Origin of the sequence: Streptomyces sp. MS191, assembly GCF_008042125.1 — a bacterium.
In the GTDB taxonomy this organism is placed as follows: Bacteria; Actinomycetota; Actinomycetes; order Streptomycetales; family Streptomycetaceae; genus Streptomyces.
The window spans coordinates 115,478-162,918 of the sequence record NZ_RDBI01000037.1; the positions used below are offsets into that span (position 1 = coordinate 115,478).

The 47,441-nt window shown below is 73.1% G+C and carries 43 protein-coding genes and 1 riboswitch; of the genes, 29 read left to right on the forward strand and 14 right to left on the reverse strand.

Annotated features, from left to right (window positions below; translation table 11 throughout):
• A partial coding sequence (locus EAO71_RS06220; RefSeq protein WP_147976812.1) for a polysialyltransferase family glycosyltransferase occupies window positions 1-1,064 on the forward strand: 1,064 nt, incomplete at its 5' end.
• Between the two features lie 84 nt (window positions 1,065-1,148).
• Here the strand turns inward: EAO71_RS06220 and EAO71_RS06225 are convergent.
• A complete protein-coding gene (locus EAO71_RS06225; RefSeq protein ID WP_147976767.1) occupies window positions 1,149-1,922 on the reverse strand; it encodes a VOC family protein in 774 nt (257 codons plus the stop codon).
• Window positions 1,923-2,238: 316 nt separating this feature from the next.
• Here EAO71_RS06225 and EAO71_RS06230 point away from each other — a divergent pair, with 316 nt between their 5' ends.
• Window positions 2,239-3,066, forward strand: coding sequence for a sulfurtransferase (locus EAO71_RS06230; protein WP_147976768.1), 828 nt, complete (start codon window positions 2,239-2,241; stop codon window positions 3,064-3,066).
• Between the two features lie 98 nt (window positions 3,067-3,164).
• On the opposite strand, the gene sepH is transcribed toward EAO71_RS06230, so the two are convergent.
• Window positions 3,165-4,241 (reverse strand): septation protein SepH, encoded by a 1,077-nt coding sequence (gene sepH, locus EAO71_RS06235; protein WP_147976769.1) that lies wholly within the window; start codon window positions 4,239-4,241, stop codon window positions 3,165-3,167.
• A gap of 453 nt (window positions 4,242-4,694) precedes the next feature.
• Here sepH and EAO71_RS06240 point away from each other — a divergent pair, with 453 nt between their 5' ends.
• A complete protein-coding gene (locus tag EAO71_RS06240; protein ID WP_147976770.1) occupies window positions 4,695-5,528 on the forward strand; it encodes a hypothetical protein in 834 nt (277 codons plus the stop codon).
• Between the two features lie 7 nt (window positions 5,529-5,535).
• Here EAO71_RS06240 and EAO71_RS06245 read toward each other — a convergent pair whose 3' ends face one another.
• Window positions 5,536-6,867, reverse strand: a complete 1,332-nt coding sequence (locus EAO71_RS06245; protein WP_147976771.1) for a D-arabinono-1,4-lactone oxidase — start codon at window positions 6,865-6,867, stop codon at window positions 5,536-5,538.
• Entirely contained in the window at window positions 6,815-8,068 is a 1,254-nt protein-coding gene (locus EAO71_RS06250) for an MFS transporter (RefSeq protein ID WP_147976772.1), read from the reverse strand. Before EAO71_RS06250 ends, EAO71_RS06245 begins: the two co-directional genes overlap by 53 nt.
• A gap of 132 nt (window positions 8,069-8,200) precedes the next feature.
• On the opposite strand from EAO71_RS06250, the gene EAO71_RS06255 reads away from it, so the two are divergent.
• Window positions 8,201-9,328, forward strand: a complete 1,128-nt coding sequence (locus EAO71_RS06255; protein ID WP_147976773.1) for a ferrochelatase — start codon at window positions 8,201-8,203, stop codon at window positions 9,326-9,328.
• A gap of 9 nt (window positions 9,329-9,337) precedes the next feature.
• Entirely contained in the window at window positions 9,338-10,177 is an 840-nt protein-coding gene (locus tag EAO71_RS06260; RefSeq protein ID WP_147976774.1) for an inositol monophosphatase family protein, read from the forward strand.
• A gap of 66 nt (window positions 10,178-10,243) precedes the next feature.
• Here EAO71_RS06260 and EAO71_RS37520 read toward each other — a convergent pair whose 3' ends face one another.
• On the reverse strand, window positions 10,244-10,417 hold the full coding sequence (locus EAO71_RS37520) for a hypothetical protein (protein WP_187282579.1): 174 nt from the start codon (window positions 10,415-10,417) through the stop codon (window positions 10,244-10,246).
• A gap of 450 nt (window positions 10,418-10,867) precedes the next feature.
• Here EAO71_RS37520 and EAO71_RS06265 point away from each other — a divergent pair, with 450 nt between their 5' ends.
• From EAO71_RS06265 to EAO71_RS06280, 4 genes are all read left to right on the forward strand, one after another.
• Entirely contained in the window at window positions 10,868-11,521 is a 654-nt protein-coding gene (locus tag EAO71_RS06265) for a response regulator transcription factor (protein ID WP_147976775.1), read from the forward strand.
• A 5-nt stretch (window positions 11,522-11,526) separates the two neighbouring features.
• Complete coding sequence (locus EAO71_RS06270) at window positions 11,527-12,762, forward strand: sensor histidine kinase (RefSeq protein WP_147976776.1); 1,236 nt, start codon at window positions 11,527-11,529, stop codon at window positions 12,760-12,762.
• 395 nt (window positions 12,763-13,157) lie between these two features.
• Window positions 13,158-13,454, forward strand: a complete 297-nt coding sequence (locus tag EAO71_RS06275) for a DUF4193 domain-containing protein (protein WP_003955561.1) — start codon at window positions 13,158-13,160, stop codon at window positions 13,452-13,454.
• Window positions 13,455-13,466: 12 nt separating this feature from the next.
• Complete coding sequence (locus EAO71_RS06280) at window positions 13,467-14,450, forward strand: hypothetical protein (protein WP_147976777.1); 984 nt, start codon at window positions 13,467-13,469, stop codon at window positions 14,448-14,450.
• Window positions 14,451-14,583: 133 nt separating this feature from the next.
• Here EAO71_RS06280 and EAO71_RS06285 read toward each other — a convergent pair whose 3' ends face one another.
• Entirely contained in the window at window positions 14,584-15,090 is a 507-nt protein-coding gene (locus EAO71_RS06285; protein WP_147976778.1) for a DUF3093 domain-containing protein, read from the reverse strand.
• A gap of 58 nt (window positions 15,091-15,148) precedes the next feature.
• On the opposite strand from EAO71_RS06285, the gene EAO71_RS06290 reads away from it, so the two are divergent.
• The 4 genes from EAO71_RS06290 (at window position 15,149) to EAO71_RS06305 (ending at window position 17,910) form a co-directional block, all read left to right on the forward strand.
• Window positions 15,149-15,733, forward strand: coding sequence for a PaaI family thioesterase (locus EAO71_RS06290; protein ID WP_147976779.1), 585 nt, complete (start codon window positions 15,149-15,151; stop codon window positions 15,731-15,733).
• Complete coding sequence (gene dut, locus EAO71_RS06295; RefSeq protein ID WP_147976780.1) at window positions 15,733-16,245, forward strand: dUTP diphosphatase; 513 nt, start codon at window positions 15,733-15,735, stop codon at window positions 16,243-16,245. The genes EAO71_RS06290 and dut overlap by 1 nt, the downstream gene beginning before the upstream one ends.
• 1 nt (window position 16,246) lies before the next feature.
• Window positions 16,247-17,017 carry a DUF3710 domain-containing protein gene (locus EAO71_RS06300; RefSeq protein WP_147976781.1) on the forward strand — a complete coding sequence of 257 codons (771 nt, stop codon included), beginning with the start codon at window positions 16,247-16,249 and terminating at the stop codon, window positions 17,015-17,017.
• Window positions 17,018-17,241: 224 nt separating this feature from the next.
• On the forward strand, window positions 17,242-17,910 hold the full coding sequence (locus tag EAO71_RS06305; RefSeq protein WP_261992033.1) for an ABC transporter ATP-binding protein: 669 nt from the start codon (window positions 17,242-17,244) through the stop codon (window positions 17,908-17,910).
• Window positions 17,911-18,007: 97 nt separating this feature from the next.
• Here the strand turns inward: EAO71_RS06305 and EAO71_RS06310 are convergent, their stop codons facing one another.
• Together EAO71_RS06310 and EAO71_RS06315 are read right to left on the reverse strand one after the other, a co-directional pair.
• Complete coding sequence (locus tag EAO71_RS06310; protein ID WP_187282580.1) at window positions 18,008-19,264, reverse strand: RNA polymerase sigma factor; 1,257 nt, start codon at window positions 19,262-19,264, stop codon at window positions 18,008-18,010.
• Window positions 19,261-19,662, reverse strand: coding sequence for a YciI family protein (locus EAO71_RS06315; RefSeq protein WP_147976783.1), 402 nt, complete (start codon window positions 19,660-19,662; stop codon window positions 19,261-19,263). Before EAO71_RS06315 ends, EAO71_RS06310 begins: the two co-directional genes overlap by 4 nt.
• Window positions 19,663-19,882: 220 nt before the next feature.
• Here EAO71_RS06315 and EAO71_RS06320 point away from each other — a divergent pair, with 220 nt between their 5' ends.
• The 4 genes from EAO71_RS06320 to EAO71_RS06335 all read left to right on the forward strand — a co-directional run bounded on the left by EAO71_RS06320 (window position 19,883) and on the right by EAO71_RS06335 (window position 24,453).
• The gene (locus tag EAO71_RS06320) at window positions 19,883-22,432 is read left to right on the forward strand and encodes a sensor histidine kinase (RefSeq protein ID WP_147976784.1); all 2,550 of its coding nucleotides are present in this window, start codon (window positions 19,883-19,885) and stop codon (window positions 22,430-22,432) included.
• 58 nt (window positions 22,433-22,490) lie between these two features.
• A complete protein-coding gene (locus tag EAO71_RS06325) occupies window positions 22,491-23,177 on the forward strand; it encodes a response regulator (RefSeq protein WP_147976785.1) in 687 nt (228 codons plus the stop codon).
• A gap of 127 nt (window positions 23,178-23,304) precedes the next feature.
• Window positions 23,305-23,703 (forward strand): OB-fold nucleic acid binding domain-containing protein, encoded by a 399-nt coding sequence (locus tag EAO71_RS06330; protein ID WP_147976786.1) that lies wholly within the window; start codon window positions 23,305-23,307, stop codon window positions 23,701-23,703.
• Window positions 23,704-23,706: 3 nt separating this feature from the next.
• On the forward strand, window positions 23,707-24,453 hold the full coding sequence (locus EAO71_RS06335; protein ID WP_147976787.1) for a DUF3159 domain-containing protein: 747 nt from the start codon (window positions 23,707-23,709) through the stop codon (window positions 24,451-24,453).
• A gap of 140 nt (window positions 24,454-24,593) precedes the next feature.
• Here EAO71_RS06335 and EAO71_RS06340 read toward each other — a convergent pair whose 3' ends face one another.
• Window positions 24,594-25,277: a potassium channel family protein gene (locus tag EAO71_RS06340; RefSeq protein ID WP_147976788.1), complete on the reverse strand. Its 684-nt coding sequence runs from the start codon at window positions 25,275-25,277 to the stop codon at window positions 24,594-24,596.
• A complete protein-coding gene (locus EAO71_RS06345) occupies window positions 25,277-25,945 on the reverse strand; it encodes a potassium channel family protein (RefSeq protein ID WP_147976789.1) in 669 nt (222 codons plus the stop codon). The genes EAO71_RS06340 and EAO71_RS06345 overlap by 1 nt, the downstream gene beginning before the upstream one ends.
• Before the next feature lie 234 nt (window positions 25,946-26,179).
• Between EAO71_RS06345 and EAO71_RS06350 the strand changes: the two genes are divergently transcribed.
• The 7 genes from EAO71_RS06350 (at window position 26,180) to EAO71_RS06380 (ending at window position 36,387) form a co-directional block, all read left to right on the forward strand.
• Entirely contained in the window at window positions 26,180-28,228 is a 2,049-nt protein-coding gene (locus EAO71_RS06350) for an APC family permease (protein WP_147976790.1), read from the forward strand.
• 85 nt (window positions 28,229-28,313) lie between these two features.
• On the forward strand, window positions 28,314-29,642 hold the full coding sequence (locus EAO71_RS06355; protein WP_147976791.1) for a class I SAM-dependent RNA methyltransferase: 1,329 nt from the start codon (window positions 28,314-28,316) through the stop codon (window positions 29,640-29,642).
• Window positions 29,643-29,928: 286 nt separating this feature from the next.
• The gene (locus tag EAO71_RS06360; RefSeq protein WP_147976792.1) at window positions 29,929-32,547 is read left to right on the forward strand and encodes a DUF6185 family protein; all 2,619 of its coding nucleotides are present in this window, start codon (window positions 29,929-29,931) and stop codon (window positions 32,545-32,547) included.
• 329 nt (window positions 32,548-32,876) lie between these two features.
• Window positions 32,877-34,160: a peptidoglycan recognition protein family protein gene (locus EAO71_RS06365; protein WP_261992030.1), complete on the forward strand. Its 1,284-nt coding sequence runs from the start codon at window positions 32,877-32,879 to the stop codon at window positions 34,158-34,160.
• A 45-nt stretch (window positions 34,161-34,205) separates the two neighbouring features.
• Complete coding sequence (locus tag EAO71_RS06370) at window positions 34,206-34,685, forward strand: hypothetical protein (protein WP_147976793.1); 480 nt, start codon at window positions 34,206-34,208, stop codon at window positions 34,683-34,685.
• A 79-nt stretch (window positions 34,686-34,764) separates the two neighbouring features.
• Complete coding sequence (locus EAO71_RS06375; RefSeq protein WP_147976794.1) at window positions 34,765-35,346, forward strand: RNA polymerase sigma factor; 582 nt, start codon at window positions 34,765-34,767, stop codon at window positions 35,344-35,346.
• Between the two features lie 3 nt (window positions 35,347-35,349).
• Window positions 35,350-36,387 (forward strand): hypothetical protein, encoded by a 1,038-nt coding sequence (locus EAO71_RS06380; RefSeq protein ID WP_147976795.1) that lies wholly within the window; start codon window positions 35,350-35,352, stop codon window positions 36,385-36,387.
• Window positions 36,388-36,411: 24 nt separating this feature from the next.
• Here EAO71_RS06380 and EAO71_RS06385 read toward each other — a convergent pair whose 3' ends face one another.
• The 4 genes from EAO71_RS06385 to EAO71_RS06400 all read right to left on the reverse strand — a co-directional run bounded on the left by EAO71_RS06385 (window position 36,412) and on the right by EAO71_RS06400 (window position 43,340).
• The gene (locus tag EAO71_RS06385) at window positions 36,412-37,698 is read right to left on the reverse strand and encodes a YhgE/Pip domain-containing protein (RefSeq protein WP_147976796.1); all 1,287 of its coding nucleotides are present in this window, start codon (window positions 37,696-37,698) and stop codon (window positions 36,412-36,414) included.
• A gap of 274 nt (window positions 37,699-37,972) precedes the next feature.
• Window positions 37,973-40,291 carry a 5-methyltetrahydropteroyltriglutamate--homocysteine S-methyltransferase gene (gene metE, locus EAO71_RS06390; RefSeq protein ID WP_147976797.1) on the reverse strand — a complete coding sequence of 773 codons (2,319 nt, stop codon included), beginning with the start codon at window positions 40,289-40,291 and terminating at the stop codon, window positions 37,973-37,975.
• A 201-nt stretch (window positions 40,292-40,492) separates the two neighbouring features.
• Window positions 40,493-40,692, reverse strand: a riboswitch (cobalamin riboswitch).
• A gap of 91 nt (window positions 40,693-40,783) precedes the next feature.
• A complete protein-coding gene (aspA, locus tag EAO71_RS06395) occupies window positions 40,784-42,193 on the reverse strand; it encodes an aspartate ammonia-lyase (protein WP_147976798.1) in 1,410 nt (469 codons plus the stop codon).
• A gap of 28 nt (window positions 42,194-42,221) precedes the next feature.
• Window positions 42,222-43,340, reverse strand: a complete 1,119-nt coding sequence (locus tag EAO71_RS06400) for an asparaginase (protein WP_147976799.1) — start codon at window positions 43,338-43,340, stop codon at window positions 42,222-42,224.
• Window positions 43,341-43,527: 187 nt separating this feature from the next.
• Between EAO71_RS06400 and EAO71_RS06405 the strand changes: the two genes are divergently transcribed.
• The 5 genes from EAO71_RS06405 (at window position 43,528) to EAO71_RS06425 (ending at window position 47,241) form a co-directional block, all read left to right on the forward strand.
• Window positions 43,528-43,983, forward strand: a complete 456-nt coding sequence (locus tag EAO71_RS06405) for an Lrp/AsnC family transcriptional regulator (protein WP_147976800.1) — start codon at window positions 43,528-43,530, stop codon at window positions 43,981-43,983.
• Between the two features lie 147 nt (window positions 43,984-44,130).
• A complete protein-coding gene (locus tag EAO71_RS06410; protein WP_147976801.1) occupies window positions 44,131-44,547 on the forward strand; it encodes a cell division protein SepF in 417 nt (138 codons plus the stop codon).
• Between the two features lie 562 nt (window positions 44,548-45,109).
• A complete protein-coding gene (locus EAO71_RS06415) occupies window positions 45,110-46,240 on the forward strand; it encodes an AAA family ATPase (protein ID WP_147976802.1) in 1,131 nt (376 codons plus the stop codon).
• Window positions 46,237-46,617: a nucleotide pyrophosphohydrolase gene (locus EAO71_RS06420; RefSeq protein ID WP_261992031.1), complete on the forward strand. Its 381-nt coding sequence runs from the start codon at window positions 46,237-46,239 to the stop codon at window positions 46,615-46,617. Before EAO71_RS06415 ends, EAO71_RS06420 begins: the two co-directional genes overlap by 4 nt.
• A gap of 126 nt (window positions 46,618-46,743) precedes the next feature.
• Window positions 46,744-47,241, forward strand: a complete 498-nt coding sequence (locus EAO71_RS06425) for a DUF6099 family protein (RefSeq protein ID WP_187282581.1) — start codon at window positions 46,744-46,746, stop codon at window positions 47,239-47,241.
• Window positions 47,242-47,441 lie beyond the last annotated feature (200 nt).

Sequence of the window (47,441 nt, forward strand, 5' to 3'; positions counted from 1 at the left end):
GCCCCGAGGAGACCCCGCTCTGGCAGCGGGTCCTGCGCACCGCCTGGGACCTGGGCGACGGCCCGGTCGAACTCGTCGTCGAGTCCATCCAGGCCAACCCCGCCAAGGCGCTCGCCGCCGTCTTCGCGGAGAGCGCCGTGCACCTCTACGCCGACGGGCTGATGAGCTACGGTCCCACCCGCGGCGAACTGCCCCAGTCGATCGGCTGCCGCGTCCAGCGGCTGCTCCACCTCGACCTGGTCCCGGGACTGCGCCCGCTGCTCCTCGCCGAGTACGGCGTCGAACCGGAGATCGTGCCCGACTCCGCCTTCCGCGCGGTCCTCGCCGAGATCGCCGAGGCGGCCGAGGGGGACCCGCACGTCGCGGCGGCCGTCGAGGCCGCCCCCACCGCCGTGCTCCTCGGCCAGTACCTCGCCGTGCTCGGCATCCTCACCGCCGACGAGGAGGAGGACCTGCACGCCCGGATGGTGCGCGGCGCCGCGGCGGCCGGGCACCGCTCCGTGATCTTCAAACCGCACCCGACCGCCCCCGCCCGCTACTCCCGGGCCCTGCGGGAGGCGGCCGAGGCCGTCGGCGTGCGGCTGACCGTCCTGGACGGCCCGCTGCTCGCCGAGACCTTCTACGCCCGCTGCCGGCCCCGGCTCGTCGTCGGCTGCTTCTCGACCGCGATGCTCACGGCCGCCGTGTACTACGACGTCCCCATCGCCCGGGTCGGCACGGGAACGGTACTGGAGCGGCTCAAGCCGTACGAGAACAGCAACCGCGTGCCGCTGACCCTCGTCGACCACCTCGTGCCCGACCTGGAGTCGGGCGCCGGTCCGGCCGTCCCGGGAGCCGCCCCGGACACGCTGGAACCGCTGGTCAGCGCGGTGGGCTACTGCATGCAGCCGAAGCTGCACCCCGGTCTGCGCGCGGACGCCGCCGCACTCCTCGACGGCCTCCGTCCGGACGATCCGCTCGCCCGCTACATCGACGGGGACCGGCTGACCGAACTCGGTCTGCCCGGCGGGGCCGCGGGCCGCTCCCGGCCGCGGCGGAGCCCGGCGCGCGGCCGGCGGACCTGACCCGGCGGGGCCGGGTACCCCGGGGCAGCGGGGCCGGGCGCCGGGGCGGGGCGGGACGTCCCTCGCACCCCCGGGTGCCGGGCCTCAGGCGTCGACCGACCGGACGATCGTGAAGACGGCACCCTCGGGGTCCGTCACGGTCGCCAGGCGGCCCGCCGTGCCCTCCCGCGGCTGCCGCAGGACCCTGCCGCCCAGTTCCGTGACCAGGCGCGCGGCCGCATCCGTGTCGGCGACCTCGAAGTACGTCATCCAGTGCGCGCCGCGGTCGCGCGGGAGCGCGGTGCCGACCCCGTGCAGGGACGCGACCGGACGGCCGTCAAGGTGCAGGGTCAGGTAGTCGAAGTCCGCGGAGACGACCGGCTCGATCTCGTACCCGAAGACCGTCCGGTAGAACTTGGCGACCATCGAGGTCTCGTGCGTCAGCAACTCGTTCCAGACCGGCGTGCCGGGCGGTCCCGCGGTCGCCGTGCCGTGGTGCGCCTCGGCCTGCCAGACGCCGAAGACGGCGCCCGTCGGGTCCGAGCAGATCGCCAGCCGGCCCGCCTCACCGGCGTCCAGCGGCCCGACGGCGACGGTGCCGCCGCAGCAGCGGATGGTCTCGGTGGTCCCGGCGGCGTCGTCGGTGGCCAGGTAGGTGGTCCAGGCGACCGGCAGATGCCGGTCGGGCGGCAGCTGGCCGATCCCCGCCACCTCCTTGCCGTCCAGGAGGGCGCGGACGTACGGGCCGAGCTGCTGGGGCCCGGGCACGAACTCCCAGCCGAAGAGCGCGCCGTAGAACTCCTGCGTCGCGTCAAGGCCGTGCACCATCAGGCTCACCCACGAAGGTGTACCGGGTGTGCGTCGCGTCGCCTCGGTCATCGTCACTCTCTCCTCGGACCATCGTCGTGGCCGCACGGGGGACCGGGCGTCCGTACGCACGCGTACGGAGCGATGGGCCCGGGCGCCGGCTCCGGAGCGGAGGTCCACACCCGCCGTCGTGCCGGCCGCGCACGTGCCTCACCGCGCGCCCGGTGCCGATCGTTGCACCGTTGGGCGCGCGGTGCGCCCCGGCCGCGCCGATTTTGGCGCGATCCGGCACGAGGATGCCTGGAATGCCGGTTCCTGGCCGTCGCCGACCGGCCGGCGACGCTACCGAGCGGCCCGCGGCGTCGCGGGCTGCGCGAGGATGGCACCCATGAAGCCCATCATCACCGCAAGCGAACTCGTGAGCGAGTCGGCCGGGCCGAGGCCCCCGGTCCTGCTGGACGTCCGCTGGCAGCTGGGCGGCCCGCCCGGGCTGCCCGAGTACGAGGCCGACCACCTTCCCGGCGCGGTCTACGTCGACCTCGACGCCGAGCTGGCCGGCCCGCCCGGCGCCGGCGGCCGGCACCCCCTGCCGGACATGGCGGTCTTCGGCGCGGCGATGCGCCGGGCGGGTGTCTCGGCCGGCACACCGGTCGTGGTCTACGACGGCGGACTCGGCTGGGGCGCGGCCCGCGCCTGGTGGCTGCTGCGCTTCACGGGCCACCGGGACGTGCGGGTCCTCGACGGAGGTCTCGCGGCCTGGACGGGGGAGCTGTCGAAGGAGACCCCGCAGCCGGAACCGGGCGACTTCGCCCCGGAGCCGAGCCCGGTCGGACTGCTCGACGCCGACGGCGCGGCGGCGGTCGCCCGCTCGGGGCTGCTCCTGGACGCGCGGGCGGCGGAGCGCTACCGGGGCGACGTCGAACCGATCGACCGGGTCGGCGGCCACATCCCGGGCGCGGTCTCGGCGCCCACGGCGGAGAACGTCGCTCCCGACGGCCGCTTCCTGCCGGCGGACGCGCTGGCCGCCCGCTTCTCGGGCCTCGGCGCGACCGCCGACTCCGAGGTCGCCGTCTACTGCGGTTCGGGTGTCTCGGGCGCCCACGAGGTCCTGGCCCTGGCGCTGGCCGGTATCCCGGCGGCCCTGTACGCGGGGTCGTGGTCGGAGTGGTCCCACGACCCCGCGCGCCCGGTGGCCACGGGACCGGATCCCCGGTAAGGGGGCGCCGCCGGTCCGCCCAGGCACGCGAAGGGGCCCGCGCCGTGCGACGGCGCGGGCCCCTCTCCCGTTTCCGGTGACGGCTGTGCGGAGTGCCGTCAGTCCTGCTTCTTCCGGCGGGTGCCGAAGACGATCTCGTCCCAGCTCGGGACCGCCGCGCGGCGGCCCGGCCGGACACCGTCGGCCTCCGCCTGGCGGTCGGTGGTGCCCGTCAGGCGGTCGCGGTGACCCGACACCGCGCGGGGCATCAGGACGTCCGCGTACGCCGAGCCCGCTCCGGCCGAGGCCGCCGGAGCCGGCGGCTCCTCCGCCTCGGGCTCGTCGGACGGTTCGGTCGACGAGGGTTCGGTGTTGCGGTCCGGGACGACCATGTCGCCACGGAAGCTCGGCACCGCCTCCAGCAGGCTGGTCAGCGAGTCCCGCTCCTCCTCCGGCTCCGCGGAGGCGGAGGGCCGTTCCGGCTGGCGCTCGATCTGCCGGTCCAGCGCGCGGTCGAGCGGCCGGTCCCGGGGCAGCCGGGCGATCCGCGGCACGAACGGGAAGCTCGGCTCCGGCGCGGCGGCGATCGTGTCGTCCGTCTCGCCGATCAGCGCCCGCGCCTCGTCGTCCACGGCCTGGACGAGCCGCCGGGGCGGGTCGTAGGTCCAGCTCGCCGTGTGCACCTCGCCCGCCACCCGGTAGACGAGCAGCACCTCCCAGGTGCCGTCGTCACGGCGCCAGGAGTCCCACTGCACGGTGTCCTTCTCGGCGCCGCGCAGCAGCAGCCGCTCCTGCACCGCGTCGCCGAGCTGCGGTCCGGTGTTCTCGCCGGGCCGGCGGACGGGGGTCTTGCGGGCCCGCTCCGCCATGAACGCCCGCTCGGCGAGCACGGGGCCCTCGAAGCGCCGTACGCGGTCGACGGGGATCCCGGCGAGCTGGGCGACCTCCTCGGCGGAGGCACCGGCCCTTATGCGCGCCTGGATGTCACGGGGGCGGAGGTGGCTCTCCACCTCGATCTCGATCTGGCCGAGGCGTGCGCGGTCGTTGCGCACGGCGGCGCGCAGCCGCTCGTCGATCGGAAGCGTGTACTCCGTGCTGTCAGCAGCCTTCAGCACCAGTCGTGTGCCGTCGTTGGAGACGGCCACGACACGCAGTTCGGGCATGGGGACCTCCCGGGTGGTGCCTGCCGACGTCACGTGCGTCGCTGCTTCCGCTAGTCGAGTGTGGCCTGCCCGGGTGCAGCCTGCCACAACCTTGCCGAGTTGCCCGGCGTGTCGGGCATGGACCCTGGACCGCCGTTATGGCACGGTTACCTGTCTGCACACGTAGAGTGACAGGTCGTCACGCTGTGCAGCGGGTGTCCGTGTGGTGCCGCGGTGCCGCCGGTTCGAGTGCCACTTTCGGCTCCCTCCCGATGACCCGGACGCCCATGAGAGAGCCCGGACCCAGGGCTCGACACAGTACTCCATTCGGGCCACCTGGGTGGACCGGCGCGCCGCCCAACTTTGCCGACGGTACGGGAGTTGGGTCTCCGCGATCTTGTGCTCGCGTGGCACTGTTCACATAAACGCCAGAAGCGGAACTATTCCTTTCGCCCATATGTCCCTTGTGGGTGGATGGTGGAACGAATGAGCAGGCAAGGGGCGGGGATGGATCACGCCGAGGACGCGAAGAGGGAACGAGTCGCGTCGGACGGGAAGAAGAAGCGGCTCGACCTGAGTGTGGCCCAGGTCTCCGCCAGTGCGGTCGCCGCCGTCGTGGCGGCCAAACTCGCCTCCACCCTGGGCGTGTACGGCACGATCCTGGGCGCCGGGCTGATCAGCGTCATCGCGACCTGCGGCGGCTCCTTCCTCCAGCACCTCTTCAGGCGGACGGGCGAGCAGATACGCGAAGTCGCCGTCCACGGAGAGCCGGTGAGGGGCGCGCGGACCGCCCGGGTTCCGGTGGGCGCCCGGCAGGCCGGGCCCGCCGCCGGGCCCGACCGGAACCGGCCGCCGGTCGAGGCCGGACCGCCGTACGGGGAGGAGTTCGGCGCCGCCACCACGCACGGCACCCGCGTCCGCGGCTGGAAGCGCTCCGCCGTCGCCGCGGCCCTCGTCTTCCTCGTGTCGATGGGCGGCATCACCGCCTACGAGCTGATCTCCGATCAGGACTTCAGCGGCACCAAGGGATCGACCACCTTCGGCTCCGTCGTCCGGGGCCAGGACGGTGCCGGGAGCGCCCCGTCGACCCGCGAGACCCCGGAGAAGCGGCAGGACGACGGCGCCGGACCGACGCCCGGCCGGGAGGGTGAGGACGGAGGCCCGTCCCGCGACACCGGAGGCGACACCCCGGAGCCCGAGCCGACACCCTCGGACTCGGCCGACCCGACACCCGAGCCGTCGGCCACGCCGTCCGCGCCGTCGACGACCCCCGCCCCGACCCCGCCGGAGACCGGGACCCCGTCCGCCGGTGCACCGGCCGGCGGGACGCCGGCTGGCTGAGGCGCCGTCAGTCGCCCAGGACCCGCCGCAGGTAGTCGTTGGCGAAGAGCCGGTCCGGGTCCAGCCGGTCGCGCAGGGCCGTGAACTCGGCGAAGCGCGGGTAGACCTCGGCGAAGTAGGCGGCGTCCCGGGTGTGCACCTTGCCCCAGTGCGGACGTCCCCCGTGCGCCGTCATGATGCTCTCCACCGCGGTGAAGTACGCGCGGTGGGGAGTGCCCTTGTAGAGGTGGACGGCGATGTAGGCGCTCTCCCGGCCCGAGGCGGTCGACAGCGTGATGTCGTCCGCCGGGGCGGTCCGCACCTCGACCGGGAAGCTCACCTTCAGCGGCGAGCGCTCGACCATCGCCTTGACCTCGCGCAGCGCCGAGACGGCCGCCTCGCGCGGCAGCGCGTACTCCATCTCCAGGAAACGCACCCGGCGCGGCGAGGTGAACACCTTGTAGGGGATGTCGGTGTAGGTGCGGGCCGACAGCGCCCGGCTGGAGATCTTGGCGATCGAGGGGATCACCGGGGGCACCGCGCGGCCGAGGGAACAGGCCAGCTGGAAGACCCCGTTGGACAGGAACTCGTCCTCTACCCAGCCGCTGAGCCGTCCGGGAGGGGCGGCCGGGCCCGCGCTGCGGTTGTTGCGCTTGGTGTTGCAGTTGTCCGTGTGGGGGAACCAGTAGAACTCGAAGTGCTCGTTCTCCGCGTGCAGCGCGTCGAACTCCGCGGTGACCCGGTCGAAGGTCATCGGCTCCTCGCGCGCGGTGAGCAGGAAGACCGGCTCGACGGCGAAGGTGATCGCCGTGATCACACCGAGCGCGCCGAGTCCGAGGCGCGCGGCCGCGAAGATCTCCGGGTTCTCCTTCTCCGAGCAGGTCGTCAGCCGGCCGTCGGCCGTGACCAGCTCCAGCTCGCGGATCTGGGCGGCGATCGAGGCCGAGTCCCGGCCGGTGCCGTGCGTCCCGGTGGAGGTGGCGCCGGCGACCGTCTGCTCCATGATGTCGCCCATGTTCGTGAGCGACAGGCCCTCCCGGGCCAGCGCCACGTTCAGCCGCTTGAGGGGCGTGCCCGACTCGACGGTGACCGTCATCGCCTCGCGGTCGATCCGCCGGATCCCGGCCAGCAGATGGGGGCGGACGAGCAGCCCGTCCGTGGCGGCGATCGAGGTGAAGGAGTGGCCGGTTCCGACCGTCTTCACCCGCAGCCCGTCCTCGGCCGCCTTCGTGATCGCGTCGGCCAGTTCCTCGGCCGACGCGGGGCTCACCTCCCGCACGGGGCGGGAGGTGACGTTCCCCGCCCAGTTACGCCACGGGCTGCTCGTCGCCCCGGTGCTCTCCCTCGTGGTCCCGCTCACGCTGCCCCTCCCCAGTCGGCACCGGCTTGCGCAGCCGGCGGTACCCCAGGAGACCCACCACCACCGCGACGCCGCCCGAGACGACGGGCACCACGTACCCCGCCTCCGCACCCCGGGCGTCGACCACCCAGCCGGCGGCCGAGGAGCCCAGCGCCACACCGATCGCGAGCCCGGTACCCGTCCAGGTCATGCCCTCGGTCAGCTTGGTGCGCGGTACGTGCGCTTCGACGAGGGCCATGGTCGTCACCATCGTCGGTGCGATGGAGAGGCCCGCGACAAAGAGCGCCACGGCCAGCAACGGCAGGTTCCCGGCCAGTAGGAGGGGGATCATACTCACGGCCATCGCGCAGACGCCCAGCAGCCAGCGCCGGGACGGCTCGCTCCTGAGGTGCAGCAGCCCGAAGACCGCGCCCGCCAGGCAGGAGCCGAGCGCGTACACGGCGAGGACCAGGCTGGCGGCCGCCTTGGCGCCCCGCTCGTCGGCGAAGGCCACCGTCACCACGTCGACCGAGCCGAAGATCGCGCCGGTGGCGACGAAGGCGAGCGCGAGCACCTGGAGCCCGGGGGAGCTCAGGGCCGAGCCGCCGGACTCCGCGGTGCGCGGATGCGGGCGGGGCTCGGTGGCGCGCAGCGAGGTCAGCCAGAAGACGCCGATCGCGAGGAAGACCCCGGCGAACAGCGGGCCGGCCTCGGGGAACCAGATCGTGGACAGGCCGATGGAGAGGATCGGGCCGAAGATGAAGCACACCTCGTCGACGATCGACTCCCACGAGTACGCGGTGTGCAGCCGGCGGCCCTCACCGCGGTAGATCTCCGCCCAGCGCGCCCGGGTCATGGCGCCGACGCTCGGCACGCAGCCGACGAGGGCCGTGAAGGCGAAGAGCGTCCAGTCCGCGGCGTCCTGCTGGACGCAGACCAGCAGTCCCGCGCCCGCGACCAGCGCGACCAGGGTCGCCGGGCGCAGCACGCGCCGCTGGCCGTACCGGTCGACCAGCCGGGACACCTGCGGGCCCATCACCGCGGCGGACATGGCCAGGGTCGCGGAGAGCGCGCCCGCCAGGCCGTAGCGCCCGGTGACCTGGGAGATCATGGTGACGATGCCGATGCCCATCATGGACAGGGGCATCCGGCCGACGAAGCCGGCCACGGAGAAGGACGTGGTGCCGGGCGCCGCGAAGATCGCGCGATAGGGACTGGGCAAGGGGATCTCCGGGCGTCGGCTCAACACGTGTAATTAATAGCTAAAGCCTACGGTGTTGAAGTGCGCGCGGCCAGCCTGTTCTCCGGTCGGGCCGCGCCCTCCGCCACGAGGGACGGGTGGGAGGATCGGTCCATGTCCGATCAGCACGATCCCGCTCCGTACGACGCCCTTCTGCTGCTCTCCTTCGGCGGCCCCGAGGGCCCGGACGACGTGGTCCCGTTCCTGGAGAACGTGACCCGCGGCCGAGGCATCCCGAAGGAACGGCTCAAGGAGGTGGGGCAGCACTACTTCCTCTTCGGCGGCGTCAGCCCGATCAACGACCAGAACCGCGCGCTGCTCGCCGCGCTGCGGGAGGACTTCGCGCAGGCCGGCCTCGACCTGCCGGTCTACTGGGGGAACCGGAACTGGGCGCCGTATCTCACCGACACCCTGCGGGAGATGATCACCGACGGCCGGCGCCACATCGCCGTGCTCACGACCAGCGCCTACGCCTCCTACTCCGGCTGCCGCCAGTACCGCGAGAACCTCGCCGACGCCCTCTCCGAGCTGGAGGCGGAAGGGCTGCCGCTGCCCCGGGTCGACAAGCTCCGGCACTACTTCAACCACCCCGGGTTCGTCGGTCCCATGGTCGAGGGCGTCCTCGCCTCGCTGGACGAACTCGACCCGTCCGTGCGGTCCGGCGCCCACCTCGCCTTCACCACCCACTCCATCCCCGACTCCGCGGCGGACTCCTCCGGACCGGCAGCCGAGCACGGCGCCGGCGGGGCCTACGTGAAGCAGCACCTCGACGTCGCCCGGGTGATCGTGGACGCGGTCCGCGAGCGGACCGGCGAGGACCACCCCTGGCGCCTCGTCTACCAGTCCCGCAGCGGCGCCCCGCACATCCCCTGGCTCGAACCCGACATCTGCGACCACCTGGAGGAGCTCCACGGAGCCGGGGCCCCGGCCGCCGTGATGGTCCCCATCGGCTTCGTCTCGGACCACATGGAGGTCCTCTACGACCTCGACACGGAGGCCACCGCCAAGGCCGCGGAGCTGGGGCTCCCGGTCCGGCGCTCGGCGACCGTCGGGGCGGACCCGCGCTTCGCCGCGGCCGTGCGCGAGCTGGTCCTGGAGCGCGCCGCGCGCGAGCGGGGCGTCCGCGCCGAGCGCTGCGCACTGGGCGCCCTCGGCGCCTCCCACGACCTCTGCCCGATCGGCTGCTGCCCGGCGCGGGCCGACCGGCCGGCGGCCGCCGGCGCCGACAGCCCGTACGCCTAAGGAGCACCCATGACCGAGCCCGTGACTCCCGGGTCCACCGGCCCCGCGCCGACCGACCCCCTCCTCGCCGAACTGCTCACCCTCGCCCTGGAGGCCGGCCGCCGGGCCGGCGCGCTGCTGCGCGACGGCCGGCCGGACGACCTCGCCGTGGCGGCGACCAAGACCAGTCCGATCGACGTCGTCACCGAGATGGACCTCGCCGCCGAGAAGCTGATCACCGGCTACCTCTCCGAGCACCGTCCCGACGACGGCTTCCTCGGCGAGGAGGGCGCCGCCAGTCCCGGCACCAGCGGCGTCCGCTGGGTCATCGACCCGCTCGACGGCACCGTGAACTACCTCTACGGGCTGCCCACCTGGGCGGTCTCCATCGCCGCCGAACGCGACGGCGAGACCGTCGTCGGCGTCGTGGCGGCCCCGCTGCGCGGCGAGACCTACCACGCGGTCCTGGGCGGGGGCGCGTACGTCGGCGACCGCCGCCTCGCCGCCCGTCCGTCGCCCCCGCTGGACCAGGCGCTGATCTCCACCGGCTTCGGCTACGTCCAGCAGCGCCGGGCCCACCAGGCCGACGTCGCCCAGCGCATGATCCCGCTCCTGCGGGACATCCGCCGGGGCGGCTCCGCGGCCATCGACCTGTGCGACGTCGCGGCCGGCCGCCTCGACGGCTACTACGAGCGCGGCCTCAACCCCTGGGACCTCGCCGCGGGGGACCTCATCGCCCGCGAGGCGGGCTGCCTGACCGGCGGACGCCCCGGCGAGCCCGCCTCGGGCGAGCTGACCGTCGCGGCGTCCCCCGGCGTCTTCGCCCCCCTCCAGAAGCTCCTGGAGGAGCACGGCGCCTGGCACGACTGAGGGCCGTCCCGGACACATGAGGGGGCCCCGTGCGGATCCGCACGGGGCCCCCTCATGTCGGTGGGGTCAGGCGCAGGTCGCGCCGATCTCCACGCCGTGTTCGGCGGCCAGGCGATGCAGGTCTTCGAGCTCAGCCTGCTCGACGTCCGCGAGGAAGTCGTCGCCCGTCTCGCGAGCCCGTGTGAGGTCGGTCTGCGCCGTCCTAATGCGCTGCAGCAGTCCTGCGGTGAAAGCGTCCATCGTGCGCCCCCTCGTCATGGGTCGGTGGCACGGGGTGTGCCGAGGGTGGGTGGATCACACGCTGCAACCTCTGGGGGACAGAACGGCTTGTGGCGTGCCACATACAGGGCGTGATCACGGGGTGTGCAGTCGTCCTCCCCAGGCCCTTCCTCACAGAAACCTCAACTGGCCCGTGAATCAGGTGAATTCTTGGCACGCTCCCGGCCGCCCCCGGCGCACGCCCCGCGCTCCGCGCGCTCCGTCCCGCCCGCGCACCGGACCCCAGGGGAGCACTTCGGACCAGCTCCGCGGGCCGCCCCGGCCCAGGCCGGGTCCGGGGCGGCCGCAGCCCGCCTTACAGCCGGTTTACGCGCGTTCGGGGCAGGATGGACACGCACAGTCAGTGCTCAGGAACCGCCCGGTCCGCGCTCGTCGCGCCCATGACCAGGGCACTCGGGAAGGAAATGCGACGTGCGTGTACTCGTCGTCGAGGACGAGCAGCTGCTCGCCGATGCGGTGGCCACCGGACTGCGCCGGGAGGCACTGGCCGTCGACGTCGTGTACGACGGCGCCGCGGCCCTCGAACGCATCGGGGTCAACGACTACGACGTGGTCGTCCTCGACCGTGATCTCCCGCTCGTCCACGGCGACGACGTCTGCCGCAAGATCGTCGAGCTCGGGATGCCCACGCGCGTCCTGATGCTCACGGCATCCGCCGACGTCAGCGAGCGCGTGGAGGGTCTGGAGCTCGGTGCGGACGACTACCTGCCCAAGCCCTTCGCGTTCACCGAGCTGACCGCGCGGGTGCGGGCGCTCGGCCGGCGCACCACGGTGCCGCTGCCGCCCGTCCTGGAGCGCGCCGGGATCAAGCTCGACCCGAACCGCCGCGAGGTCCTGCGCGACGGCCGGGAGGTGCAGCTCGCCCCGAAGGAGTTCGCCGTCCTGGAGGTCCTGATGCGCAGCGAGGGAGCCGTCGTCTCGGCCGAGCAGCTGCTGGAGAAGGCCTGGGACGAGAACACCGACCCGTTCACCAACGTCGTGCGGGTCACGGTGATGACCCTGCGGCGCAAGCTCGGGGAGCCGCCCGTGATCGTCACGGTGCCCGGCTCCGGCTACCGGATCTGACCCCCGTGACCACGACCCCTGCGCCGCCCCAGGCGCCCCCGAAGCCGACCTGGGACCCCCGGGACCCGGTCCGGCCGCTGCTGCGTCCGACCATCCGCATACGGCTCACGCTGCTGTACGGCGGCATGTTTTTGATCGCGGGCATCCTGCTGCTGTCGATCATCTACCTGCTCACCGCCAACGCGCTGAACGCCACCGTCGCCGACCTGCCCTTCAAGATCGTCGAAGGCCAGGTGCAGCCCACCACCTCGTGGTGCAACCTGCCCAAGCAGGGCACCGTGGACCAGTTCAACGCCGCTGCCTCGGCCTGCTTCCAGCACCAGCGCGACCTGGCGCTGGACGACCTGCTGCGGCGCTCGCTGTTCGCGCTGCTCGGCCTGAGCATCATCGCCTTCGCCTTCGGCTACGCCATGGCCGGCCGGGTGCTCTCCCCGCTCGGCCGGATCACCCGGACCGCCCGCCAGGTGGCCGGATCCGACCTGACCCGGCGGATCAAGCTGGACGGCCCCGACGACGAGCTCAAGGAGCTCGCCGACACCTTCGACGACATGCTGGACCGGCTGGAACGGGCCTTCACCGCCCAGCAGCGGTTCGTCGCCAACGCCTCGCACGAGCTGCGCACGCCGCTGGCGATCAACCGCACGCTCCTGGAGGTCCACCTCTCGGACCCCGGAGTGCCCGTGGAGCTCCAGCAGCTCGGCAAGACGCTGCTGGCCACCAACGAGCGCAGCGAGCAGCTGGTGGAGGGCCTGCTGCTGCTGGCCCGCAGCGACAACGAGATCATCGAGCGCAAACCGGTGGACCTCGCCGAGGTCGCCTCGCGCGCCATCGACCAGGTGCACGCGGAGGCCGAGGCCAAGGGCGTCGAGATCCGCGGCGAGCGGGAGCCCGCCGTGGTGCAGGGCAACGGCGTCCTGCTGGAGCGGATCGCCCTGAACCTGGTGCAGAACGGCGTGCGCTACAACGTGGCGGAGGAGGGCTGGGTGGAGGTGACCACGGAGGTCGACCACGGACAGGCGGTCATGGTGGTCTCGAACACGGGTCCCGTGGTTCCCGCGTACGAGGTCGACAACCTCTTCGAGCCGTTCAGACGGCTGCGTACGGAGCGTACGGGGAGCGACAAGGGCGTCGGTCTCGGCCTGTCGATCGCCCGATCCGTCGCGCGCGCCCACGGCGGCCGTATCATCGCGGAGCCCCGCGAAGGCGGCGGTCTCGTGATGCGTGTCACTCTTCCGATCTGACACACTTCGGGTACCAGCCGGTTCCGTTCGCTTTGCGCGGAATTTTCGGAGCCCGTTCCTGAGACGCACCTGTGTGATCGATCACAGGAGCGAGCAGCCGACTCTCTACTCTCCGTGATCGAGAATTCCAGTGGAAAACCGGGAAAAGTCCGGGTTTCCGGGGCCCTGGATGACGGGAAGTACACGGGGTGGCACCCGTGAGGGACGGCAGGTGGACCGTGTACGGTCCCGTTCGCCACCCAAAGCCGATCACTCGTGAGAGGGCGGGTTGGGTGTCGATTGAGTAACAGACCTTGATGTGAGGCAAAATCTCCGCCTCGGGTCGGGCACAAGTCCGGCCTCTCACGCGTTACGTGCGCTGGAGACACCGCAACCACCCAGAGGGGGAGAGCGACATGGCAACGGATTACGACACCCCACGCAAGACCGACGACGACGTCGATTCGGACAGCCTTGAGGAACTGAAGGCCCGCCGGAACGACAAGTCGACCTCGACGGTCGACGTCGACGAGTTCGAGGCCGCAGAGGGACTGGAGCTTCCCGGCGCGGACCTGTCCAACGAGGAGCTCGCCGTCCGGGTCCTGCCCAAGCAGGCCGACGAGTTCACCTGCATGAGCTGCTTCCTCGTGCACCACCGCAGCCAGCTGGCGCGGGAGAAGAACGGCCAGCCGATCTGCCGCGACTGCGACTGAGACCGGTCGGCCGTGGCAGGCGACACACCGTCCAGGAAGCGTCGCTTCCGCCTCCCTGGGAGGCCGGAGGCGCACCAGGGCGGCTCCGGCCCGGTGGAGGGTGCCCAGGAGGCTCCCGAAGCCGAGCAGAGCGCCCTCCTGCCCGTCCTCGGCGTACGTGACGACGAGCGGGGCCCCTCGGCCTCGCTCGAAGCAGCCACGACGCCGGACCCGGTCGAGCGGGAGACACCGCGTGGCGGCCGCCTCGAAGCCGTCAGGCGGGCCGCCGAACCGGCGCGCGCCCAGCTGGACCGGCTCAAACCCGACCGTGCCCGGATGGACGCCGTCAGGCGCGGCGTGAAGCGCGGCGGCGAGGGCGCCAAGGCCGGTCTCGGCTATCTCGCCGACCGGCTGATCGAGCTGGCCCCGCGCATTCCCGTGCGCGACCTGGCGACCCTGCGCAAGCACTTCCCGGGGCTCGGCCCCGAGCAGATCGCCGACAAGCTCGTGGCGGGCGCCGCCAACGCGACCTCCACCGTCGGCGCCGGCATCGGCGCCGCCGCCATGCTGCCCGTGCCCCCCGCGATGCCGGCCGAGCTGGCCGCGGAGATCACGGGCGTCGCAGCCATCGAGCTGAAGCTGATCGCCGAACTGCACGAGGTCTACGGCCTGCGGCCGTCCGGCTCGCTCACCCAGCGCTCGACGGCCTATCTGACGTCCTGGGCCGAGGAGCGGGGCATCGACCCCACCCGGCCCACCACCGTCAACGCGGCGCTCGGCGGACAGCTCAAGCGCGAACTGCGTCAGCAGATCATGAAGCGCATGGTGCGCGACCTGCCCAACCTCATGCCGTTCATGGTCGGTGCCGCCGTCGGCGCCGTGATGAACCGGCGCGACACCAAGAAGCTCGCGGGACACATCCGCAAGGACCTGCGCAAGCGCCAGGTCCCCTGGGAGGCCCTCGGCGGCCTGCCCCCGCTGGAGCAGCCGGAGAACCCCAAGGAGCTCGGCTTCTAGGACAGGACCTGGGCCTGCCCTGCCGGACGGGTCAGGTCCGGGACGGGCCGGCAGCCTGCCGTCCCGCCGCACAGCCGGTCAGCAGCCCGGCGGCGCCCGTCCGGACGCCGCTCCGGAGCCGTCAGCCGCCGCCCTACGCCTCCGCGGACCTCGCGGTCGCGTTCCCCGCCTCGTCCGCGCGGGCCGCCTCCAGGGCCGCCGCCAGACCCTGCGGGTCCCGGGTCGAGAGGTAGACGTACGGCGTCGGGTCCGCCGGATCGGTGACCTCGACCCGGAGCGCGGTCGGCACGTAGCTCCGCAGCAGCATGAACGCGCGCGGATCGGCCTTGAAGCTGCGCCAGGCGCGCGCCTCCTCCGCGTCCAGCACCTCGGGCGTCCCCAGAGCGGAGACCGGGATCCGCGCCTCGCCGGCGACCAGCGAGCCCGCCACCACACGAATGCGGGCGGAGCCGTACGAGGAGACCACGACGGCCGCCGCGGCCGCCGCGGCGATCAGGCCGGCGAGCATCGGGACCGTGCCCAGCGGGAACGCCACCAGACCGCCGGACAGACCCAGCAGCGCCACGATCACCCACCACGAACGGGGGGCGGTCAGTCGTTCGTCGAAGCGCGGCGCGGAGGACGGTGCGGAAGGCTGCATGCCTCCAAGCTTGGCACGGCGCGACCAGGCCCTACCCGCGCGGGTAAGGTCTGCGCCTGTGACTGCAACATCTGCCGCCCTCACCCCGCCGGCCGACGCCATACCGCCGGTACGCCACTCCGACGCGCCCGCCCCCGGCGAGCTGCTCGGCGCGCACTACGAGCACTGCTTCGGGTGCGGCGGCGGGCAGCCCCACGGACTCCACCTCGCGGCCCGCGCCGGCGAGGGCGTGACCGTCACCGCCGAGTTCACCGTCACCCCCGACCACCAGGGCGCCCCCGGCCTCGCGCACGGCGGCGTCCTCGCCACCGCGCTCGACGAGACCCTCGGCTCCCTGAACTGGCTGCTGCGGGTCATCGCCGTCACCGGACGCCTGGAGACCGACTTCGTCCGGCCCGTGCCGGTCGGCACCGTCCTGCACCTGGAGGCCGAGGTCACCGCCGTGCACGGGCGCAAGATCTACTCGACCGCGACCGGCCGGATCGGCGGGCCCGAGGGCCCCGTCGCCGTCCGTGCCGACGCCCTCTTCATAGAGGTCAAGGTCGACCACTTCATCGACAACGGCCGGCCGGAGGAGATCCAGGCCGCCATGTCCGACCCCGACCAGGTCCGGCGCGCCCGCGCCTTCGAGGTGAACCCCTGATGCGCAACCCCGTCGACGTACTCATCCGGCGCGTGGACCCGGACGTACCGCTCCCGTCCTACGGCCATCCCGGGGACGCCGGGGCCGACCTCGTGACCACCGAGGCGGCCGTCCTGGCCCCCGGTGAGCGGGCCGTGCTCCCCACCGGGGTCTCCATCGCGCTGCCCGACGGCTACGCCGCCTTCGTGCACCCCCGCTCGGGCCTGGCCGCCCGCTGCGGAGTAGCCCTCGTGAATGCCCCGGGGACGGTGGATGCCGGGTACCGTGGAGAGATCAAGGTGATCGTGGTCAATCTCGACCCGCGCGAGAGCGTGCGGTTCGAACGATTCGACAGGATTGCCCAACTTGTCGTCCAGCAGGTCGAGAAGGTGCGCTTCCACGAGGTGGCGGAGCTTCCCGGCTCGGCGCGGGCCGAGGGGGGCTTCGGGTCCACCGGCGGGCATGCCGCCGTGGACGGCACATCGGGTGGGAATCGATACGCTTCGGTCGTATCCGACCGGGAAGGACAGTGACGTGTTCGGACGTCGCAAGAAGAGTGGTTCCGCTGGGGACGTGGCGGACGCAGCGGGCGAGGCCGAGCAGGTCGTCGACGAGCTCGACACCGACGACACGGCCGGCGCGCCGCGCCGGGTGAACCTTCCGCCGGCTCCCCGGCCCGACGGACCGTGGGACATCTCCGAGGTCTCCAAGCCGGAGGACGGCCGGGTGGACCTGGGCGGCATCTTCGTGCCCGGAGTCGAGGGCATGGAGCTGCGGGTCGAGGTGGCGGGCGACGCGATCGTCGCGGCCACCGTCGTGCTGCGTGACAGCGCCGTGCAGCTGCAGGCGTTCGCCGCGCCGAAGAAGGAAGGCATCTGGGGCGAGGTCCGCGAGGAGATCGCCTCCGGCATCACCCAGCAGGGCGGTGTCATCGACGAGGTCGAGGGCCCGCTGGGCTGGGAGCTGCGCGCCCAGGTCCCCGTACAGCTGCCGGACGGCACCGGCGGCGTGCAGCTGGTGCGTTTCGTGGGCGTCGACGGGCCCCGCTGGTTCCTGCGCGGAGTGATCTCCGGCCAGGGCGCCGTGCAGCCCGAGGCGGCCGGCCTCCTGGAGCAGATCGTCCGGGACACCGTGGTGGTCCGGGGCGAGGGGCCGATGGCCCCCCGCGACCCGATCGTCCTCAAGCTGCCGAACGACGCGCAGATGGTGCCCGAGGGCGTCCAGCAGGAGGAGCAGGAAGGCTCGCGCTTCTCCGGAGGCATGGGCCAGCTCCAGCGCGGCCCCGAGATCACCGAGGTCCGCTGACCGCGGCCCTCGCACGGACGACAGCACGACCGGTGGGCCGGTCCCCGTACGGGGACCGGCCCACCGGCGTTCCGTGGATCTTCGCCCCCTCCGAGTCTGGTCGGCGGGCGCCCCGGCGGCACATACTGGCGGGCGCACGTGTCCGACGACGGGGGGAGCCCAGGGTGAGTGAGAGCAGCGCGCGGTCCGGTACGGCGGTGGCCGAGGATCCGTCCGGCGGCCCCATGGTGCGCGTCCGCAACCTGCACCGGTCGTACGGCACGGGCGCGGCGGCCGTCCACGCCCTGCGCGGAGTCTCCTTCGACATTCCGCGCGGCGAGCTCGTCGCCCTCAAGGGCCGCTCGGGTTCGGGCAAGACGACCCTGCTCAACCTCGTCGGCGGCCTGGACACCCCGGACGACGGACGGATCACCATCGGCGGCACGGACCTCGCCGAGCTGGGCGAGAACGGCCTCCTGGAACTCCGCCGGGACCGCATCGGCTTCATCTTCCAGTCCTTCGGCCTCATCCCCATCCTGACGGCCGCCGAGAACGTGGGCGTCCCGCTGCGCCTGCGCAAGGCCGACCCCAAGGAGCGGGAGGAGCGCGTCGCCCTGCTGCTCGCCCTGGTCGGCCTCGCCGACCACGCGGCCCAGCGCCCCGGCGAGCTGTCCGGCGGCCAGCAGCAGCGCGTCGCCATCGCCCGCGCGCTGGCCAACAAGCCGGCCCTGCTGATCGCCGACGAGCCGACGGGCCAGCTGGACGCGGAGACCGGACTCGCGGTGATGGAGCTGCTGCGCGCCGTGGTGCGCAGCGAGGGCGTCACGGCACTGGTGGCCACCCACGACCCGCAGCTGCTGGGCCTGGCGGACCGGGTCCTCGAACTCGGCGACGGCGAGATCATCGAGCACTAGGGGGCGTCTTGTCGATCTTGCCGGGCTCCCGGCGTGATCGACAAGACACTCCCTGGTTCCCGCCACGGCCTCAGGGCCCGGCCTCACGGTCCGGGCCTCACGGGTCCCGCCGAGCCCCCAGCGCAGACGCCCGCAGCGTCAGGTAGTGGCGTTCCGGCAGGCTGGCCGTGCGGGCCGCCGCACGCAGGTACTCCTGCCGGGCCGCCTCCGGTTCCCCCGCGCGCTCCAGCAGATGGCCTCGCACCACGTGGACCCGGTAGTGGTCCTTGAGCTCGCCCCGTCCGGTCAGCTCGTCCACGATCTCCAGGCCCGCGGCCGGGCCGTGGACCATCGCCACCGCGACCGCGCGGTTGAGGGAGACGACCGGGCTGGGCGAGACCTGCTCCAGGACCCCGTAGAGCGCGAGGATCTGCGGCCAGTCCGTCTCCCGTGCCGTCGGCGCCTCGTCGTGCACCGCCGCGATCGCGGCCTGCACCTGGTAGGGCCCCACCGGCCCCCGGGGCAACGCGGCGGTGACCAGGGCCACCCCCTCGGCGATCGCCGCCGCGTCCCACCGCGAGCGGTCCTGGTCCGCGAGCGGGATCAGCTCGCCGGACGGGCCCGCGCGGGCCGCGCCCCGCGCGTTCGTGAGCAGCATCAGCGCCAGCAGGCCCGCGACCTCGCTGTCCTCGGGCAGCGTCGCGTGCACGGCGCGCGTCAGCCGGATCGCCTCGGCCGACAGCTCCACCCGGCGCAGCTCGGCCCCGTCGCTCGTCGCGTACCCCTCGTTGAAGATCAGGTACAGGACGTGCAGGACGGCCGCGAGGCGCGCCGCCCGGTCCTTCTCCTCGGGCATGCCGAACGGCACGCCGGACGACCTGATCCGCTGTTTCGCCCGGGAGATCCGCTGGCCCATGGTCGCCTCCGGCACCAGGAAGGCCCGCGCGATCTCGCCGGTCGTCAGTCCGCCCACCGACCGCAGCGTGAGGGCCACGGCCGACGCCCGCGACAGCGACGGATGGCAGCACAGGAAGAGCAGCGTGAGGGTGTCGTCCCGGCCCGCCGCGTCGTCCGCGTCCGCCGCCGGCGCGGCCCACCGGTCGGCCGGCTCCAGCCCGGCCGCCCGGTCCTCCCGGCGCCGCCGAGCCTGCTCGGCGCGGACCAGGTCGGCCATCCGGCGCGCGGCCACCTGGATCAGCCACCCCCGCGGATTGCCCGGGACCCCCTGCTCCGGCCACTGGGCCGCCGCGTCGGCCAGTGCCTCCTGCACCGCGTCCTCGGCCGCGTCGAAGTCCCCGTACCGGCGGGTGAGCACGCCGACGACCTGCGGCGCCAGCGGGCGCAGCAGGTCGTCGATCCGGTGCTCGGTGCTCACAGCTCCGTCGGCGGCGCGGACATGACCTCGCGGACCTCGATCGGCATGTTCAGCGGAGCCCCGCCCGGGCCGGGCGCGGTCGAGACCTCGGCCGCGATGGCGACGGCCCGCTCCGGCGTCTCCACGTCCACGATCCACCAGCCGGCCAGGAACTCCTTGGTCTCCGCGAACGGACCCTCGGTCACCAGGGCCGACCCGTCGGCCGCCGCGCGCACGATCCGCGCGGTGTCGGGCATCGCCAGCCCCTGCGCGTCGACCAGCTCACCGGCGGCGGCGAGCTTCTCGTTCGTGGTCTTCATGAAGCCGATGTGCGCCTGGATCTCCTCCGGCCGCCACTCGCCGATCGCCGGCGCGTCCAGAGTCTGCGAGCTGAACTGCATCAGCAGCATGTACTTCATGGTGTGCTCCTCGTGTCTGTCGCAGGGCCCGTAGGGCCCGGATGCACGGACAGGTCGAAGCCGGCCCGGGGATTTCGACACCCGCGAGAGGTTTTCCGCCGAGAATATCCAGCGGGACTCCCCGGGCCCCGCGCCCACGCGCATCAGAATCCCGTCAATACGGATCCACGCACCCCACGCCCGTACAGAATGTCCGAATCCCCGGACGTATGGTCGAGCCATGGGTGGACGCGGCAAGCTACGGATCTACCTCGGTGCTGCCCCGGGCGTCGGCAAGACGTACGCGATGCTCTCCGAGGCACACCGGCGCGTCGAGCGCGGCACGGACTGCGTCGTCGCCTTCGTCGAGCACCACGACCGCCCGCGCACCGAGGTCATGCTGCACGGGCTGGAGCAGGTGCCGCGCCGCTCCCTGGCCCACCGGGGCGCCGCCTTCACCGAGATGGACGTGGACGCGGTCCTGGCCCGGCGGCCCGCCGTCGCCCTCGTGGACGAACTCGCCCACACGAACGTGCCGGGATCCCGCAACGGCAAGCGCTGGCAGGACGTCGAGGAACTGCTCGCCGCCGGCGTCGACGTCATATCCACCGTCAACATCCAGCACCTGGAATCACTCGGCGACGTCGTGGAGTCGATCACCGGGGTGCGCCAGCGCGAGACGGTGCCCGACGAGGTCGTCCGCCGCGCGGACCAGATCGAACTGGTCGACATGTCGCCCGAGGCGCTGCGCCGCCGCATGGCGCACGGGAACATATACAAACCCGACCGCATCGACGCCTCGCTGTCGAACTACTTCCGGCCCGGCAACCTGACCGCGCTGCGCGAACTCGCCCTGCTGTGGACCGCCGACCGGGTCGACGAGTACCTCCGGCAGTACCGGGGCGAGCACAACATCCGCTCCACCTGGCAGGCCCGCGAGCGGATCGTCGTCGGTCTCACCGGCGGCCCCGAGGGCCGCACCCTCATCCGGCGCGCCGCCCGCCTCGCCGAGAAGGGCGCGGGCGGCGAGGTGCTCGCCGTGTACATCGCGCGCAGCGACGGCCTCACCGCCGCCTCGCCCAAGGAGCTGGCGGTGCAGCGCACCCTGGCGGAGGACCTCGGCGGAACGTTCCACCACGTCATCGGCGACGACATCCCCTCGGGCCTGCTGGAGTTCGCCCGCGGCGTCAACGCCACCCAGATCGTCCTCGGCTCCAGCCGCCGCAAGACCTGGCAGTACGTCTTCGGCCCCGGCGTCGGCCAGACCGTCGCCCGCGAGTCGGGACCCGACCTCGACGTCCACATCGTCACCCACGAGGAGGTCGCCAAGGGGCGCGGGCTGCCCGTCACCCGCGGCGCCCGCCTCGGCCGCCCCCGGATCATCTGGGGCTGGATCGTCGGCGTCGGCGGTCCGGCGCTGCTCAGCCTCCTCCTCACCCACATCGACGCCGACCTCGGCCTGGCCAACGACATGCTGCTGTTCCTGGCCCTCGCGGTGGCCGCCGCGCTGCTGGGCGGGCTGCTGCCGGCACTGGCCTCGGTGATCTTCGGCTCCTTCCTGCTGAACTGGTTCTTCACCCCGCCGGTGCACCGGATCACGATCGCCGACCCCAGGAACATCGTCGCCATCGCCGTGTTCTTCGGCGTCGCCGTGTCGGTGGCCTCGGTGGTCGACCTCGCCGCCCGGCGCACCCACCAGGCCGCCCGCCTGCGTGCCGAGTCCGAGGTGCTCTCCTATCTCGCCGGCAGCGTGCTGCGCGGGGAGTCGAGTCTGGAGGCCCTCCTGGAGCGGGGCCGGGAGACCTTCTCGATGGAGTCGGTCGCGCTGCTGGAACGGGCGAGCGACGTCGACCCGTGGACCTGCGCGGCGAGCGTGGGCACCCGGCCCGCCGCCCGCCCCGAGGACGCGGACGTGGACATGCCCGTGGGCGAACACCTGGCGCTCGTGCTCACCGGCCGGGCCCTGCCCGCCGAGGACCGGCGGGTGCTCGGCGCCTTCGCGGCACAGGCCGCGGTCGTCCTCGACCGGCAGCGGCTCGTCGGAGAGGCCGAGGAGGCGCGGAAGCTCGCCGAGGGCAACAAGATCCGTACCTCGCTGCTGGCCGCCGTCAGCCACGACCTGCGCACCCCGCTCGCCGCGATCAAGGCCGCCGTCTCCTCGCTGCGCTCCGACGACGTCGAATGGTCCGAGGCGGACCGGGCCGAGCTCCTGGCCGGCATCGAGGACGGCTCCGACCGGCTCGACCACCTCGTGGGCAACCTGCTCGACATGTCCCGGCTCCAGACCGGCACCGTCACCCCGCTGATCCGCGCCGTCGACCTGGACGAGGTCGTGCCCATGGCGCTCGGCGGCGTTCCGGACGGCAGCGCGGAGCTGGACGTCCCCGAGAGCCTGCCGATGGTCGAGGTCGACAAGGGACTCCTGGAACGGGCGGTCGCCAACATCGTCGAGAACGCCGTCAAGTACAGCCCGCCCCGGGTGCCGGTCGTCGTCGCCGCCAGCGTGCTGGGCGACCGGGTCGAGCTGCGGGTCGTGGACCGCGGGCCGGGAGTGCCCGACGAGGACAAGGACGGCATCTTCGAACCGTTCCAGCGCTTCGGGGACGCCCCGCGCGGCTCCGGCGTCGGCCTGGGCCTCGCCGTCGCCCGGGGCTTCGTCGAGGCGATGGGCGGCACCGTCACGGCCGACGACACCCCGGGCGGGGGCCTGACGATGACCCTGACCCTCAAGGCCGTACGCGGACGGCCGCCGACCGCCGCCCCGGAGCTGCCGGCCCGGGCCGCCCCCTGACCGCGCCGCCGCTCCCGCACAGCCCACCGAGAGACACACAGAGAGAAGGACTGCTTCGATGACCCGGGTTCTCGTCGTCGACGACGAGCCGCAGATCGTCCGCGCGCTGGTGATCAACCTCAAGGCGCGGAAGTACGAGGTGGACGCGGCGCCCGACGGCGCGACCGCCCTCCGGCTCGCCGCCGAACGCCATCCCGACGTGGTCGTCCTCGACCTGGGGCTGCCCGACATCGACGGGGTCGAGGTCATCAAGGGCCTGCGTGGCTGGACCCGGGTGCCGATCCTGGTGCTGTCGGCCCGGCAGACCTCCGACGAGAAGGTCGAGGCGCTCGACGCGGGCGCCGACGACTACGTCACCAAGCCCTTCGGCATGGACGAGCTGCTGGCCCGGCTGCGCGCCGCCGTACGGCGGGCCGAACCGGTGGGCGGCGCCGAGGACGGCGTCGTCCTCGTCGAGGCGGCCGGCTTCACCGTCGACCTCGCGGCCAAGAAGGTCCACCGGGACGGGCGGGACGTCCGGCTCACCCCCACGGAGTGGCACCTGCTGGAGGTCCTCGTCCGCAACAGCGGCCGCCTGGTCAGCCAGAAACAGCTCCTCCAGGAGGTCTGGGGCCCCTCGTACGGCACCGAGACGAACTACCTGCGCGTGTACATGGCGCAGCTGCGGCGCAAGCTGGAGGCCGACCCCTCGCACCCGCGTCACTTCGTCACCGAACCGGGCATGGGCTACCGCTTCGAGCGCTGATGCGAACACCGGGGCGGCGGCCCGTCCGGCCGCCGGTCCGGCGACCCTGCCGGGACGGGACCCGAGCGCGGGAGAGCCGTGGGAAGTGGCCGGTTCCCGCGGGGAGGAGGGCCGGTACGCTTTCTGTATGAGTGCTGCACCGCGTACAGAGAAGCCTGCCGGGCGCTTCCGGCGGATGCTCGACCGGCTGTCCACCTCCCAGGAGGAACTGGAGTCCGAAGAGCTCCAGGAGGACACCCAGGCGTCGGGGTGCACGCGTATCTCCGACTGTTCCGACCGCCAGGTGGTCAAGGTGACTGGTACCTTGCGCACGGTCACCCTGCGGCCGCGGGCCGGCGTGCCCGCGCTGGAGGCCGAGCTGTTCGACGGCACGGCCCCGCTGGACGTGGTGTGGCTGGGCAGGCGGTCCATCGTGGGCATCGAACCGGGCCGCAAGCTCATCGCCTCCGGCCGGATCTCCATGAGCCACGGCCGGCGGGTCCTCTTCAATCCCAAATACGAGCTCCGACCGCTCGGACAGGAGTAGCCGGTGACGTCCCTCGACAAGCCGACCACCGATCAGGCGGCGCAGGACGCCAAGGACGCCCAGGCCTCGAAGGAGGTCACCGAGGCCGCGCTGTTCGAGGCCTTCGGCGGCGTACGCGGCATGGTCGAGACGGTCGTGCCCGGCCTGCTGTTCGTGACGATCTTCACGATCAATAAGGACCTGCACGTGTCGGCGATCGCCGCGCTCGCGGTCTCGCTGGCCCTCGTCGTGGTCCGGCTGATCCGCCGGGACACCGTGAAGCACGCCTTCAGCGGTGTCTTCGGCGTCGCCTTCGGTGTGGTCTTCGCGATGATGACCGGCAACGCGAAGGACTTCTACCTGCCGGGCATGCTGTACACCCTGGGCCTCGCCCTCGCGTACATCATCACCACGCTCGCCGGCGTGCCCCTGATCGGTCTCATCCTCGGGCCGGTCTTCAAGGAGAACCTCTCCTGGCGCACCCGCAACCCCGGCCGCAAGAAGGCGTACGCCAAGGCGAGCTGGGCATGGGGCCTGATCCTGCTCGGCAAGTGCGCGATCCTCTTCCCGATGTACTGGTGGGCCGACACGACCAAGTTCGGCTGGGTGCTGGTCGCGCTGAAGATCCCGCCCTTCCTGCTGGCCGTCTACCTCACCTGGGTCTTCCTCGCCAAGGCGCCGCCGCCGATCGACGTCTTCGCCGAGATGGAAGCCGAGGAGGAGGCCGAGAAGGCCCGCAAGGCCGAGGCGGCGCAGCGCCCGGAGGCGTAACCGCCCGCCCGTGACACCTGGCACGGCCGTGACGGCGAAGGGGCTGTGAGGAAGCGATTCCGCTTCCTCACAGCCCCTTCGCCCGTTCCGGTGCCGGATCCACTCACGGTGGGTCCGGCCCGAGCCGGCCTCCGGCCGCGTCAGCCGGCGGACGACTCCTCGCCGCGGCGGACCGACAGCAGGTCCTCCAGCTGCTCCTCGCGCGCCTGCGCGGCCACGAACAGCAGCTCGTCGCCCGCCTCCAGCGTCTCCTCCGCGCTCGGGGTCAGCACCCGGGAGCCGCGGATGATGGTCACCAGCGAGGTGTCCTGCGGCCAGGCCACGTCGCCCACCGACGTCCCCGCGACGGCGGACTCGGGCGGCAGCGTCAGCTCCACCAGGTTGGCGTCGCCATGGCTGAAACGCAGCAGCCGGACCAGGTCGCCGACGCTCACCGCCTCCTCCACCAGGGCCGACATCAGACGCGGCGTCGAGACGGCGACGTCCACCCCCCAGGACTCGTTGAACAGCCACTCGTTCTTGGGGTTGTTCACCCGGGCGACCACCCGCGGCACGCCGTACTCGGTCTTCGCGAGCAGCGAGACGACCAGGTTCACCTTGTCGTCACCGGTCGCCGCGATCACCACGTTGCACCGCTGCAGCGCCGCCTCGTCGAGCGAGGTGATCTCGCAGGCGTCGGCCAGCAGCCACTCCGCCTGCGGCACCCGCTCCACCGAGATGGCGGTCGGCGCCTTGTCGACCAGCAGGACCTCGTGGCCGTTCTCCAGGAGCTCGCCCGCGATGGAACGGCCCACCGCACCCGCGCCCGCAATAGCGACACGCATCAGTGACCGCCCTCCTCAGGACCCTCGGCGAAGGCCGCCTCGACCTTGACGATCTCGTCCGTACGCATCATCACGTGCACGAGGTCGCCCTCCTGCAGCACCGTCTGCGAGGTGGGGAGAATCGCTTCGCCCAGCCGGGTGAGGAACGCCACGCGCACCCCCGTCTCGTCCTGCAGGCGGCTGACCTTGTGGCCGATCCACGCCGGAGAGGTGTGCACCTCGGCCAGCTGGACGCCCCCGCTCGGGTCGCGCCACAGCGGCTCCGCGCCGGACGGCAGCAGCCGCCGCAGCATCTGGTCGGCGGTCCAGCGGACCGTCGCGACGGTCGGGATGCCGAGCCGCTGGTAGACCTCGGCGCGCCGCGGGTCGTAGATCCGCGCGGCCACGTTCTCGATGCCGAACATCTCGCGCGCGACCCGCGCGGCGATGATGTTGGAGTTGTCACCGCTGCTCACCGCGGCGAAGGCGCCGGCCTCCTCGATCCCCGCCTCGCGCAGCGTGTCCTGATCGAAGCCCACGCCCGTGACGCGGCGTCCGCCGAAGCCCGAGCCCAGACGGCGGAAAGCCGTCGGGTCCTGGTCGACCACCGCGACGGTGTGGCCCTGCTGTTCCAGGGTCTGCGCGAGAGCGGCTCCCACTCGCCCGCAGCCCATGATGACGATGTGCACGTCCCCTTACCCCGCACTCCTGATCGCCTTGCTGACCTGCGAATACACCCTGCTCACAACTTTCCTCACCCGTCTGGCCCGGGCCACGGCGGACAACGCCCTGCCGTGCTGCCCGCTCCGAGCTTATGCGGCAACGCCTACCGCGACCTCATCCGAGGTGGTACGCAGGGAGATTCGGTGCGGATCGGGGGTGCCGGTGGGCGTGGCGGTTTTCGAACGCTTACGATCCTCTGCGTGCCCAAACTGACCGACGTGCCCAAACGAATCCTCATCGGGCGGGCCCTGCGCAGCGACAAGCTCGGGGAAACCCTTCTCCCGAAGCGCATCGCGCTCCCCGTCTTCGCCTCCGACCCGCTCTCCTCGGTGGCGTACGCACCCGGTGAGGTGCTGCTCGTCCTCTCCATCGCGGGCCTGTCGGCGTACCACTTCAGCCCGTGGATCGCGCTGGCCGTCGTCGTCCTGATGTTCACCGTCGTCGCCTCGTACCGGCAGAACGTCCACGCCTACCCGAGCGGCGGCGGTGACTACGAGGTCGCCACCACCAACCTCGGCCCGAAGGCCGGACTCACCGTCGCCAGCGCGCTGCTCGTCGACTACGTCCTGACCGTCGCCGTCTCCATCTCCTCGGGCATCGAGAACCTCGGCTCGGCCGTCCCCTTCGTCGTCGAGCACAAGGTGCTCTGCGCGGTCGCCGTCATCGTGCTGCTGACCCTGATGAACCTCCGCGGAGTGAAGGAGTCGGGCAGCCTCTTCGCCATCCCGACCTACGTCTTCGTCGCCGGCGTCTTCATCATGATCGCCTGGGGCGCCTACCGGGGGATCGTCCTCGGCGACACCATGCTGGCCCCCACCGCCGAGTTCGAGATCAAGCCCGAGCACCAGGGCCTCGCCGGCTTCGCGCTGGTCTTCCTGCTGCTGCGTGCCTTCTCCTCCGGCTGTGCCGCCCTCACCGGCGTCGAGGCGATCTCCAACGGCGTCCCCGCCTTCCGCAAGCCGAAGTCGAGGAACGCGGCCACCACCCTCGCCCTCATGGGCGGCCTGGCCGTCACCATGTTCTGCGGCATCATCTTCCTGGCCATGGCCACCGACGTGCGGATGGCCGAGAAGCCCGCCGAGGACCTGCTGCTGAACGGCGTCCCGGTCGGCCCCAGCTACGTCCAGGACCCCGTCATCTCCCAGGTGGCCGCCGCCGTCTTCGGCGACGGCACCTTCTTCTTCGTCGTGCTCGCCGCGGCCACGGCCCTCGTCCTCTTCCTGGCCGCCAACACGGCGTACAACGGCTTCCCGCTCCTCGGCTCGATCCTCGCCCAGGACCGGTACCTGCCCCGGCAGCTGCACACCCGTGGCGACCGCCTCGCCTTCTCCAACGGCATCGTCCTGCTGGCCGGCGCCGCCGCGCTGCTCGTGTGGCTCTACGGAGCCGACTCGACCAAGCTGATCCAGCTCTACATCGTCGGCGTGTTCGTCTCCTTCACCCTCAGCCAGATCGGCATGGTGCGGCACTGGAACCGCCACCTGCGGAGCGAGAAGGACCAGGCCAAGCGCCGGCACATGATCCGCTCCCGTGCCATCAACACCTTCGGCGCCTTCTTCACCGGCCTCGTCCTGGTCGTCGTCCTCGCCACCAAGTTCACCCACGGCGCCTGGGTCGCGCTGCTCGGCATGGTGATCTTCTACGGGACGATGACGGCGATCCGCCGCCACTACGACCGCGTGGCCGAGGAGATCGCGGCCGCCGAGGAACGCCCGGACGAGTACGTCCGCCCCTCCCGGGTCCGCTCCGTCGTCCTGGTCTCCAAGCTGCACAAGCCGACGCTCCGGGCGCTCGCCTACGCCAAGCTGCTGCACGCCCACGAGCTGGAGGCGCTGAGCGTCAACGTCGACCCGGCCGAGACCAAGGCGCTCAAGGAGGAGTGGGAGCGGCGCGGCATCAACGTCCCGCTCAAGATCCTCGACTCGCCGTACCGCGAGATCACCCGCCCGGTCATCGAGTACGTCAAGAGCATCCGCCGGGAGAGCCCGCGCGACGCCGTCTCCGTGTACATCCCGGAGTACGTCGTCGGTCACTGGTACGAGCACCTGCTGCACAACCAGAGCGCCCTGCGGCTCAAGGGCCGGCTGCTGTTCACCCCCGGCGTCATGGTCACCTCGGTGCCCTACCAGCTGCAGTCCTCCGAGGCCGCCAAGAAGCGGGCGAGGAAGCGCCAGGACTGGAACGCGCCGGGATCCGTGCGCCGCGGCCCCGTCGAGAAGCGGGCCAAGGAGCCGACCGCCAAGAGCTGAGGCCGAATCCGTCCTCACGGGCACGTAGACTGGTGGGCTGCCGCTGCGGCAGCCCACCTCTCTCTTTCTCTGGAGTCTCCCCGTCATGCAGAACGCACCTGAGTCGTCGCTCGTCGGGGAGGAGTACGAGGTCGAGGTCGGCCCCGTCGCACACGGTGGCCACTGCATCGCCCGCACGGAGGAAGGCCGCGTCCTCTTCGTCCGCCACGCCCTGCCCGGCGAGCGGATCGTCGCCCGCGTCACCGAGGGCGAGGAGACCTCCCGCTTCCTGCGGGCGGACGCGGTCACCGTCCTCGAGGCCTCCAAGGACCGGGTCGAGGCGCCCTGCCCCTTCGCCGGGCCGGGCAGGTGCGGCGGCTGCGACTGGCAGCACGCCAAGCCGGGCGCCCAGCGCCGCCTCAAGGGCGAGGTCATCGCCGAACAGCTCCAGCGCCTCGCCGGGCTCACCCCCGAGGAGGCCGGCTGGGACGGCACCGTCATGCCGGCCGAGGGCGACAAGCTCCCCGCGGGCGAGGTCCCGCAGTGGCGCACCCGCGTGCAGTACGCGGTCGACACCGAGGGCCACGCGGGCCTGCGCAAGCACCGCTCGCACGAGGTCGAGGTGATCGACCACTGCATGATCGCGGCCGAGGGCGTCTCCGAGCTGGGCATCGAGAAGCGCACCTGGGAGGGCATGGCCTCCATCGAGGCCATCGCGGCTTCCGGCTCCAACGACCGCCAGGTCATCCTCACCCCCCGCCCGGGCGCCCGCCTCCCCCTGGTGGAGCTCGACAAGCCCGTCTCGGTCATGCGGGTGGACGAGAAGGACGGCGGCGTCCACCGCGTCCACGGCCGCGCCTTCGTCCGCGAGCGCGCCGACGAGCGCACGCACCGCGTGGGCAGCGGCGGCTTCTGGCAGGTCCACCCGAAGGCCGCCGACACGCTCATGAAGGCCGTCATGCAGGGCCTCCTCCCGCGCAAGGGCGACACCGCCCTCGACCTCTACTGCGGCGTCGGCCTCTTCGCGGGCGCCCTCGCGGACCGGGTCGGAGACCAGGGCGCGGTCCTCGGCATCGAGTCCGGCAAGCGCGCGGTGGAGGACGCACGCCACAACCTGGCCGACTTCCCGCGCGTCCGCATCGAGCAGGGCAAGGTCGAATCGGTCCTGCCGCGCACCGGCATCACCGACGTCGACCTCATCGTCCTGGACCCGCCGCGCGCGGGCGCCGGCAAGCAGACGGTCAAGCACCTCGCGGGCCTCGGCGCCCGCCGCATCGCCTACGTCGCCTGCGACCCGGCGGCCCTGGCGCGGGACATCGCCTACTTCAAGGAGGGCGGCTACCGGGTCCGCACGCTGCGCGCGTTCGACCTGTTCCCGATGACCCACCACGTGGAGTGCGTCGCGATCCTGGAGCCGGTGAAGAAGGACGCCTGACCTGGGGCCTGCGCGGGCGTGATGGGATGCGTCCCTCCCGGGGCGGGTCACCTCACGTACCGGGCAGGGCATCGCGACCGGCCCGACCGCGGGAACGAGCCTCCCTGACGTTCCACGCGGTGCCCGAAGGAACGCCCAACACCTCGAGGTCTTCGCGTAGTTCGAGTGTGCGCCCCCGGCACCCCGTGCGCGCTGGTTCGAACAGGTGCGTGGGGTGGGCAGATCGCGTTCGGCGCCGCATCATGGATCCGCCGTTGACCTCCACACGGAAGGGCCCGGTCGACACGTGCGGATACGCCGGGGGGTCGGTCTGCTGCTGTTGCTCCTCCTCGGGGCTCTCGTCGGACCGGGGGTGATGTGGCCCGGAACGGGGCGGGCCGCCGCGGCGGCCCCGGGGCCCGACTGCGACGAGCGGGGGCTCGCGCGGGCGACCGGGACGGCGCGGGTCGTCCTCGACCACGAGGACCGGACGTACACGAAGGTCACCAGCGACGTCACGATCACCGTGCCGATGTCCTGGACGCATGCCGACAAGCTGCTGTTCGGATCGCAGAGCGAGGGATACCGGCTCGCGATGCGGTGCCTGGTGAGGGGGAACGAGCGGTTCGACACCCGCTGGGAGGAGTGGCGCTCGGGCGAACCGGTCGTGAAGCCGAGCGTCTCCGCCGTCACCGTGGAGGTCCGTTCCCACGGCTGGGTGGACCAGCGGCAGGAGCTGCGCATCGGGCCGTGGACGGTCGACGTCCTCGCCGCCTGGTGGGAGGTGCGGTTCACGCCGCCGGGGACGCTCGGAGCGGTGCGCTGGGGGCGGGTCGTCGTCGATCCCGGCAGGCCGGGGGCCCTTTCGGCCACACCGCGTGCCGCCCGCGGGGAAGGGGCCCACGGCCTGGTGTGGACCTCCGTGGCGCCGGACGACCCGGTCACCGTGCGCGTACGTCCGACCGTGCCCCGGCTCTGGTCGGCGCAGGACGACAACGCGCCCTACGCGGTGGTCGACGCGGTCGGATACCTGCTCTGGGACCTCCTGGTCGTCGGGGCGCTGTGGCGGGCCGCTCTCCTCCACCGGCGGCGGCACGTGACGCTCGACCCCACCGAGCAGCGGATCACGGCCGATCTCGGCAACTGGGGCTGGGTCCTGCTCTGCCTCTCCCTGCTGGCCAACCTGGACGACCTCGTGTACGCCGCCCGGGGCGACTTCGACGACGTCCGGCAGTGGGCCGAACAGGCGCGTCTCGCCGTGCACGCGTGGTGGCTCTCTTCGCTGGCCGGGCTCGTGCTGCTGCTCTTCGCGGGGGCCCGGCGGCACCTGAAGGCCGTCGGCATCGCGCTCGCCGCGGTGGCCGCCGTCCCCGGGGTGTGGCCGGCGGCGATCGGGCTGCACGCCGCGGACTTCGTCCGTCCCGAGGACGGCGGACACGCCTGGTACACCCTGGCGGCGGTCGGCGCGGCCACCCTGGCCGCGTTCACGCTCCTGCTGCTGGGCACGTTCGCCGCCGCGTGGCGGCTCCTGCGCGACGGCCGGCTCCTGGGTGGCCCCGACACCCCCTTCCCGCTGCGGGGTGCGCTCGCCTGCTCCGTCGGCGGCGTGCTGCTGATCGGGGTGTTCCAGGCGGTCGCCAAGGAGCGCGACTGGCTGCGGGGCAGCTGGCCGAGCGCCCTCGTCCACCCCACGGTCGACGGGACGGCCGGCTACGGGGCCTGGCACCACGCCGAGTTCCGCAGCGGCCTGCTGTGGTCCGCCACCCACGCGCAGGACTGGTGGACGGGCAAGCTGTGGGTCCTCACGGCCCTGGCGCTGCTCGCGTTCCTGCACGTGGCTTCACGACGGCGCACGGATCTGTCCGGGCCCGCGTCGCGCGTTCCGGTCCTGCGGTCCGAACCCGGCCGCGTGGAGCGGTGGTTGATGCTCGTCTCGTTCCCGGCCGTGGTGGCGCTCTTCCTCGGGATCTACGCGGCCAACAGCGCGCCGGCCCTCCTCTGGTTCTTCGTGGACGTGGCCGCCCTGTCCGCATGCCTGCGGCTGGGAAGGCGGCGGGCGGTCCTGAGGCGCCGGAACGGGAGCGCGCCGCGGATCGGGGACCTGCTCGCACCGGCGGACCGCACGGGGCTGCTCGAGGCGGCCCGGGGACACCGGGCGCGGCTGGCCAAGCTCCGCAGGCTCGACCAGGGACAGTCCGACGAGGGCGTCGTGGACCGCGAACGGGTCGAGACGGAACTGAGGGACCTGCGCCGCTGGGGGAGCGGGCCGGCGGGCGCGCCCCCCGGGCACGAGCTGCCGCCCGGCGTCACCGTGGTGGACGTCGTGCTCGCGCTCGGCCCCCGGGACGGCTGGTGGGACAACGCGACGCGCGCCGCCCGCTTCGCCGCGCTCTTCTCCCTGCCCTTCGCCGGATTCCTCACCTGGGCGCAGACCCTGCGCGGGGACGCCCTCAACGGCACGCTGTACGACCCGTTCGGCTTCCCCGACGTGGTGTGGGCCGTCGCCTCCTGGGTGTTCGCGTTCGCCGCGGCCGGCTTCCTGCTCGGCGCGCTGTGGCGCGAGCTGCCAGGCCGGCGCGGACCGGTCAAGGCCCTGCCCCTCGCCGCGGCGTACGCCCTGCCGGCCGGGCTCTTCGCCGTGGGCAACCACCTGCTCGGTGAGGAGCAGGAGGTGCTCGCCCTCGCGTCGGCGGCGGTGCTGCTGGTGCTCACCCTCACGGCCGTGGCGATGGACGTCGACACCTTCGGCTCGGAGCGCGCCTTCTGGCCGAGCCGTGCCCAGCTGCTGCTGTCGGTCTACCAGATGCGCTTCTTCTCGCTGCAGGTCGCGTGGCTCCTCGCGCAGTTCGTCGCCGTCGTCACCCTCTGGGAGTTCTTCGCGGATGCCGACGCTCCGCCGTCCGGGGGCGGCACGGTGAAGCGGTGACGGTCCGGCCATCCGCTCGGCATCGGTGGGGCGGAAGCTTCTCCGTCCGACGATCGACGGCGGTCAACCCGGGGACGCATTAGGGCATGTGACGCCGTCTCGATCAACCGAAAGGGGGTCTTCTTCCGGTTGTTCCGCGTCCTGTCGCCCGAGGATCCGCAAGGTGTACGGAGCCAGGCGATTTCCGTCGAACCGAGGAGTCGCCGTGCCGCCCCCGAAACACCGGCGGCTCCGGCGGGGGCCGAGATCCGTGAGGGAATCGGGGTTCCTCGGCACCCCGACCGCCGGCATCGCCGCCCCCCGGACCCCACCGACTCCGAAGGAACACCGTGATCCCGCACCTCCTCCGTCGGGCCGCGCGCGCCTCCGCGGCCTCCGCCTTCGTGCTCGCCTCCGTCGGCCTCACCACCCCCGGCCACGCCGCCGACGCCCCCGTCCCGTGGGCGCCTGACACGGCTGCCGGGACGGGCGTACGCGGCATCTCCCTGACCGGTGGCGGCCCCGCCCTGCGGCAGCTGTCCGCGCGTCCCACCGCGCCGTTCAGCATGGTCGGACTGACCTGGGCCGATTCGCGCGCCCGGCTCGACGGTACGGCCGAGGTCCGCACCCGGGACCGGCTGACCGGGGTCTGGTCGGCCTGGCGCGCGCTCGAGACCGACGTCCGGACGCCCGAGGTGGGGGCCGCCGCGGGCAGGTCCGCACCGCGCGCCGGCACCCAGCCACTGTGGACCGGACCGTCCGACGGCGTCCAGGTGCGGGTGACCGCGCGGCCCGGTGCCCGCGCGCCGCTGCCCGGCGGACTCCGCCTGGAACTCGTGGACCCCGCCGTCGACCCCGCCGTCGTCCCGGCCGCCGACGGGGCGCCGCCCGCCCCGGCGTCCGGCACCTCGGGCACCGCCGCCCCGCGGCCCGCCGTCACCCCGCGCGCCGGCTGGGGCGCGGACGAGTCGCTGGTCGCCGACCCGCCCCGGTACTCGGCCGAGACGAAGGCGGTGTTCGTCCACCACACGGCGGGCAGCAACGACTACGCCTGCGCCGAATCGCCCGACATCATCCGCGCGATCTTCCTGTACCACGTGCGGAGTCAGGGCTGGAACGACATCGGCTACCAGTTCCTCGTCGACAAGTGCGGCACCGTCTTCGAGGGCCGGGCGGGAGGCACCGACCAACCCGTCGTGGGGGCGCAGACCTACGGCTTCAACACGGACACCACGGGCGTCGCCGTCCTCGGCAACTACAACGACGCGGTCTCCTCGCCGGTGCTGCGCGACGCGATCGCGGCCGTCGCCGCCTGGAAGCTCGGGCTGTACGGACACGACGCCGCCGGAACCGCCGAACTCACCGCGGCCGCCGACAGCGGCCTGTTCGAGAAGGGGCAGAAGGTCGTCCTGAACCGGATCTCGGGACATCGCGACGGTTACCCGACCGAATGCCCCGGCGACAACCTGTACGCCGACCTGCCCACCATCCGCCGCCTGGCCGCGGTCGCGCAGGCGGGCCGAACCCCGTCCGCCGCCGGCTCCGTCTCCGCGGGGCCGGCGCCCCTCCCGAGCTCCCCTGTGACCGGGGTCACGCGCCGCCCCCGTGATGTCTCCCGGCCCGGACGCGCTTGACCACGTGGCGGGTCCCGCCACTCGGATGGGGGAGGGTGATCACGTATGGACCGCGAGGCAGGCGCCCTGTGCGCGGCCGACATGAGGCGGCACGCGGCCGAGTTCGTCGAGCGTGCCGCCGGCCGGGCACGGCTGCCGCTGGACTACACCGTGGCCAGCCTGCGCCTGGTCGACCGGCTGATCGACGGCCTGCGTCAGGGCGGGAGCCGACGGGCGGACGTCGAGGGGCCGCTGCTCGGCCTCGGCGCCTACGTCGGTGAGGTGCTGGTGCGGCAGGCCGGGGCGGTGTGGGTGGACCTGCCGCCCAGGCACCTGCTCCGCAAGGTGTTCCGGCATCCCGTCGGAGTCCGGTTGCCGGACGGGCGGGTGTGGAACCCCCTCGGCCGGACCGTGAACCGCTTCGAGCTCGGCCCGCAGGAGTCCCTCCAGACCTACTTCCTCACGGTGCACGGCCGCCGGTCGCCGCGGGCGCGCCGTGCCGCGCCCCGGGTCGCCCCCGACAGCGTGCCGACGAGCACCCGCTGACGGTCTGACAGGATGAAAGTCATCCGGTGTCACCGTGGGGCCGGAGCCGCGGACGCGTACGTGTGGTGAAGAGGGTCGGGTGGGTGAGGGAACGGGGAAGGCGCCCCCGGCGGCACACGGCCCGGATCTCGCCGCGGCCGTCGAACGTGCCCAGCGGGGTGACGAGGAGGCGTTCGCGGAGGCCTACCGGATCGTGCACCCCGGGCTGCTCGGATACCTGAGGGGCATGGTCGGCGAGGACGCCGAGGACGTGGCCTCCGAAGCGTGGCTGGAGATCGCCCGGGACCTCGGCCGCTTCCGGGGCGACGCCGCGGGCTTCCGCGGCTGGACCGCGACCATCGCCCGCCACCGCGCCCTCGACCATCTCCGGCGCGCCCGTTCCCGGCCCCGCACCAGCGCACTCGAACAGGACGCCCGGGAGCTTCCCGCCCCCGGCGACGTCGCGGTCGAGGCCCTGGACGCCCTGTCCACGGAACGCGCGTTGGCGCTGATCGCGGGCCTGCCGCCGGACCAGGCCGAGGCCGTACTGCTGCGTGTCGTCGTAGGCCTCGACGGAGTCACCTCCGCCCGGGTACTGGGCAAGCGTCCCGGTGCGGTACGGTCCGCGGCACATCGGGGATTGAAGCGACTTGCCCGGCAACTGAAGGGGAGGGGGAGATGACGGATGCCTGACGAGCCGTGGGACAGAGCGCTGGAGGAGGCTCTCCGGGAGATGCTGAGCGGGAGCCCGGACACCGTGGACGGCGCCCCCGCGAACCATGCGGCCCACGATGCCGCCGCGCGGAGCCGGCCCGCACGCGAGGCCGCCGAGCGCGAGGTCCCAGGACACGCCGGAAACGATGCCGACGCCGAGGGCCGCGCGCCCGGCGCTCTCGCGCGCCGGGCGGCCGAGGAGGGAGCCCGTGCCGCGTTCCGGGCAGCCCGTGACGCCGGCCTCCACACCTCCGGCCCGACGCGCCCTCGCGACGACTGGTCGCCTGCCGCCGCGCGACGCTGCCCGGACAGCGCCCTCAGGGCCGTCGTGGCCGGACTGCTCGCGAGCCTCACGCTGGGTGGCGTGGCCCTCGCCACCGGAGGTCTGACCGCGGGCTTCTCGGACCCGCCCGCCGCACCGCGGCCCGCCCGTTCCGCCCCGCACGAGCGGGCGTCCGGCCCCGTGGGCACGGAGACCGGCCGGCCGGGGTCCCCGTACCCGGGCCCTCTGCTCCGGCCGGACCGGCACGGGGTCCCGCTTCCCGCCGAGAACCGTGAGGCGCTGTGCCACGCGGTGGGGCTGGGTCCGGAGAAGAGTGGGCGGCAAGCGCAGGGCAACGGCGGTGGCAGCACCGGGGCCAGGGGCAAGGACCAGGACCGGACGCTGGAATCGACGGTCTGGCGACGGCTCGTGACCGCGGCCGGGGGCGAGGAGCGGGTCGTCGCCTACTGCCACCGCGAGCCGCGGCCGGACCAGGCCGCGGACGCGGCGGACCCGCCGGCCACGGCGAACCCGCCCGGGACGTCGAAGAACGCGTCGAAGAAAGCCCCGGGGAAGGGATCGGGGAAGGGGGCGACGCACAACAAGGAGAACAAGGCGAACAAGGCGGACAAGTCGAGCAGGGCGGGCAAGCCGGAGAAGCGGGCGAAGGGCGCCGAAGGCGACGACGGCAACGCGGGCGGCCGGGGGAACGGCGGCGCGAAGCAGTCGTCCGGCGGCGCCTCCTGATGTGTGCCGGGCGGCCGGGGGAGTTCAGACGGGCTGCGGCGTCAGGCGCTTCAGCCCCTTGCGGTCGTAGTAGGACGTCATCGCGAAGCCGAACAGCAGCGCCAGGACGGTGCCGAGCGCGATCATGAGCCAGGCGCGGCCGAGACCGGCGTCGCCGCGGGCGTCGAAGTACAGGATCGCCCTTACCCCGTCGCTGAGTTGGCGCATCGGTTCGAAGTACGAGAGGAAGCGGTAGAACGCGGGGACGGCCTCGAGCGGCACGGTGGCGCCGGACGACGGGAGGCCGAGGACGATGAAGACGAACATGGACACCAGCTGTCCCACCCCGCCGAAGGCGGCGTTGATGGCCTGCACCCCGAGGCCGACCGCCAGCGAGGCGCAGTACGAGTAGATCCACAGCAGCGGCAGACGGGTCGCGTCCATGCCGAGGATCGCGACACAGGCGAGCATCACCAGCGAGACGCTGAGCACCGTGATGCCTGCGGTCATGACCATCTTCAGCAGCAGCGTCTGGGTGCGGCTGATCGGCACGGTGGGCAGGCGGGCGTGCCAGGGGCCGATCTCGTTGTCGGCGTAGCCGAGGGAGGTGTCCACGGCGTTGTTGATGACGTTGGCGCCGAGGAAGCCGGCGAGGACGAGGAGCAGCGTGTAGTAGAACGCGCTCAGTCCGAGGCCGCTGTGGCCGCCCAGGGGGTGGCCGACCTTCGTCACCACGTTCACCGGGTCGACGAGCAGCAGCCGGGTGGTGGACGTCGTCGCGGCGCCGGTCGAGGCCGCCGTGAGGCGTTCGCCGATCGTGCGGGACGCCTGGTGGGCGGCCGCCGTGGAGATCTGGCTCGCGAGGGAGGAGCCGAGACTGCCCTTGCCGGGATTGGTGAGCACCGTGATCGTCGGCCGGGCGGTCGCGTTCGCCGTGGTCAGCGCGGTGACCGACGCGGTGAAGTCGGCGGGGATGACGAGCGCGCCGAAGATCTTGCCGGAGTCGAGCCGGTCCTGTGCCTCGGCGAGGGTGAGGGTCTGCCACTCGGCGGCGACGGTCCTCCGGTCGCCGGTGATCGCCCGGCTGATCTGCGTCCCGATGTTCTGCTGCTGCCCGGGCGGTGGGGCGCCCCGGTCGGCGTTGACGAGGCCGATGGGCAGGTTCCGCAGGTCGCCCTGGGGGTTGACGACGCCGCCCATGTAGAGGAGGGACAGCAGCAGGGCGAGCAGTCCCGTGAGGATCGTGGGCATCACCCACAGCCGCGGACGACGCAGCAGGGTGCCGGCGCGGACCAGCGGACCGTCGTCCGGACGCGTGCTCGGGGAGGTCATTCTTCTCCGTCGGCTCTGGAACAGGTCGGCCCATGATGCGCGGCGCCCCGCCGGGAACCGCGCCGCCTCACCGTGGTGCCCCCCGGCCGGGGCAGGGCGCTCGCTCGGAGAGGTGAAGCCGCCCGGCCGGGAGCCGTACGCCGCCCGGCCGGGTGCCGTCCGGCCGCTGCCCGGCGTCGTACGGCACCGAAGCCGGGCGTACGGGCCCCGAGCCTGAGGTCCCGTACGAGGACCTCAGGTGCTCCGGCTCGGGACCCGGGCGGCATCCGGGACGTCAGGTGCCCGGCAGCTCCGCACGCAACGCGCGCGCCGCCGCGACCAGGTTCTCCAGGGAAGCGCGGGTCTCCGGCCACGACCTCGTCTTCAGGCCGCAGTCGGGGTTGACCCAGAGGCGTTCGGCCGGGATCGCCTTGAGCGCCTCGCGCAGCAGACCGGCCGCCTCCTCCGGGGACGGCACGCGCGGGGAGTGGATGTCCCAGACGCCCGGGCCCGCCTCGCGCGGGTACGCCGCCGAGGCGAGTTCACCCGCCACGGCCATGTGGGAGCGGGCGGCCTCCAGGCTGATGACGTCGGCGTCGAGATCGTCGATCGCCGCCAGGATGTCCCCGAACTCGGCGTAGCACATGTGGGTGTGGATCTGGGTCTCCGGCCGGACGCCGCTCGTGGTGAGCCGGAACGCCTCCGTCGCCCAGTCGAGATAGGCGGCGTGCCGCTCCGCCCGCAGCGGGAGCGTCTCGCGCAGGGCCGGCTCGTCGACCTGGATGACGGCGGTGCCGGCCGCCTCCAGGTCGGCCACCTCGTCGCGCAGCGCCAGGGCGACCTGCCGGGCGGTGTCGGCGAGCGGCAGGTCGTCACGGACGAAGGACCAGGCGAGCATGGTGACCGGCCCGGTGAGCATCCCCTTGACGGGGCGCTGGGTCAGCGACTGCGCGTACGCGGTCCAGCGCACCGTCATCGGGTCCTGGCGCGAGATGTCCCCGGCCAGGATCGGCGGCCGGACGTACCGGGTGCCGTAGGACTGGACCCAGCCGTGCCGGGTGGCGAGGTATCCGGTGAGCTGCTCCGCGAAGTACTGCACCATGTCGTTGCGTTCGGGCTCGCCGTGGACGAGCACGTCCAGGCCCGTCCGCTCCTGGAAGGCGACGACCTCGCGGATCTCGGCCTCGATCCGCGCCTCGTAGCCGGCCGCGTCGAGCCGGCCCGCCCGCAGATCGGCGCGGGCCGTCCGCAGTTCGGAGGTCTGCGGGAAGGAGCCGATCGAGGTCGTGGGCAGCGGCGGCAGGCCGAGCCCGGTGCGCTGGGCGGCCGCACGCAGTGCGTACGGCTGCGGGCGCCTGCGGTCGGCGTCCCCGACCGCCGCCCTGGCCCGGACCGCCGGATCACGGGTCAGCGCGGACGTGGAACGGGAGGCGAGGGCGGCGCGGTTGGCGGCGAGTTCGGCCGCGATCGCCCCGGTGCCCCGGGACAGACCGCGGGCGAGGGTGAAGATCTCGCCGGTCTTCTGGCGGGCGAACGCGAGCCAGCGGGCCACCTGGGGGTCGATGCCCCGTTCGGCCGTGGCGTCGAGCGGCACGTGGAGCAGCGAGCAGGACGCGGCGACGTCGACCCGTCCGGCGAGCCCCAGCAGGGTGCCGAGGACGGCGAGGGACTTCTCGTAGTCGTTGATCCAGATGTTGCGCCCGTCGACGACTCCCGCGACCAGGCGCCTGCCGGGCAGTCCGCCGGCCGCGGCGAGATCGTCGAGGTTGGCGGCGGCGGGGCCGGTGAAGTCCAGGGCCAGGCCGTCGACGGGGGTCTTCGCCAGGACGGGGAGCGCGGCGCCGAGCCGGTCGAAGTAGGAGGCGACGAGCAGCTTGGGCCGGTCGGCGAGCCCGCCGAGTTCCCGGTAGGCGCGGGCGACCGCGTCCAGTTCGGCCGGGGTGCGGTCCTGGACGAGGGCGGGCTCGTCGAGCTGCACCCACTCGGCGCCCGAAGCCCGCAGGTCGGCCAGGACCTGCGCGTACACCGGCAGCAGCCGGTCGAGCAGCGTGAGCGGCCGGAAGTCGTCGGGGACGCCGGGCGCCGGCTTGGCCAGCAGGAGGTAGGTGACGGGGCCGAGCAGGACGGGCCGGGCGGCGAGGCCGAGCCCCCGTGCCTCGCGCAGCTCCGCGACCTGCCGTGCGGAGTCGGCCGAAAAGGCGGTGTCGGGCCCGAGTTCGGGGACCAGGTAGTGGTAGTTGGTGTCGAACCACTTCGTCATCTCCAGCGGCGCCACCTCCTGCGTGCCGCGCGCCATCGCGAAGTAGCCGTCGAGCGGGTCGGCCGCGACGGCGGCCCGGTGGCGCTCGGGCACGGCGCCGACCATGACGCTGGTGTCGAGCACGTGGTCGTAGTACGAGAAGTCGCCGGTCGGCACCTCGGTGATGCCGGTGTCGGCGAGCTGCATCCAGGTGGCGCGCCGCAGGTCACGGCCGGTCCGGTGGAGGGTTTCGGCGTCGACCCGGCCCTGCCAGTAGCCCTCGACGGCCTTCTTCAGTTCACGGTCCCGGCCCTGGCGGGGGTACCCGTACAGGGTGGCCGTCGCCGCGGCCCGTCGTGTCGCCCTTGTCGTCACGGAACTCTCCTTCGCGAGCGTGTCTCCATGCGTCCCGGCGACGGGACGAGGGCGCGAAGGGGTGCGTGGACGAACGGGCCGTGGCCGCCTGCCGTGTCATGCCGGACGCATGCGCATCGGTTCGGGGCGGCTCGCCCGCTCTGTACGCCGACCCGCCCTCGAGGTCACCGGGATGTCCGCGCGCGAACGGTCGCGCGCGGGCAACGGGCAGGTCTTCGGACTCGCGGGCACGCCCACCTCTCTCCGAGGCGGACACCTAGTGGCCGTCGCTTCCCGGACCCGTTCGGGTCCAGTGCGTATGACGGCGGTCGTTCCCACTCACCGCTGCGGGGCAGTCCCGGATTCCCACCGGGTTCCCTCTTACGACGCGTCCCGACTGGCGGACGGGCGCGAACCAATTGCGCCCGCCACCCTAGTCGGCCCGCGGGCGGGGCCGCCGCCCCGGAGGCGAGTTGGCCGGGAATCGAGGTCGGGCCGACGGCCCCCGGCCCGCTACACGCGGTGCGGTGTCGCGCCGGTCAGCCGCTCCGGGCTGAGCAGTTCGGCGATGCGCTCGGCGGGCAGCAGCCCCTTCTCCAGGGTGAGTTCGGCGACTCCCCGTCCGGTCCGGAGCGCCTCCTGGGCGATCGCGGTGGCCGCGGTGTAGCCGATGTGCGGGTTGAGGGCGGTGGCCAGACCGATGGAGTTCCGCACGGTCGCCTGCAGCTGTTCGGTGTTGGCCGTGATGCCGGAGACACAGCGCTCCGCGAGGGTGAGGCATGCGGCGCGCAGCGAGATGATGCTCTTCGACAGGGCGTGCTGGATGACCGGTTCGAAGGCGTTCAGCTGGAGCTGGCCGCCTTCCGCGGCCATGGTGATCGTGATGTCGTTGCCGATCACCTCGAAGGCGACCTGGTTGACGACCTCGGGGATCACCGGGTTGACCTTGCCCGGCATGATGCTCGAACCGGCCTGCACGGCGGGCAGGTTGATCTCGTTCAGGCCGGCACGCGGGCCGGAGGAGAGCAGCCGCAGGTCGTTGCACGTCTTGGAGAGCTTCACCGCCAGCCGCTTGAGGACACCGGAGAGCTGCACGAACGCGCCGCAGTCCTGGGTGGCCTCGATCAGGTTGGGCGAGGTCACCAGCGGCAGGCCGGTGATCTCGGACAGGTGCCGGCGGGCCGTCTCGGCGTAGCCGGCCGGGGCGTTGAGCCCCGTCCCGATGGCGGTGGCGCCGAGGTTGATCTCGTGGATCAGCTCGACGGCCTCGGCCAGCCGGTTGCGGTCCTCGTCCAGCATCACGGCGTACGTGGAGAACTCCTGGCCCAGCGTCATGGGCACCGCGTCCTGGAGCTGGGTGCGCCCCATCTTCAGGACGTCGCGGAACTCGAACGCCTTGGCCGCGAAGGCGTCCTGGAGCACCGCCGCGGCCTGGAGGAGCCCGTGCACCGACATGATCGCCGCGATCCGGACGGCGGTCGGGTAGACGTCGTTGGTGGACTGGCTGAGGTTGACGTCCTCGTTGGGGTGCAGGTGCTGGTACTCGCCCTTGGCGTGACCGAGGAGTTCGAGCGCCCGGTTGGCGACGACCTCGTTGGCGTTCATGTTCGTCGACGTGCCGGCGCCGCCCTGGACGACGTCCACGACGAACTGATCGTGGAGCCGCCCGGCGCGGATCTCCCGGCAGGCGGCGACGATGGCGCGGGCCTTCTCCGGGGAGAGCAGCCCGAGCTCCTCGTTGGCCAGGGCCGCGGCCTCCTTCACGGCGGCGAGCGCCTCGACGAGTCGCGGGTACACCGAGATGGGCAGGCCGGTGACGGTGAAGTTCTCCTGGGCGCGCAGCGAGTGGATGCCCCAGTAGGCCTCGGCCGGCACCGCACGCTCGCCGAGGAGGTCGTGCTCGAGGCGGGAAGGGTTCTGCATGGCGTGTCCGACCTTCGGTTCTTCGGTGTCAGTGGAGCGCGGCGGGCTGCCGGGCGGCGGCGGGGGAGGTGTGGGCACCGGAGAAACGGGAGCCCGACCCGCCGGCAGCCAGGGCAGGTTCCGCGCGGGTCGGGCCGTTCAGGAGGTCGCGCAGCAGGGCGTCACGCCGGCCCGGGGCGACGTCGGACAGCAGGGTCGCGACGAGGGCCATCCGGGCCTGACCGGCTCGCAGCGTGCCGGTGAGCACCGCGCCGGCCGCGACCAGGTCCACGGCGCCGCCGCCGGTGTACATCTCGGCGACCGGACCGGAGTGCACCCGGGTGGTCAGGGCCACCATGACCCCCTGGGAGACGGCCTCGGCGACCGCCTCGGCTATCTCGGGAGTGGCGTTGCCCGCACCGGTGCCGACCAGCACGATGCCCTGCGCGCCCGCGGCGATGGCGGCGTTCAGGAGCAGCGGGTCGCCGTCGCTGTGGTGGGTGACGATGTCGACCCGGGGGAGGGCGACGGGCTCCTCGGCCGTGGCGGCCCGCGGCAGCGGGAGCGGAGCCGGGCGGTCCGGCCGGCGGCGGACGTCCACCCGGGCGAAGCCGACCTTGCCGAGGCTCTGCTCGGAGGGGTCGGCGAACGCGGCGGCGGCCAGCGTCTGCGCCTTCACCGTGCCGCGCGCGGCGTGGACCACGCCGTCGAAGACCACCAGCACGCCGAGTCCGCGCACGGAGGCCGCGACCTGGAGCGCGTCGTACATGTTGCCCGGACCGTCGCCGTCGCCCGTGCCGAGGGGCCGCTGGGCGCCGGTGAGGACGACCGGCCGCGGGTCCGTGTGGTGCAGGTCGAGGAAGAAGGCCGACTCCTCCAGGGTGTCCGTGCCGTGGGTCACGACGACTCCGGCCACGTCGGGGTCGGCGAGGGCCTCGTGCACCGCGCTCAGCAGCGCGAGCTGGCGGGCGGTGGTCATGCGGGAGCTGTTGACGTTGAACAGGTCGACGACCTCGACCTCGATGTCGTCGGGCAGCGCGGCCGTCGCCAGGACGTCGTCACCCGAGGCGTCGGCGGCGTATCCGGTGCCCTGCCAGCGGCTGGCGATCGTGCCGCCGGTGCTGATCAGCTTGATCCGGCGGGGCTTGTCGTCGCGGATCCATTCCATGTCGTCTGCTCCCGGGGTGGGGGGTCGTCACGAGCGCGAACTCGGACGCGGGGGGTGCGGGCGCGGGCTCGAACGGGCGCACGGGTGTGCGAGGGTCCGGCGCCGCCGCAACGATAGAGCAGAAGGTCCGCAATGCGATTGCGAAATCCGCCGCTGCTGTACATCAGGGCGCGTGCATAATTGCGCCATGGATCGGATCGACGCTCATATCTTGCGCGAGCTCCAGGACGACGGGCGGCTGACCAACCTGGAGCTCGCCCAGCGGGTCGGACTCAGCGCCTCCGCCTGCATGCGCCGGGTGCGCCAGCTGGAGCAGGACGGGGTGATCCAGGGGTACCGGGCGGTGATCGACCCGGACGCCGTCGGCCGCGGCTTCGAGGTGCTCGTCTCGATCGAGGTGCGACGGGACCGGGAGACGGTCGAGGCTTTCGAGGCGGCGCTCCAGGACATCCCGGACGTCATCGAGGCGTACCGGCTGTTCGGCAGTCCCGGCTGCCTCCTGCGCATCGCGGTCGCCGACCTCGCCGCCTACGAGCGCCTGTGGATCGAGCGGCTGACGTCGCTGACCGGCGTCACGGAGGTCAACTCGCAGATCATCATGAAGCGGGTCAAGGAACCGCGCGGACTGCCCGTCCCGCGCTGAGGCGGGGGCGACGGCCCGTCCGTGCGGCTGGTGACCGGGCGCGAGACCGCGCGAGGCGGTGACCTGCGACTGACCCGTGCGGGACGGTGGCCGAGTTGCGACGTGTCGCTGTTGGGCCGAACGGGTGAGGGACGGGAGGATGGGGCCATGAGTAGGTACGAGAGGTACGACGTCACCGACGAGCAGTGGGAGGGCCTCGCCCAGGTCGTCCCCCTGCGCGGCCGTGACGAATGGCCGTCCAGGATCGACCACCGCACGATCCCCGATCAGTACGCGTACGCGGAGCAGCGCCGGATGGTCGTCCTGCGGGTGCAGGTCTTCGCCGACGCCCGCGAGGTCGCCGAGTACCTCGTCGCCCAGATCCCCGTCCTGCTGGACCTGACCGGCGCGGACACCGAAGTCGCCAAGCGGATCCTGGACTTCAGCAGCGGCGTCGTGTTCGGCCTGGGCAGCGGGATGCACCGGGTCGACCGCAACGTCTTCCTGCTGGCCCCGGCCGGCACCGAGGTCGAGGGCGCGCCGGACGCGGAGCACGACGCGGAGGCCGCCGTCCCCCGATCGTAGGAAGGTCGACTCGCCGGAACGGTTCGTCGGGCGAAGGGCTGCGTACGGTCCGACCATGCACTCCACCGGTGGTCTCACGCCCGACCACGCATCCGCTTCCGGGTCCCCCTCCTTACGCTCCGGTCCTCCGGCCCCCACGGTCCGGACGTCCGGCGCCGCCCCTTCCGTTCCGCCCTCCCGTGTCGCGTCCTCCGCTCCGGCGTCCGGGGGCGCGCCCTCGCGCTCGGCGTCTCGGGGCGGGGCCGCGCCCACGTCACCCGCGTCCCGGAGCGGTGCCGCGTCCACGGCCGCGCAGGCCGCCGGCGCGCCGCCGCCCGCGGAGGCGGTCCCGGCCTCCCCCTCGGTACCGGCCCCTCGGGCGGCGACCTCCCCGGGGTCCGTACGGGACGGCGCATCCCCGAGCCCTCGGGCGGCGACCTCCCGGAGGTCGGTACGGGACGGCGCATCCGCCTCCGCACCAGCGTCCGCCGCCTCCGCCTCCGCCTCCGTCCGGGACGGGGCGCGACCGCTCCCGGCCGGGGGCGCGACCGGAGCCGGCGCCGAACGGCGGCCCGCACGGCCGGTGGTGACCGAGCTGCGCCTCTCCGCCTTCGCCGCCCACCGCGGCGCCGTCCACCCGCTCGGCCCGGTGACCCTGTTCACCGGGCCGAGCGGCAGTGGCAAGTCCACCGTCCTCAGGGCGTACGAGGCGCTGGCCCGGCTCGGCTCCGGCGACGACCTCGCGCTGGCGTTCCCCGACGCCGGCGGGTGCGTGCCCGAGCGGGCCCGGCCCGACGCGCAAGGGCGGCGCGGGTTCCGGATCGGCTGCACCGTCGACGGCCCCTGCGGTCCGGTCCGCCTCGACATCGCCGTCCAGGCCGAACCCCGCCTCCGCATCGTCGGCGAACGCCTCACCCTGCCCGGCCGCACCCTGCTCACCACGGCCCTCCGAGACCCCGGCCGCAGCACCGTGCAGGCCGAATGGCACACCGCGGGAACCACCCCCGTCACCCGGGCACCCCTGCCCGACGACCTCCTCGGCACCGCGCTCCTGCCGCTGCGGGTGGCCGGCAAGACCCCGGGACAGCTGGAGGTCCTGGCCGCGGCCGAACAGGTCGTCGTCGCCCTGCGCTCGGTCTTCGCCTGCGACCCCCGGCCCTACCGGATGCGGGCCCCCGTCCCCGCGGGGGAAGGCCGGCTGCGGCGCGGCTGCGACAACCTCGCCGAGGTGCTGCACCGCACCAGCAACGACTGCCCGCGCCGCCACGCCCGGCTGGCCTCGGTGGCCGGCGCCGGCTGCGCCGGACCGGTCACGGGACTCGGCGTGGAGGAACTGCCGGACGCCACGGTGCGGGCGGTGCTGGAGCGGGCGGCGAGAGGCGCGTCGGGCCCGGGCGCCGCGGCCCCGACCCCGCTGGGCAGACTCGGCGACGGCGAACTGCGCTACCTGGCGCTGGCGCTCGTCCTGCTCACCGGGCCGGGCGTGCTCGCCATGGACCAGCTCGGCGAGGTGCCGCCGGCCATGCGGGCGCTGACCGTCCTCGCCGACGGACTCGACCGGGGGCTGGACGTGCGGCAGTTCCGTGCCCTGCTCGACCTCGCCGCCACCATCTGCGCGGACGGGCACATCCGGCTCGTCGGCGCGGTCGGGCAGGCCGCGGCGGAGGACGCCCGGGAGGTGCGGGGGGTGTCGGTGGTAGACCTGGAGCCGTGAGTGAACTGGATGTAGTGGAACTGCAGCGCAGACTGGCCGAGTTCGCGGCCTCACGGGAGTGGCAGCCGTACCACACGCCGAAGAACCTGGCGGCTGCCCTCAGTGTCGAGGCGGCCGAACTGCTGGAGATCTTCCAGTGGCTGACGCCCGAACAGGCGGAGCGGGTGATGGAGGATCCGAAGTCGGCGCACCGGGTCGCCGACGAGGTCGCGGACGTACTGGCGTATCTGCTCCAGTTCTGCGGGGTGCTCGGCGTCGATCCCCTGGTGGCGTTGTCGGAGAAGATCGACCGGAACGAACTCCGCTTCCCCGTCCGGCAGCGGCCGGAGGAGGTGTCACGCCCCGCGGAAGAGGGTGATCGTCACTCTGCGGAGTGATCGGCTTTTCCCCATCGAGCTTCCTGTCCACAGATTTCCGAATTCCTCTGGCGTTTTGGCTCAGTCGCCTTCACGCTGGGTAATGGAGTGAGTGGGTAGTAAGTCGTACGAACGGGGGCGGCGTACATGGAAGCGGAGCGACTCATCGCGGCCGGCCGGCGCGCGCTGGCGGAGAGCCGGACGGCGCTGGACATCGTGGCGGAGGCCTGGCAGGCCCAGGCCCTCGCCCAGGCGATAGGAAGTCACCTCGCGCTCTGCGGACCGCTGGAGCTGCGGAGCGAGGCACGAGGGCTGAGTGAGACAGGTGGCGGGCGCGGGGTGCTGGAGTACCCCGTGCTCGGCCCGGGCGGGCCGAGGGCCGCCCAGCTGACCGAAGTGGCGGACGCACGCCTCGCGTTGAACGCGCTCGGCGCGCTCCTCGGGGAAGTGGGGATCGCCCTGGTCGGGGTGGCCTGCGCGACCGACGAGGAGGGGCTGTACTGGCAGTGCATCGAGGCGATCGACGCGGCCGACGAGTCGAACGACCGGGTGCGCGGGATGCTGCGCCGCCTCGCGGTACGGGAGCGGGACCGGCCGCCCGATGCCGCCCGGGGCAGGGCGGGCCCGGCGACGGGGCCGCCATGAAGGGGTGCGGCGTGAGCGGCTGTGGTGTGAACGGACCCGTGGCGAGGCCGGCGGGCGGAGGGGCCGCGCCTGGGCGGCGGTGAGGGACGGTCCGGGGGCGTCGCGCGGGCGGAGGCCGTCCGGTCTCGGAGGTCCGGCACGAGCGGTCGCCGGGCGGTAGGGCCTCGGGGACCCGGCGGACTCGGGGGCTCGCGTCGGCG

Bases quoted from the DNA above. Each gene is read 5' to 3' on its own strand.
- EAO71_RS06320 (WP_147976784.1), top strand. From the start codon at position 19,883: ATGGGTGGACGCGGCAAGCTACGGATCTACCTCGGTGCTGCCCCGGGC.
- EAO71_RS06275 (WP_003955561.1), top strand. From the start codon at position 13,158: ATGGCAACGGATTACGACACCCCACGCAAGACCGACGACGACGTCGAT.
- EAO71_RS06425 (WP_187282581.1), top strand. From the start codon at position 46,744: ATGGAAGCGGAGCGACTCATCGCGGCCGGCCGGCGCGCGCTGGCGGAG.
- EAO71_RS06230 (WP_147976768.1), top strand. From the start codon at position 2,239: ATGAAGCCCATCATCACCGCAAGCGAACTCGTGAGCGAGTCGGCCGGG.
- EAO71_RS06325 (WP_147976785.1), top strand. From the start codon at position 22,491: ATGACCCGGGTTCTCGTCGTCGACGACGAGCCGCAGATCGTCCGCGCG.
- EAO71_RS06400 (WP_147976799.1), bottom strand. From the start codon at position 43,340: ATGGAATGGATCCGCGACGACAAGCCCCGCCGGATCAAGCTGATCAGC.
- EAO71_RS06380 (WP_147976795.1), top strand. From the start codon at position 35,350: ATGCCTGACGAGCCGTGGGACAGAGCGCTGGAGGAGGCTCTCCGGGAG.
- EAO71_RS06225 (WP_147976767.1), bottom strand. From the start codon at position 1,922: ATGACCGAGGCGACGCGACGCACACCCGGTACACCTTCGTGGGTGAGC.
- EAO71_RS06260 (WP_147976774.1), top strand. From the start codon at position 9,338: ATGACCGAGCCCGTGACTCCCGGGTCCACCGGCCCCGCGCCGACCGAC.
- EAO71_RS06305 (WP_261992033.1), top strand. From the start codon at position 17,242: ATGGTGCGCGTCCGCAACCTGCACCGGTCGTACGGCACGGGCGCGGCG.
- aspA (WP_147976798.1), bottom strand. From the start codon at position 42,193: ATGCAGAACCCTTCCCGCCTCGAGCACGACCTCCTCGGCGAGCGTGCG.
- EAO71_RS06285 (WP_147976778.1), bottom strand. From the start codon at position 15,090: ATGCAGCCTTCCGCACCGTCCTCCGCGCCGCGCTTCGACGAACGACTG.
- EAO71_RS06255 (WP_147976773.1), top strand. From the start codon at position 8,201: ATGTCCGATCAGCACGATCCCGCTCCGTACGACGCCCTTCTGCTGCTC.
- EAO71_RS06405 (WP_147976800.1), top strand. From the start codon at position 43,528: ATGGATCGGATCGACGCTCATATCTTGCGCGAGCTCCAGGACGACGGG.
- EAO71_RS06355 (WP_147976791.1), top strand. From the start codon at position 28,314: ATGCAGAACGCACCTGAGTCGTCGCTCGTCGGGGAGGAGTACGAGGTC.
- EAO71_RS06315 (WP_147976783.1), bottom strand. From the start codon at position 19,662: ATGAAGTACATGCTGCTGATGCAGTTCAGCTCGCAGACTCTGGACGCG.
- EAO71_RS06370 (WP_147976793.1), top strand. From the start codon at position 34,206: ATGGACCGCGAGGCAGGCGCCCTGTGCGCGGCCGACATGAGGCGGCAC.
- EAO71_RS06240 (WP_147976770.1), top strand. From the start codon at position 4,695: ATGGATCACGCCGAGGACGCGAAGAGGGAACGAGTCGCGTCGGACGGG.
- dut (WP_147976780.1), top strand. From the start codon at position 15,733: ATGCGCAACCCCGTCGACGTACTCATCCGGCGCGTGGACCCGGACGTA.
- EAO71_RS06330 (WP_147976786.1), top strand. From the start codon at position 23,305: ATGAGTGCTGCACCGCGTACAGAGAAGCCTGCCGGGCGCTTCCGGCGG.
- EAO71_RS06340 (WP_147976788.1), bottom strand. From the start codon at position 25,277: ATGCGTGTCGCTATTGCGGGCGCGGGTGCGGTGGGCCGTTCCATCGCG.
- EAO71_RS06410 (WP_147976801.1), top strand. From the start codon at position 44,131: ATGAGTAGGTACGAGAGGTACGACGTCACCGACGAGCAGTGGGAGGGC.
- EAO71_RS37520 (WP_187282579.1), bottom strand. From the start codon at position 10,417: ATGGACGCTTTCACCGCAGGACTGCTGCAGCGCATTAGGACGGCGCAG.
- EAO71_RS06385 (WP_147976796.1), bottom strand. From the start codon at position 37,698: ATGACCTCCCCGAGCACGCGTCCGGACGACGGTCCGCTGGTCCGCGCC.